The organism is Lentzea sp. NPDC051213, assembly GCF_044455585.1.
Lineage (GTDB): Bacteria > Actinomycetota > Actinomycetes > Mycobacteriales > Pseudonocardiaceae > Lentzea.
Map to the genome: position 1 here is coordinate 168,857 of NZ_JBITEX010000012.1, position 56,227 is coordinate 225,083.

56 protein-coding genes and 1 tRNA gene (2 of these 57 cut by a window edge) are annotated in these 56,227 nt (G+C 68.6%); 29 read left to right on the forward strand and 28 right to left on the reverse strand.

Annotated elements, in window-relative coordinates; translation table 11 throughout:
• Positions 1-239: the 3' portion of an SGNH/GDSL hydrolase family protein gene (locus tag ACIA8G_RS40765; RefSeq protein WP_396424239.1), read on the forward strand. 547 nt of this gene lie to the left of the window's left edge; 239 of the gene's 786 nt are visible here — the last part of the coding sequence; the start codon falls outside the window, past its left edge; its stop codon occupies positions 237-239.
• A 154-nt stretch (positions 240-393) separates the two neighbouring features.
• Here the strand turns inward: ACIA8G_RS40765 and ACIA8G_RS40770 are convergent, their stop codons facing one another.
• Positions 394-3,159 carry a BTAD domain-containing putative transcriptional regulator gene (locus ACIA8G_RS40770; protein ID WP_396424152.1) on the reverse strand — a complete coding sequence of 922 codons (2,766 nt, stop codon included), beginning with the start codon at positions 3,157-3,159 and terminating at the stop codon, positions 394-396.
• 123 nt (positions 3,160-3,282) lie between these two features.
• On the opposite strand from ACIA8G_RS40770, the gene ACIA8G_RS40775 reads away from it, so the two are divergent.
• Positions 3,283-4,296, forward strand: coding sequence for an ADP-ribosylglycohydrolase family protein (locus tag ACIA8G_RS40775; RefSeq protein ID WP_396424153.1), 1,014 nt, complete (start codon positions 3,283-3,285; stop codon positions 4,294-4,296).
• A 228-nt stretch (positions 4,297-4,524) separates the two neighbouring features.
• Here the strand turns inward: ACIA8G_RS40775 and ACIA8G_RS40780 are convergent, their stop codons facing one another.
• Genes ACIA8G_RS40780 through ACIA8G_RS40790 form a run of 3 tightly spaced genes read right to left on the reverse strand, consistent with a single transcriptional unit; the run spans position 4,525 to position 7,139 of the window.
• Positions 4,525-5,259, reverse strand: a complete 735-nt coding sequence (locus ACIA8G_RS40780) for an FAD:protein FMN transferase (protein WP_396424154.1) — start codon at positions 5,257-5,259, stop codon at positions 4,525-4,527.
• Positions 5,260-5,271: 12 nt separating this feature from the next.
• Positions 5,272-5,766, reverse strand: a complete 495-nt coding sequence (locus ACIA8G_RS40785; RefSeq protein WP_396424155.1) for an FMN-binding protein — start codon at positions 5,764-5,766, stop codon at positions 5,272-5,274.
• A 14-nt stretch (positions 5,767-5,780) separates the two neighbouring features.
• Entirely contained in the window at positions 5,781-7,139 is a 1,359-nt protein-coding gene (locus ACIA8G_RS40790; RefSeq protein ID WP_396424156.1) for a ferric reductase-like transmembrane domain-containing protein, read from the reverse strand.
• 143 nt (positions 7,140-7,282) lie between these two features.
• Here ACIA8G_RS40790 and ACIA8G_RS40795 point away from each other — a divergent pair, with 143 nt between their 5' ends.
• Both ACIA8G_RS40795 and ACIA8G_RS40800 read left to right on the forward strand, forming a co-directional pair.
• Complete coding sequence (locus ACIA8G_RS40795) at positions 7,283-7,981, forward strand: response regulator transcription factor (protein ID WP_396424157.1); 699 nt, start codon at positions 7,283-7,285, stop codon at positions 7,979-7,981.
• A gap of 8 nt (positions 7,982-7,989) precedes the next feature.
• A complete protein-coding gene (locus ACIA8G_RS40800; RefSeq protein ID WP_396424158.1) occupies positions 7,990-9,402 on the forward strand; it encodes a sensor histidine kinase in 1,413 nt (470 codons plus the stop codon).
• 75 nt (positions 9,403-9,477) lie between these two features.
• Here the strand turns inward: ACIA8G_RS40800 and mgrA are convergent, their stop codons facing one another.
• Positions 9,478-10,506 carry an L-glyceraldehyde 3-phosphate reductase gene (mgrA, locus tag ACIA8G_RS40805; protein WP_396424160.1) on the reverse strand — a complete coding sequence of 343 codons (1,029 nt, stop codon included), beginning with the start codon at positions 10,504-10,506 and terminating at the stop codon, positions 9,478-9,480.
• A gap of 10 nt (positions 10,507-10,516) precedes the next feature.
• On the opposite strand from mgrA, the gene ACIA8G_RS40810 reads away from it, so the two are divergent.
• Entirely contained in the window at positions 10,517-11,752 is a 1,236-nt protein-coding gene (locus tag ACIA8G_RS40810) for a hypothetical protein (protein ID WP_396424161.1), read from the forward strand.
• A 62-nt stretch (positions 11,753-11,814) separates the two neighbouring features.
• On the opposite strand, the gene ACIA8G_RS40815 is transcribed toward ACIA8G_RS40810, so the two are convergent.
• A tRNA-Thr gene (locus tag ACIA8G_RS40815) sits at positions 11,815-11,887 on the reverse strand.
• 314 nt (positions 11,888-12,201) lie between these two features.
• On the opposite strand from ACIA8G_RS40815, the gene ACIA8G_RS40820 reads away from it, so the two are divergent.
• The 3 genes from ACIA8G_RS40820 (at position 12,202) to otsB (ending at position 17,571) form a co-directional block, all read left to right on the forward strand.
• On the forward strand, positions 12,202-13,494 hold the full coding sequence (locus ACIA8G_RS40820; protein WP_396424162.1) for a threonine/serine exporter ThrE family protein: 1,293 nt from the start codon (positions 12,202-12,204) through the stop codon (positions 13,492-13,494).
• 69 nt (positions 13,495-13,563) lie between these two features.
• Positions 13,564-14,997, forward strand: a complete 1,434-nt coding sequence (locus ACIA8G_RS40825; RefSeq protein ID WP_396424240.1) for a trehalose-6-phosphate synthase — start codon at positions 13,564-13,566, stop codon at positions 14,995-14,997.
• Positions 14,998-15,042: 45 nt separating this feature from the next.
• Positions 15,043-17,571, forward strand: a complete 2,529-nt coding sequence (otsB, locus tag ACIA8G_RS40830) for a trehalose-phosphatase (RefSeq protein ID WP_396424163.1) — start codon at positions 15,043-15,045, stop codon at positions 17,569-17,571.
• A gap of 19 nt (positions 17,572-17,590) precedes the next feature.
• Here the strand turns inward: otsB and ACIA8G_RS40835 are convergent, their stop codons facing one another.
• From ACIA8G_RS40835 to radA, 3 genes are read right to left on the reverse strand one after another with little or no spacing between them, the layout of a single operon-like run.
• Positions 17,591-18,361: a hypothetical protein gene (locus tag ACIA8G_RS40835; RefSeq protein WP_396424164.1), complete on the reverse strand. Its 771-nt coding sequence runs from the start codon at positions 18,359-18,361 to the stop codon at positions 17,591-17,593.
• 40 nt (positions 18,362-18,401) lie between these two features.
• Positions 18,402-18,935 carry a hypothetical protein gene (locus ACIA8G_RS40840; protein WP_396424165.1) on the reverse strand — a complete coding sequence of 178 codons (534 nt, stop codon included), beginning with the start codon at positions 18,933-18,935 and terminating at the stop codon, positions 18,402-18,404.
• A gap of 46 nt (positions 18,936-18,981) precedes the next feature.
• Positions 18,982-20,367 carry a DNA repair protein RadA gene (gene radA, locus ACIA8G_RS40845; RefSeq protein ID WP_396424166.1) on the reverse strand — a complete coding sequence of 462 codons (1,386 nt, stop codon included), beginning with the start codon at positions 20,365-20,367 and terminating at the stop codon, positions 18,982-18,984.
• A gap of 112 nt (positions 20,368-20,479) precedes the next feature.
• Between radA and ACIA8G_RS40850 the strand changes: the two genes are divergently transcribed.
• Entirely contained in the window at positions 20,480-20,902 is a 423-nt protein-coding gene (locus tag ACIA8G_RS40850) for a hypothetical protein (RefSeq protein WP_396424167.1), read from the forward strand.
• Positions 20,903-20,962: 60 nt separating this feature from the next.
• On the opposite strand, the gene ACIA8G_RS40855 is transcribed toward ACIA8G_RS40850, so the two are convergent.
• Complete coding sequence (locus ACIA8G_RS40855; RefSeq protein ID WP_396424168.1) at positions 20,963-21,784, reverse strand: hypothetical protein; 822 nt, start codon at positions 21,782-21,784, stop codon at positions 20,963-20,965.
• A 230-nt stretch (positions 21,785-22,014) separates the two neighbouring features.
• On the opposite strand from ACIA8G_RS40855, the gene ACIA8G_RS40860 reads away from it, so the two are divergent.
• Genes ACIA8G_RS40860 through ACIA8G_RS40875 form a run of 4 tightly spaced genes read left to right on the forward strand, consistent with a single transcriptional unit; the run spans position 22,015 to position 24,082 of the window.
• Entirely contained in the window at positions 22,015-22,503 is a 489-nt protein-coding gene (locus ACIA8G_RS40860) for a CarD family transcriptional regulator (RefSeq protein WP_012782996.1), read from the forward strand.
• Between the two features lie 39 nt (positions 22,504-22,542).
• Positions 22,543-23,235 carry a 2-C-methyl-D-erythritol 4-phosphate cytidylyltransferase gene (gene ispD, locus ACIA8G_RS40865; RefSeq protein WP_396424169.1) on the forward strand — a complete coding sequence of 231 codons (693 nt, stop codon included), beginning with the start codon at positions 22,543-22,545 and terminating at the stop codon, positions 23,233-23,235.
• The gene (gene ispF, locus ACIA8G_RS40870; protein ID WP_396424170.1) at positions 23,232-23,726 is read left to right on the forward strand and encodes a 2-C-methyl-D-erythritol 2,4-cyclodiphosphate synthase; all 495 of its coding nucleotides are present in this window, start codon (positions 23,232-23,234) and stop codon (positions 23,724-23,726) included. The genes ispD and ispF overlap by 4 nt, the downstream gene beginning before the upstream one ends.
• Positions 23,690-24,082: a PPOX class F420-dependent oxidoreductase gene (locus tag ACIA8G_RS40875; RefSeq protein ID WP_396424171.1), complete on the forward strand. Its 393-nt coding sequence runs from the start codon at positions 23,690-23,692 to the stop codon at positions 24,080-24,082. Before ispF ends, ACIA8G_RS40875 begins: the two co-directional genes overlap by 37 nt.
• Before the next feature lie 10 nt (positions 24,083-24,092).
• Here the strand turns inward: ACIA8G_RS40875 and ACIA8G_RS40880 are convergent, their stop codons facing one another.
• Positions 24,093-24,374: a DUF6191 domain-containing protein gene (locus tag ACIA8G_RS40880; protein WP_396424172.1), complete on the reverse strand. Its 282-nt coding sequence runs from the start codon at positions 24,372-24,374 to the stop codon at positions 24,093-24,095.
• 54 nt (positions 24,375-24,428) lie between these two features.
• Here ACIA8G_RS40880 and ACIA8G_RS40885 point away from each other — a divergent pair, with 54 nt between their 5' ends.
• From ACIA8G_RS40885 to ACIA8G_RS40910, 6 genes are all read left to right on the forward strand, one after another.
• On the forward strand, positions 24,429-25,373 hold the full coding sequence (locus ACIA8G_RS40885) for a toll/interleukin-1 receptor domain-containing protein (RefSeq protein ID WP_396424173.1): 945 nt from the start codon (positions 24,429-24,431) through the stop codon (positions 25,371-25,373).
• A 25-nt stretch (positions 25,374-25,398) separates the two neighbouring features.
• Entirely contained in the window at positions 25,399-26,022 is a 624-nt protein-coding gene (locus ACIA8G_RS40890) for an HAD family hydrolase (RefSeq protein WP_396424174.1), read from the forward strand.
• Positions 26,019-27,413 (forward strand): cysteine--tRNA ligase, encoded by a 1,395-nt coding sequence (cysS, locus tag ACIA8G_RS40895; RefSeq protein ID WP_396424175.1) that lies wholly within the window; start codon positions 26,019-26,021, stop codon positions 27,411-27,413. Before ACIA8G_RS40890 ends, cysS begins: the two co-directional genes overlap by 4 nt.
• A 5-nt stretch (positions 27,414-27,418) precedes the next feature.
• Positions 27,419-28,390: a 23S rRNA (guanosine(2251)-2'-O)-methyltransferase RlmB gene (gene rlmB / locus ACIA8G_RS40900; RefSeq protein ID WP_396424176.1), complete on the forward strand. Its 972-nt coding sequence runs from the start codon at positions 27,419-27,421 to the stop codon at positions 28,388-28,390.
• 570 nt (positions 28,391-28,960) lie between these two features.
• Positions 28,961-30,184 (forward strand): MFS transporter, encoded by a 1,224-nt coding sequence (locus ACIA8G_RS40905; RefSeq protein WP_396424177.1) that lies wholly within the window; start codon positions 28,961-28,963, stop codon positions 30,182-30,184.
• 292 nt (positions 30,185-30,476) lie between these two features.
• Positions 30,477-31,835, forward strand: a complete 1,359-nt coding sequence (locus tag ACIA8G_RS40910; protein WP_396424178.1) for a GGDEF domain-containing protein — start codon at positions 30,477-30,479, stop codon at positions 31,833-31,835.
• A gap of 19 nt (positions 31,836-31,854) precedes the next feature.
• Here the strand turns inward: ACIA8G_RS40910 and ACIA8G_RS40915 are convergent, their stop codons facing one another.
• The 11 genes from ACIA8G_RS40915 to ACIA8G_RS40965 form a co-directional block, all read right to left on the reverse strand.
• On the reverse strand, positions 31,855-34,437 hold the full coding sequence (locus ACIA8G_RS40915) for a fumarate reductase/succinate dehydrogenase flavoprotein subunit (RefSeq protein WP_396424179.1): 2,583 nt from the start codon (positions 34,435-34,437) through the stop codon (positions 31,855-31,857).
• Positions 34,434-35,090 carry an ABC transporter ATP-binding protein gene (locus ACIA8G_RS40920; protein ID WP_396424180.1) on the reverse strand — a complete coding sequence of 219 codons (657 nt, stop codon included), beginning with the start codon at positions 35,088-35,090 and terminating at the stop codon, positions 34,434-34,436. The genes ACIA8G_RS40915 and ACIA8G_RS40920 overlap by 4 nt, the downstream gene beginning before the upstream one ends.
• Positions 35,087-35,851 carry an ABC transporter permease gene (locus ACIA8G_RS40925; RefSeq protein ID WP_396424181.1) on the reverse strand — a complete coding sequence of 255 codons (765 nt, stop codon included), beginning with the start codon at positions 35,849-35,851 and terminating at the stop codon, positions 35,087-35,089. Before ACIA8G_RS40925 ends, ACIA8G_RS40920 begins: the two co-directional genes overlap by 4 nt.
• Entirely contained in the window at positions 35,851-37,158 is a 1,308-nt protein-coding gene (locus ACIA8G_RS40930) for an ABC transporter substrate-binding protein (protein ID WP_396424182.1), read from the reverse strand. The genes ACIA8G_RS40925 and ACIA8G_RS40930 overlap by 1 nt, the downstream gene beginning before the upstream one ends.
• Positions 37,159-37,168: 10 nt before the next feature.
• The gene (locus ACIA8G_RS40935) at positions 37,169-37,396 is read right to left on the reverse strand and encodes a ferredoxin family protein (RefSeq protein ID WP_189258738.1); all 228 of its coding nucleotides are present in this window, start codon (positions 37,394-37,396) and stop codon (positions 37,169-37,171) included.
• A gap of 53 nt (positions 37,397-37,449) precedes the next feature.
• Entirely contained in the window at positions 37,450-38,184 is a 735-nt protein-coding gene (locus ACIA8G_RS40940) for a GntR family transcriptional regulator (protein WP_396424183.1), read from the reverse strand.
• Positions 38,185-38,287: 103 nt separating this feature from the next.
• Positions 38,288-39,103 carry a metal ABC transporter permease gene (locus ACIA8G_RS40945; protein ID WP_396424184.1) on the reverse strand — a complete coding sequence of 272 codons (816 nt, stop codon included), beginning with the start codon at positions 39,101-39,103 and terminating at the stop codon, positions 38,288-38,290.
• The gene (locus ACIA8G_RS40950) at positions 39,100-39,891 is read right to left on the reverse strand and encodes a metal ABC transporter ATP-binding protein (protein ID WP_396424186.1); all 792 of its coding nucleotides are present in this window, start codon (positions 39,889-39,891) and stop codon (positions 39,100-39,102) included. Before ACIA8G_RS40950 ends, ACIA8G_RS40945 begins: the two co-directional genes overlap by 4 nt.
• Positions 39,888-40,799, reverse strand: coding sequence for a metal ABC transporter solute-binding protein, Zn/Mn family (locus tag ACIA8G_RS40955; RefSeq protein ID WP_396424187.1), 912 nt, complete (start codon positions 40,797-40,799; stop codon positions 39,888-39,890). Before ACIA8G_RS40955 ends, ACIA8G_RS40950 begins: the two co-directional genes overlap by 4 nt.
• Before the next feature lie 98 nt (positions 40,800-40,897).
• Complete coding sequence (locus ACIA8G_RS40960; RefSeq protein WP_396424188.1) at positions 40,898-41,992, reverse strand: ABC transporter ATP-binding protein; 1,095 nt, start codon at positions 41,990-41,992, stop codon at positions 40,898-40,900.
• Between the two features lie 81 nt (positions 41,993-42,073).
• Entirely contained in the window at positions 42,074-42,856 is a 783-nt protein-coding gene (locus ACIA8G_RS40965; protein WP_396424189.1) for an NAD(P)H-binding protein, read from the reverse strand.
• Between the two features lie 94 nt (positions 42,857-42,950).
• Here ACIA8G_RS40965 and ACIA8G_RS40970 point away from each other — a divergent pair, with 94 nt between their 5' ends.
• On the forward strand, positions 42,951-43,295 hold the full coding sequence (locus tag ACIA8G_RS40970; protein WP_396424190.1) for a winged helix-turn-helix transcriptional regulator: 345 nt from the start codon (positions 42,951-42,953) through the stop codon (positions 43,293-43,295).
• Between the two features lie 54 nt (positions 43,296-43,349).
• Positions 43,350-43,895 (forward strand): dihydrofolate reductase family protein, encoded by a 546-nt coding sequence (locus ACIA8G_RS40975; RefSeq protein ID WP_396424191.1) that lies wholly within the window; start codon positions 43,350-43,352, stop codon positions 43,893-43,895.
• Here the strand turns inward: ACIA8G_RS40975 and ACIA8G_RS40980 are convergent.
• From ACIA8G_RS40980 to ACIA8G_RS40990, 3 genes are all read right to left on the reverse strand, one after another.
• On the reverse strand, positions 43,885-44,781 hold the full coding sequence (locus ACIA8G_RS40980) for a sugar ABC transporter permease (protein WP_396424192.1): 897 nt from the start codon (positions 44,779-44,781) through the stop codon (positions 43,885-43,887). The two genes, ACIA8G_RS40975 and ACIA8G_RS40980, sit on opposite strands and share 11 nt — an antisense overlap.
• Positions 44,781-45,698, reverse strand: a complete 918-nt coding sequence (locus tag ACIA8G_RS40985; RefSeq protein WP_396424193.1) for a carbohydrate ABC transporter permease — start codon at positions 45,696-45,698, stop codon at positions 44,781-44,783. The genes ACIA8G_RS40980 and ACIA8G_RS40985 overlap by 1 nt, the downstream gene beginning before the upstream one ends.
• 61 nt (positions 45,699-45,759) lie before the next feature.
• Complete coding sequence (locus ACIA8G_RS40990) at positions 45,760-47,016, reverse strand: extracellular solute-binding protein (protein ID WP_396424194.1); 1,257 nt, start codon at positions 47,014-47,016, stop codon at positions 45,760-45,762.
• A gap of 223 nt (positions 47,017-47,239) precedes the next feature.
• Between ACIA8G_RS40990 and ACIA8G_RS40995 the strand changes: the two genes are divergently transcribed.
• Complete coding sequence (locus tag ACIA8G_RS40995) at positions 47,240-48,277, forward strand: LacI family DNA-binding transcriptional regulator (RefSeq protein WP_396424195.1); 1,038 nt, start codon at positions 47,240-47,242, stop codon at positions 48,275-48,277.
• A 134-nt stretch (positions 48,278-48,411) separates the two neighbouring features.
• Positions 48,412-49,515: a LacI family DNA-binding transcriptional regulator gene (locus ACIA8G_RS41000; RefSeq protein ID WP_396424197.1), complete on the forward strand. Its 1,104-nt coding sequence runs from the start codon at positions 48,412-48,414 to the stop codon at positions 49,513-49,515.
• A 6-nt stretch (positions 49,516-49,521) separates the two neighbouring features.
• On the opposite strand, the gene ACIA8G_RS41005 is transcribed toward ACIA8G_RS41000, so the two are convergent.
• Positions 49,522-50,199: a hypothetical protein gene (locus tag ACIA8G_RS41005; RefSeq protein ID WP_396424198.1), complete on the reverse strand. Its 678-nt coding sequence runs from the start codon at positions 50,197-50,199 to the stop codon at positions 49,522-49,524.
• Between the two features lie 150 nt (positions 50,200-50,349).
• On the opposite strand from ACIA8G_RS41005, the gene ACIA8G_RS41010 reads away from it, so the two are divergent.
• From ACIA8G_RS41010 to ACIA8G_RS41020, 3 genes are read left to right on the forward strand one after another with little or no spacing between them, the layout of a single operon-like run.
• Positions 50,350-50,862, forward strand: a complete 513-nt coding sequence (locus tag ACIA8G_RS41010) for a beta-class carbonic anhydrase (RefSeq protein WP_396424200.1) — start codon at positions 50,350-50,352, stop codon at positions 50,860-50,862.
• A 58-nt stretch (positions 50,863-50,920) separates the two neighbouring features.
• A complete protein-coding gene (locus ACIA8G_RS41015; protein WP_396424201.1) occupies positions 50,921-51,844 on the forward strand; it encodes an A/G-specific adenine glycosylase in 924 nt (307 codons plus the stop codon).
• A gap of 53 nt (positions 51,845-51,897) precedes the next feature.
• On the forward strand, positions 51,898-52,353 hold the full coding sequence (locus ACIA8G_RS41020; protein WP_396424202.1) for a 2'-5' RNA ligase family protein: 456 nt from the start codon (positions 51,898-51,900) through the stop codon (positions 52,351-52,353).
• On the opposite strand, the gene ACIA8G_RS41025 is transcribed toward ACIA8G_RS41020, so the two are convergent.
• Complete coding sequence (locus ACIA8G_RS41025; protein WP_396424203.1) at positions 52,302-53,048, reverse strand: alpha/beta fold hydrolase; 747 nt, start codon at positions 53,046-53,048, stop codon at positions 52,302-52,304. The two genes, ACIA8G_RS41020 and ACIA8G_RS41025, sit on opposite strands and share 52 nt — an antisense overlap.
• Positions 53,049-53,063: 15 nt before the next feature.
• Here ACIA8G_RS41025 and ACIA8G_RS41030 point away from each other — a divergent pair, with 15 nt between their 5' ends.
• The 3 genes from ACIA8G_RS41030 (at position 53,064) to ACIA8G_RS41040 (ending at position 55,804) form a co-directional block, all read left to right on the forward strand.
• Positions 53,064-54,518 (forward strand): M1 family metallopeptidase, encoded by a 1,455-nt coding sequence (locus ACIA8G_RS41030; protein WP_396424204.1) that lies wholly within the window; start codon positions 53,064-53,066, stop codon positions 54,516-54,518.
• 174 nt (positions 54,519-54,692) lie between these two features.
• Entirely contained in the window at positions 54,693-55,004 is a 312-nt protein-coding gene (locus tag ACIA8G_RS41035; RefSeq protein ID WP_396424205.1) for an antibiotic biosynthesis monooxygenase family protein, read from the forward strand.
• A complete protein-coding gene (locus ACIA8G_RS41040; protein WP_396424206.1) occupies positions 55,001-55,804 on the forward strand; it encodes an SIR2 family NAD-dependent protein deacylase in 804 nt (267 codons plus the stop codon). Before ACIA8G_RS41035 ends, ACIA8G_RS41040 begins: the two co-directional genes overlap by 4 nt.
• On the opposite strand, the gene ACIA8G_RS41045 is transcribed toward ACIA8G_RS41040, so the two are convergent.
• A protein-coding gene (locus tag ACIA8G_RS41045; RefSeq protein WP_396424207.1) for an endonuclease/exonuclease/phosphatase family protein crosses the window boundary here: on the reverse strand, positions 55,776-56,227 show its 3' portion. 523 nt of this gene lie beyond the right edge of the window; the window shows 452 of its 975 coding nt (coding positions 524-975); its start codon lies beyond the right edge, outside the window; its stop codon occupies positions 55,776-55,778. The two genes, ACIA8G_RS41040 and ACIA8G_RS41045, sit on opposite strands and share 29 nt — an antisense overlap.

Consider the following 56,227-nt stretch of genomic DNA (forward strand, 5'->3'; position numbering starts at 1 on the left):
CCCTCAAGACCGCCGAGGTGCTCGGGCTGACGGACGACCACTCGTGGAACGCACCGTGGCCCGCGCTCGAACAGGCGGACTGGGTGACCCAGCGCAAGGCCGACCTGAAGTGGGCCCGCGAGCACGTCGTGCCGTGGATCGGCCGGACGCTGCGGGGCGAGTCGATGGGCGACGGAATGGCGCCGAAGCGGCCGGAGCTGCTGCCGATCGCCCGGTGCACCGAAGAGAACTTCCAGTGAAGAAGAGCCCGACCGGCACTCTCCCCCGAATGCCGGTCGGGCCTTCAGAACGCAGGCGCCTTACCCCCTCGGTAATCCCCCACTCGGCGGCCTGCGGAGCCGTACGGCTCACATCCAACATCCCATGCTTTGGGACCAGACGACTAAACAGCCGCTAAACCTCGGACGACAACGAGTCCAGCGCGGCACGGACCTCGACCGCGCGGGCCGAGTTGACCTGCGAGTACAGGCGCAGCGCCTCGGTCAATTCTGCTGTCGCAGCAACCCATTCCGCCCGCCGGAGCAGCACCCCGCCGAGCACGTGGCGGCCGAACCCCTCGAGGTTGGTCACCTCGGCGGCGGCTGCCAGATCCACGACCTGGCGCGCGAGCGACTCCGCCTCGTCCAGGCCACCGGCTTCGAGGTGCAGCTCGGCGAGGTTGGCGAGACCGCGCATCAACGCGATCTGGTCGCCGGACCGCCGGTACACGTCCACCGCGTGAGCCTGGTGCTGCAGAGCCACCTCCACGCGGCCGCGGGCCTGCTCGACCTGCGCCACGTTGTTCAGCCCGTGTCCCTCGCCGACGACGTCACCGGACTGCTGCGCGAGCTGCACCGACTCCCAGAAGTACAGCAACGCCTCGTCGTGGTGCTTCAGCCGGAACAACACGTCTGCGAGTTGGGCGAGCGTCAGCACCAGGTACTGCCGCTCGCCCAGCTCAGCCGCGAGCCGGTGCGCGCGACGCGCGTCCGGCAGCAGGACAGGCCGTCCCAGCCGGGCGTTCGTCGTGTAGGTCGTGTCCAGCATGAGGATCTGGCCGAGACGGCTCCCCGTCACCTCGGCCGCGGCCAGGCCGAACCCGACCAGCGCGACCCACTCCCCGGTGAGCGCGCGCACGGTCGCGTAGGGGTGCAACAGCCTCACGAGCTGCCACACCTGGTCGTGCAGGCCCGACTCGGCGGACGCGTGCACGACCGCGACGATGTTGGGCCACTCCTGGTCGAACCAGGCGATCGGGTCGCCGAACGCGGGCAGCGCGGTAGAACCGTTGTCCCCCAAGGCGAAGTCCAGGCCGTCGCGCGCCGGTCGGATGGCGCGGCGGACGTGGTCGCACGCGACGAGGTAGTAGTTCACCAGGCGCCGCAACGAGTCCAAGTCCGCGCGGCCGACGCCGCGCACGTAGAGACGCACCAGCTCGTGCATCGTGAACCCGTCCGGCCACGGTTCGACCAGCAGGTTCACCTCGACGAGCTGGGCCAGCCGATCGCGGGCCAGCCCCACGCGGGTGCGGGTCAGCGCGGCCACGGCGTGCGACGACATCCAGCGGCCTGGCGCCATGCCCACCGACTGGAAGACCTCGCCGAGCTCGGACGGCAGGTCGCGGGTCGACAGGTCCAGCGCCCGCGACACCCCCACACCCGCCTCCGGCAGGTCGAGCCCGCGCAACCGCTGCCCGTCGTCGGCCAGCTCCCCCACCAGCTCCTCGACCGTCCACTCCGGACTGATCACGAGCTTCGCCGCGGCCACCCTCAGCGCGAGCGGCAACCCGCCGCACAGTTCGGCGAGCTTGCGGGCCGCCACCGGGTCCTCGACGGACAGCGGCTTGCCCAGCACGTCGTCCACGAGCTCGCGTGCCCCGTCGTCGTCGAGCGGGCCGAGCTTGCGCACGCGGGCGCTGTTCGTGACGACCAGCCGCTCGAGCTTGCTGCGCGACGTCACCAGCACCACCGAGCCCGAACCCGGCGGCAGCAGCGGCTGCACCTGCTCGAAGCCCGTCGCGTCGTCCAGCACCACCAGCACGCGGCGGCGGTTCAGCAACGACCGGTACAGCCCGATGCGATCTTCCACGGCGACCGGGACACCGTCCGCCGGCACGCCCAGCGCCACCAGGAACCTGGTCAGCACCTCGCCCGGTTCGGTGTCGCCGAGCGACGCGAACAGCACGCCGTGCGGGAACATCTCGGAGTTCTCGTGCCCCCACGTGATCGCGAGGGCGCTCTTGCCGACGCCGGGCGCGCCGGTCAGCACGGCCACGGTCGTCGCGAGCAGGTTCCTGGTCGCCACCACGTTGTCCAGCCACGCCATGTCGTCGTTGCGGCCGAACAACCGCGACGCGGACGCGGGTAGCAACGCCGGGGCCACGATGCCCGCCCGCGGTGCCACGGGCCTGCTCTCGACGGGGCCGATCATGCTCAGCGACGGGTCGTCGCGCAGCACCTGCTCCTGCAGCAACCGCAGCTCCGGGCCGGGGTCGATGCCGAGCTCGTCCACGGCGCGGCGCTGGAACCGTTGGTAGGCCTCAAGAGCGTCGGCCCGCTGGCCGGACCGGTACAGAGCGCGCATGCTGTGCGCGACCAGGCGTTCCCGGTACGGGAACTCGGTGCACAGCCCGCGCACCTCGCCCACGAGCTCCAGGTGACGGCCCAGCTCCAGCTCGGCGTCGATGCGTTCCTCGAGCGCGGACAGCCGCAGCTCCTCGAGGTCAGAGGTCATCGGGTCGCCCGGTACGTCGGCGAGCACGGGCCCGCGCCACAACCCCAATGCCTCGCGCAGCAAGCCCGCCCTGATGGCAGCGGGCTTGCCGCGAGAAGACGCCACGAGCTGCCGGGCGCGGTGCAGGTCGAGACGCCATGGATCCACGGTCAGCTGGTAGCCGGTCGGCGTGGTGCGGATCGTCGCGGAGGCCGACGGGTCGGCCTCCTCCAGCACCTTGCGCAACCGCGAGACGTAGCCGTGCACGATCGTCCGCGCGGTGGCCGGAGGCGCGTCCGTCCACAGCGCGTCGACGATCTGGTCGATCGAGACGGGTCGGTTCGCCTCGACGATCAGCATGGCCAGCAGTCCGCGCATGCCACGACGGCCCAGCTGGATCAGCCGTCCGTCCGCGAGCACCTGGAGTGGTCCGAGCACGCCGAACTCGAGTCCGGTTTTGCTCCGCATGCCCCTCCCTCACGCCCGCTGACCTTGTCACTTCAACAGGTGCGGGAGGCGGCGTCTCAGATACAAGTACGGTTCAAGTTCGCGGGACGCTACTGTTCATCTGTGCCGCGAGATCGGAATTCCGTGGTTGACCGCGGCGCCGGGTGTCTTCTCGGCGGCGCTCTCGGTGATGCGCTCGGCGCACCGGTGCAGTACCTCGGCTGGGCCGACATCCAGCGCGAACACGGCACCGAAGGCGTTCTGGCACCACCGAAGCCCGCGCTCTTCACCGATGACACCCAGCTGACCCTCTTCACCGCCGACGGCTACCTGCGCGCATGGGTGCGCGGCAAGCGCACCGGCCAGTGGGAGCCGTCGGAGATGGTGTGGCACAGCTACCGGCGCTGGTTGATCACCCAGCAGCAGGCCGGCCCGGAACCGGGTGCGGTGGGGCTGCTCGCGGACGACCGGCTGTACGAGAGCCGTTCGCCGGGTTTGACGTGCCTGCGCGCGCTGGCCGCGGAGACACCGTCCACTCCGGAGAACCCGCACAACGAGTCGTCCGGCTGCAACGGCGTCACGCGCACCGCACCGGCGGGCTTCGCACCGTCCGCGCAGATCGCGTACGACCTCGGCTGCCGGTTCGCCGCGCTGACGCACGGTGGCACGGGCGGCTGGGTGTCCGGCGGCGCGCTGGCGTTGCTGATCCACTTGCTCGCCGTGAAGGGCCGGCCGCTGCGTGAGGCGATCGACCAGGTCATCGGCAGGGTGCTGCGCGACGACACGTACACGGCGACGGTGCTGACCAGGGCCGTGGTGCTGGCGGAGGAACACGACGGCGAGTCGTCCGTGCGCGTCGACCGGCTCGGCAGCGGGTGGACCGGTCCGGAGGCGCTGGCGATCGCGGTCTACACCGTGCTGACGCATCCGAAGCCGGTGCAGTTCGTGGACGCGATGCGGGCCGCCGCCAACCACTCCGGCGGTAGCGACGCGACGGCGGCCTTGACCGGCAACGTGCTCGGCGCGCTGCACGGCACCGAGGCGTTGCCCCGCGACTGGCTGAGCGGGCTGGAACTGGTGGACGTGCTGGACGACGTGGGCCGCGATCTCGGCCGGTCCGCCGTCAACCTCGACTTCGACGAATCCCGCTACGCCTGACGACGTTCGCCATGAGGGTGACCTTCATGGACCTCAGGTCCATGAAGGTCACCCTCATGGCACAGAGAAGGCCTGCTGGGCGCGCTCCCGAATTCGCAGCACCAGCAGGCCTTCTCGCACGTGCAGTTGATCGACAGCAGGCCGGGTCTTGCCCCGAGCGCGAGCCCCGCTCAGCTCTTGATCAACGAGATACGTGCCCCGGAGTCAAAGCTCCGTTGGGCGGGCATGTTAACAGATGTGTACCGGAAGTCCAGGGCTGCGGAAGACCTGACGATCTTCGTCGACGATGAAGACCTCGCAGTCCTCCTGCTCCGCCGCCCAGTCGATCCCGTCACGGCCCAGCGCGAACGCTGCTGTGGCAGTGGTATCTGCGATCGCGAGATCATCCGCGAAGACCGTGACGGACAGCAGTCCGGTGACGCGCTCGCCGGTGCGGCCGTCGAGGATGTGCTGGCCGCGTTCGTACAACGCTGACGTGGCAACGGCTCCGTCCCGCACGCCGAGCACGACGCAGAGCTGGTCGGCGATGTCGGGATGCCGAACGCCCACGCGCCAAGGCTTTCCCGGCTCGGGCTCGCCGGCCGTGACGACGTCGCCACCGGCGTTGATGCAGAAAGTCGATGCCCCGCCGTCGCGCAGGATGTCGGCCGCGCGTTGCACGGCCCAGCCCTTCACCACCGCGCACGGGTCGAGCCCGCGTCCCGGCACCCGTGCCGTGAACGCGCCGCCCGTCGACTCCTCGTACCAGTCGCACAACGAGAGCACCTCGACCAGATCCGGGGTGAGCTCTTCCCTGGTGAGCTCGCCCCGGTCCAGCCTGGACACCTCGCTGTCCTGTTTGAACGGCGAGAACCGCGCGTCCGCCTCTCGCAACCAGGCGAACGCCCGCTCCGCCAGTGCGGCGTCTCCGTCACGCAGGTCCACCGAAATCGGCAGGCTCATGATGTGCTCGACGCGCCGCACGCTTTCCACGGTCTACTTCGCTCCGTCGATCGCCGCCTGCAGCGACTGCTTGTAGCCGTCAGAGGTCGCCGTCGCGCCGGACACCGTGTCGATGTCCGCGCTCTGCGCCTTCAACGCCTCCTGACGCAGGATCGGCAGCGCCATCCTGGTCGGGTTGCTGTTCGGGGCGCGCAGGGCCTTCACATCGGTGATCTTGGTGCCCTGGAACGTGACCTGCACCTGCACGGTGCCTTCCGACGTGTTCACCGCCGGCCCGGACACGGTGCGGGTCTGAGCCTGCTGCTGGGTGGTGGGCGCCGGTGCGGAGGACTTCGGAGCGGTCGGCGACTGCGACTGGGGCTGGGTCTGCGGCTGCGTCTGCGTCTGGGGCGCGGCCTGGGTCTGCTGCGGCGTTTCCGGCGCGGCGATCTCGCTGATCTCACCCTCGTGGGCGGCACCCGGCGAGTACAGCCAGACCGGGACCAGGCCGGCGACGCTGAGCGCCAGAACGGGAATTGCCCTCTTCACGTCGTCGAATCCCCTCAGTTGGCCAGCGCGAAGCGCTCGGCGTGGACCTGGTTGCTGGGCACTCCCAGTTCGGAAAGGCTGCGCACCACCGCGTCGGTCATGCCGTTCGGGCCGCAGATGAAGACGTCGCGGTCCTCCACGTCCGGCACGAGCGCTGCGATGTTGTCGGGGCCGAGCAACGGGCCGTTCGCGGTGATGGACTTCGAGGAGCCGGTGACCAGGCGCAACACCGCGCCCTTTGCCCGCGCGAGGCCTTCGATCTCGCGCAGCAGCACGGCTTCCTTCGGGTCGCTGACCCGGTACAGCACCACGACGTGGCCCTTGATCTCCTCCAGCAGCGCGCGGATCGGCGTGACGCCGACACCGCCCGCGACGAGGAGCGCGTTCTGCTTGGTCTGGTGCATGGTCGTGAAGGCGCCGTACGGACCCTCGGCGAACACGCGGGTGCCGACCTTGATGTTGCGGATGTCGGCACTGCCTTCGCCCAGCGCCTTCGCGGTGAGCCGCAGGTACTTGCCGTTCGGCGCCGCGGACAGCGAGAACGGGTTGGCCTGCCACCAGCGGTCCTTGGTCAGGAAGCGCCACAGGAAGAACTGGCCGGCCTTGGCACCCAGCTCGTCGAGGTCCTTGCCCTCGATGTAGACCGAGACGACGTTGTGCGCCTCCGGCACGACCGCGGCGACCCGGAACTGGTGGCGCCAGTTGCGCCAGAACGGGAGCGCCAGCCGTCCGACCACGACGGAACCGATCGCGAACGCCCACAGGCCCCACCAGTAGGCGGTGGCGAGCTCGGACTTGCGGAACGTCGTGCCGACCGCGACCTGGTGCGTGAACGCGAGGAAGATCGCGATGTAGGTGTAGAGGTGGATGAAGTGCCAGGTCTCGTAGGCCATCCGGCGCCGCGCGAAGCGGGCGGAGACCACACCGACGATCATGATGATCGCCCACGCCACGAGCGCGCGGAGGATGCCCTCCAGCTCGGTGGCCTGGCGGACGATCTCGGCGATCGGCCCGGAGTCACCGGCGTTGCCGAAGGCGATGAAGGTCAGGTGACCGATGAGCATCCAGAAGATCGTGAAGCCGACCCAGCGGTGCCACGAGGTGAGCTTGTCCATGCCCAGCCGGCGGTCGAGCCACGGCAGCCGCGCCACCAGGAGCAGCTGGAACGCCATCGCGAGCGCGCCGTAGAGGCCCGTCAGCCTGCCGAAGTTGACCAGCTTGTTCGAGCCGACCCCGGCCGCGTTGAACAGGTAGGTCACGAAAGCCGCGTTGGCCAGCAGGAACACGTAGAGGCCGGCTTTGGCCAGCACCTTGTGCGGCGTCGCGCGCCCGGCCGGAGCCGGTCGCACGGGATGCTGCAGGGTGGTCGTCACAGCGGGCTCCTCGGTCGGGCGGTCGCGGTCGGGTCGATCGATGCCACTGATCCTTGGCTCCCGAGCTGTGCACCCGCTTTGCACGGGCTGTCGACTTCCTGTCGATCGAGCGAGGGGGCCATCAGGTGACGCACCATGAGCACGTGGACAAGGGGAACTCGGTTCGATTGCTCGTCGTCGACGACGAGCCGCACATCGCTGACCTGGTCGCGACGGTCGCCCGGTACGAGGGCTGGCAGGCCGCGACCGCACTCAACGGCGAGGACGCGCTGAGAGAGGCAGCCGAGTTCCAGCCGGACATCGTCGTGCTCGATCTCATGCTGCCTGACCTGGACGGATTCACCGTTCTTGATCGAATGAGGGCGGCCGGCGCGATGGTGCCCGTGGTGTTTCTGACCGCTCGTGACGGCACCGCCGACCGTGTGGCAGGACTCACTCGGGGCGGCGACGACTACCTCGTGAAGCCGTTCTCGGTCGAAGAACTGATGGCCAGGCTGCGAGCCGTGCTGCGCCGCTCGACGGGTCCGTCGTGGAAGCGCTCCGTGCTGAAGGTCCTCGATCTGGTGATGGACGAGGACACGCGCGAGGTCCGCCGCGGCGGCAAGCTCGTGACGCTCACGCCCACCGAGTACGAGCTGCTCCGCTACCTGATGCGGCGCTCACCGGCCGTGCTCACGAAGGCCCAGATCCTCGACCACGTGTGGGAGTACGACTTCGGCGGCCGCTCCAACGTGGTCGAGCTGGTCATCTCCCACCTCCGCCGCAAGCTCGACGACGGCCGCGAGCCGTTGATCCACACCGTGCGCGGTGTGGGGTACGTGCTCCGCCGAGCAGCTGAATGAAGCCCAGGATGAAACTGCGTGTGAAGCCCGTCCGGAAGTGGCGGCTCGGAACCCGCCTCGCGCTGGGCCTCGGCGCGCTGGCGCTGACCGTGTTCGTGATCGTCGGCTGGGCCATGGTCACGTCGATGCAGGACTTCCTGGACCGCCGCCTCGACGACCAGATGGCGATCAGCCAGCAGGGCGCGGCCAAGGAGGTCATCTACGACGGCAAGGTCAACAAGATCCCGCCGGACTGGTTCGCCGTCGTCTACAAGATGCAGGACGGCCAGCTGCGTCCCCAGCCGGGCGACCAGCAGCCGAAGGACCGCAAGGAGTTCGACGCCATCGCCAACAAGGCGTTGAACGGCGACCTGTTCGAGACCGAGTACCTGCGCGGCGACGGCAAGTTCCGGCTGCGGGCCTGCCAGATCATCGATAACGAGATCGTGCTGGTCAGCGCGGCCCCGATGAACGACAGGGACGGCACGATCTCCCAGCTGATCACGGTCGGGGTGGTCGCGTTCCTCGCCGCCCTCGTCGCGCTGGTCATGGGTGGTCAGGCGCTGATCCGCAAGGGCATGCAGCCGCTGTCGGACATGGCCGACACCGCGCACGACATCTCCTCGCACGACCTGACCGACTCGGCCGACCTCACCGTGCGCGTGGGCAGCAACGGCGGCGGCGTCGAAGTCGAGGAGCTGCGCGAGGCGTTCAACAAGATGCTCGCGCACATCGACACCTCACTGGCCGCCCGCACCGCCGCCGAGCAGCGGCTGCGCCGGTTCATCGCGGACGCCTCGCACGAACTGCGCACGCCGCTGACGTCGTTGCGCGGCTACGCGGACCTCTTCCGGTACGCGGCGGCGAACGAGGCGGGCGAACGCGAGAAGCACCTGGAGAAGCTGCGGTCGGAAGCGTCGCGGATGAGCGTGCTGCTCGACGACCTGTTGTTGCTGGCGCGCCTTGACTCCGCGGAGTCCGAACCGCCGTTGCGCCAGGAGGAGCTCGACCTGGCGGTGATCGCGGAGGCGGCGGCGGACGCGTTCCGCGCGGCCCGGCCGTCGCACACGCTGGACGTCGACGCGGACACGGTGACCATGAACGCCGACGCGACCCGGCTACGCCAGGTGCTCGACAACCTGCTGACCAACGCGGCCGTGCACACCCCGGCGGGCACCTCGGTGTCGTTGCAGGTGACGGCCGAGGACGACTGGGCGGTGGTGAAGGTGAGCGACAGCGGCCCCGGCATCGCCGAGGCGGACCAGGCGCGGATCTTCGACAGGTTCTACCGGGTCGACGACTCGCGGACCCGCCAGCGCGGCGGCAGCGGCCTCGGTCTCGCCGTGGTGCAGTCGCTGGTGCAGGCGCACGGCGGCACGATCGAACTGACCAGCCGCCCAGGCTCGACGGTCTTCACGATCCGCCTCCCCCGCCGCCCCTAGCTTTGCTGACCGCACGCGGGGCCCTTCCGTGCGCTCCAAGCGCACGAAAGCTCCCCGCGTGCACCCAAAGGCCGGCTACTCCGCGGTGGAGCTGGTCGCCCAGAGGTCGATGCCCGACTCGACGGCGTGCTTGTCGATCTCGGCGAGCTCGTCGTCGGTGAGCGGCGGCGCCTGCAGTGCCGCGAGGTTCTGCTCCAGCTGGCCGACCGACGACGCGCCGATCAACGCGGACGTGACGCGCGGGTCGCGAATCGTCCAGGTCAGCGCGAGCTGGGCCAGCGACTGCCCGCGGGACTGCGCGATCTCGTTGAGCGACCGGATGCGGCCCAGGTTCTGCTCGGTCAGCAGGTCGGTCGACAGCGACTTGCCCTGCGAGGCGCGCGAACCCTCGGGAATGCCGTTGAGGTAGCGGTCGGTCAGCATGCCCTGCGCGAGCGGCGAGAACGCGATGCAGCCGGCGCCGACCTCCTCCAGCACGTCCAGCAGTTCCGGCTCGATCCAGCGGTTCAGCATCGAGTAGCTCGGCTGGTGGATCAGGAGCGGAACCCCGGCGGACCGGAGCAGTTGGGCCGCCTCCCTGGTCTTGGCCGGCGAGTACGACGAGATGCCGGCGTAGAGCGCCTTGCCCTGCTGAACGGCGCTGACGAGCGCGCCCATCGTCTCCTCGAGAGGAGTCTCCGGGTCGAACCGGTGCGAGTAGAAGATGTCGACGTAGTCGAGCCCCATCCGGGTCAGCGACTGGTCGAGCGAGCTGAGCAGGTACTTGCGGCTGCCCCACTCCCCGTACGGCCCGGCCCACATGTCGTAGCCGGCCTTCGTGGAGATGACGAGCTCGTCGCGGTACGGCCTGAGATCATCTTTGAGGATCTGCCCGAACGTGATCTCCGCCGAGCCGTACGGCGGGCCGTAGTTGTTGGCGAGGTCGAAGTGCGTGACGCCGAGATCGAACGCCCGCCGCGCGATACCGCGGCCGAGCTCGTACGGGCGGTCGCCGCCGAAGTTGTGCCACAGACCGAGCGAGATGGCGGGCAGCTTGAGGCCGCTGCGTCCCGTCCGCCGGTAAGTCATCTGGTCGTAGCGCGCGCTATCCGCGAGGTAGGACATGGTGCCCACAATGTCACGTCCTAGTGAGACAGAGCAGGGCGAAAAACACACCTTCATGCGCGCCGAAGAGGTCCGCGAAATGGTGCTCGGCGCGGCCGACACCCTGGCAGGCCTCACCATCTACGGCGCGTACGTCGAAGGCCGCCTCGACCTCGACTTCGTGACGATGACCGGGCCGCTGGGCCTGATCGGCTGCCACTTCGTCGACGACCTGACCCTGCGCCACGCCCAGATCCCGGCGGTGGACCTGAGCAGCACCGCGGTGTGGGACATCAGGGCCGAAGGCCTGCGCACCCGGCGCTTCGAGATGCACAGCGGACGCTGCGCGGACATGTTCGCCCTGGACCACGCACAAGTGGACGGGACCCTCACGCTGACCGGAACCAGCCTGGGTTCCTTCAGCGCGTACAGCCTGCGGGTCGGTGGCTCCTTCATGGCTCGGGAGCTGTACGTCCGTCCCGAGTACCGCGGCGGTTGCGGGTGCTGGCTCGAGAACACCGACATCGGCGGCGACCTGGTCCTGGACGACGCCATCGTCAACGGCCTCGACGGCCCCGCGATCTTCGCGAGCAGCGCGAAGATCGCTGCGGGGCTGGAGATCTCCGGGCTCGTGCGCAACCGCGGCGGCCAGTCCGCGGTGCTGGCAGGGACGACGGTCGCCACGACGTTGTCCGTGCTGGACGCCGAACTCGACGCACGCACGGAACTGCCCGCACTGGATCTCACCAACGCCCACGCCACCGCTGACGCGTGGCTCACGCTGCTGCGCGAACGCACGCCGTTCGACGCTCAGCAGTACCGGCAACTGGCCGCCCTGCACGAGAAAGCCGGCCAGGAACGCACCGCGCGAGAGATCCGCATCGCGCAGCAGGAAGATCTCGGCCGCCGCGGCGAACCCGGCAACCGGCGGTGGCACCGGTTCCTCGGCACGACCCTCGGCTACGGCTACCGGCCGTCGCGGGCGGTGGCCGGTCTGCTGGTGACGTTCCTGCTCTCGATCTGTCTCGTGTGGACGGCTGGCGCTCACAGCGGGCTCTCGGGATCCTGTTCACCGGTTAACAGGATCAGTCTTGCGGCGGATCTCTCGATCCCGCTCGTGAAGCTCGGGGGCACACCACGTTGCGAACTGGCGAACGGAGCAGCCGGGCAGTGGGCGACAGGCGTGGGCTGGGCCGTGCAGATCATGGGTTGGACGTTCGCCACGCTGAGTGTCGGAGGCATTACCGGACTCGTTCGCAAAAGCTGACGAAGTGTCACGTCGAAATGAGACGAGGGCCCGCCCACCTGGGCGAACCCTCTGTCCTAAAGAGCCGGCGAGGGGAATCGAACCCCTAACCTTTCGCTTACAAGGCGAGTGCTCTGCCAATTGAGCTACGCCGGCCTGGCTCGTGTTCGCGAACATCGTAAGCGCCCGTTGCGGGTGTTACCTGCGGCGAACGGTCTGCTCTCAGTGTGATCGGATTGCTCCGACCGGAGGCAGACCAACCAACTGAGTGGATCAACCCGCCGGACCCGGCGCCTTGACCAGGTCAGGAGGGTAACCAACAGATAGTGATCATGTCCTCCGTTTTGGGTCCCCCGTTCGGAGGTGGCAGAGGACACAGCAACGGTCGAACGACTCCCCACGATCACACGACGGAGGTGCGCGAGATTTCCACTAACAGCCTGCATGGCCCCGCTTTGCCCGATGACACCATGGTTCACCTGGTACTCGATCTCGCACTGAAGATCGGCGAGGTCCAGATGTCCAGCGGCGCCGGCGCGGCCGATGTGACAGCCACGATTCTCTCGGTCACCGAGAGCTATGGACTGCCCCACACCGAAGTCGACGTGATCTACACCTCTATCAGTGTGTCGTGTCATAGAGGAACTGACGCGCCACCGATCACTGCGGTACGGGTGGTCCGGCAGCGCAGTCTCGATTACACCCGGCTGGCCGCCGTAGAACATCTCGTGCGGAATCTCGGGCCGCTCGAGGACGCGCATTCCGAGCTCGAACACATCACCACCGCGAAGCACCCGTATCCGCGCTGGGTCGCCACCGCCGCGTGGGCCGGCATGGCCGCGGCGGTCGCGTTCCTCGTCGGTGGCGGACTGGCTCTCGCGATCAGCGCGGCCGTCGTCACCGCCGTGATCGACCGGGTCGGCCGGGTCTTGAACCGGCGTGCGTTGCCGTTCTTCTTCCAGCAGCTCGTCGGCGGTGCGCTCGCCACTGGTGCCGCGCTCGCCATCTACGCCACCGGGTGGCTGATCTCCGTGCGGCCGAGCCTGCTGGTCGCCGTCGGGATCGTCGTGCTGCTGTCCGGGCTCGCACTGGTCAGCACCGTGCAGGACGCGATCTCCGGTTACAACGTCACCGCGGCGGGCCGCACCGTCGAGACCGTGCTGCTCAGCGCCGGTCTCATCGCGGGCGTCGCGCTGGCGATCCGCACGGCCGTCCACTTCGGACTGGAGATCCGGCTCACGGACCCGTTGCCGCCGTTGATCTCCGCGGTGCCGATGCAGTTCGCCGCCGGTGCCGCGACCAGTGCGTTCTTCGCGCTCGCCTGCTACGCCCAGCCCCGCGCGCTCATCGCCGCCGCCATCTCCGGCGCGATCGGCACGGCCGCCTACGGGCTGGTCACCACGTTCGGGCTCGACGCGCTGCTCGGGTCTGCGGTGGCGGCCGCGATCACCGGGTTCGGCGGCGCGACCCTGACCCGGCGGCTGCGCATCCCGACGCTCGTCGTGGTGCAGGCGGGCGTCGTCCCGCTGCTGCCGGGCTGGACCACCTACCGGGGTCTGTTCCAGCTCACCGCGGAGGGCGATCCGGCCGGTTTGAGCACGCTGGTGTTCGCGAGTGGCATTGCTCTCGCCCTGGCCGGAGGGGTCGTTTTCGGCGAGTACCTGGCCCAGCCGGTGCGCACCGGACTGGGCAGGTTGGAGCGGAAGTTCGCAGGTCCGCGCATGTCCGGGCCGCTCAAACCCACCAAGCGTCGGTTGGAGTGAACGTGGCTGTGACGGGGGTTACACGACACGCCGACAGCACGCGTAGAGGCTAGCGTCGGAAATGTGAGCATGGACATTGGCGAGAACGGGGCGGAATTCGTAGTCGTGGCCAACCGGCTGCCGGTTGACCTGGAGCGCTTGCCTGACGGCACAGAACGCTGGAAGCACAGTCCGGGCGGGCTGGTCAGCGCGCTCGAGCCGTTCCTGCGTTCACACAGTGGTGCCTGGGTCGGCTGGCCGGGAGTCGCCGACGCCGACGTGTCCCCGTTCGAAGACGACGGTCTGCTGCTGCATCCCGTGCCGCTGTCGGCCAAAGAGGTCGAGGACTACTACGAGGGCTTCTCCAACGGCACCCTCTGGCCGCTCTACCACGACGTCGTCGCCCAGCCCGCGTTCCACCGGCACTGGTGGAACGCCTACGTGCGGGTCAACCAGCGCTTCGCCGACGCCACGGCGAAGATCGCGGCGCAGGGCGCGACCGTGTGGGTGCAGGACTACCAGCTGCAGCTCGTCCCGGCGATGCTGCGCGACCAGCGCCCCGACCTGAAGATCGGCTTCTTCCTGCACATCCCGTTCCCGCCGGTCGAGCTGTTCATGCAGCTCCCGTGGCGCACGGAGATCATCCGCGGCCTGCTCGGCGCCGATCTGGTGGGCTTCCACCGGCCGGGCGGGGCGCAGAACTTCCTCTGGCTGGCCCGCAGGCTCGTCGGCCTGGAGCCCAGCCGCGGCACCGTTGGTGTCAGGACCCGGCCAGGTGTCGTGCAGGTCGGCGACCGCACGGTGCGCGTCGGCGCGTTCCCCATCTCGATCGACAGCGCGGGCCTCGACGCGGTGGCCCGGCGCAAGGAGACGCAGGCCCGCGCGAAGCAGATTCGAGCGGACCTGGGCAACCCGAAGCGCATCCTGCTCGGCGTGGACCGTCTCGACTACACGAAGGGCATCGACGTCCGGATCCGCGCTCTGTACGAGCTGATCGCGGACGGACGCGTGGACCCGGAGGACGTCTCGATGGTCCAGCTCGCCACGCCCAGCCGGGAGCGGGTCGACCACTACAAGGTGATGCGCCAGGACATCGAGCAGTCCGTCGGGCGGATCAACGGCGAGTTCGGCCGGGTCGGCAAACCCGTCGTGCACTACCTGCACCAGTCGGTCAACCGCGAGGAGCTCGTCGCGTTCATGAGCGCGGCGGACGTCATGGTCGTCACGCCGGTTCGTGACGGTATGAACCTCGTGTGCAAGGAATATGTGGCGTGCCGATATGATCTTGGTGGAGCTCTGGTGCTCAGCGAGTTCGCCGGCGCTGCCGCAGAACTGACCAGTGCGTTCCTGGTGAACCCCCATGATCTGGACGGTGTCAAGAACGCACTGCAGGCCGCCCTCGACATCGATCCCGCAGAAGGCCGCCGTAGGATGCGCGCGCTGCGCCGCCAAGTCCTCACCCACGACGTTGACCGTTGGGCAAGGTCGTTCCTGGAGGCGTTGGGCACGCAGACCTCGGTCTGAATCCTTTCAGATCCCACTGACCCATCGAGTGCTCCAGGAGGGGCGTTGACCGCCGAGGCCCTCCCCGCCGAACTGCGCCGAGCGATCGTGCAGCTGGCCCGTACCCCGCGACTGCTGGTCGCCAGCGACTACGACGGAACACTCGCGCCGATCGTGAACGACCCGGAGCAGGCTCGCCCGCTTCCGGAGTCGGTGAACGCACTGCGTTCGCTCGCGAGCCTGCACGAGACCACATCAGCAGTGATCTCCGGTCGTGCGCTGCGCGACCTGGCCACGCTGTCCCGCCTACCCGGCGAGGTCCACCTCGTCGGCTCGCACGGCTCGGAGTTCGACGTCGGCTTCGTCCACGCGTTGGACGCCAACGCGAAAGCGTTGCTGCGCCGGATCGAAGCCGAGCTGGACGAGATCGTCAACAGCCACGAGGGCGTGCACCTCGAGGTCAAGCCCGCCTCGGTCGCGGTGCACGTGCGCCGCGCCGAAGCCTCCATCGGCGAGACGGTGCTGTCCGCCGTCCGCTCCGGCCCCTGCACCTGGGACGGCGTGGAGGTCACCGAGGGCAAGGCCGTCATCGAGCTCGCCGTCATCGAGACCAACAAGGGCCACGCCCTCGACATCCTGCGGCACCAGGTCGGCGCCACCGCGGCCGTCTTCCTGGGCGACGACGTGACGGACGAGAAGGCGTTCGCGCGCCTGTCCGGCCCGGACGTCGGCATCCGCGTCGGTGCCGGCGAGTCGCTCGCCGAGTACTACGTGAGCAACCCGTCCGACGTCGCGACCGTGCTCGCGTTCCTCCTGGAGGAGCGGCGCGCGTGGCTGCACGGCGACCAGGCCGTGCCGATCGAGCGGCTGACCATGCTCGCGAACGAGCGTTCGGTCGCGCTGGTCACGCCGGACGCCAAGGTGAACTGGCTCTGCCACCCGGAACCGGACTCGGCCGCGATCTTCGCGGACCTGCTGGGCGGCCCCGCCGCGGGCCACTTCTCGATCAAGCCGGAGCACGGGTCGCTGCCGCTGGGCCAGCGCTACCTGCCGGGCACGATGATCGTGGAGACCCGCTGGTCGCGGCTCCTGGTGACGGACTACCTGGAGCACGACCTCGCCTCGCACCGCACGGACCTGGTGCGGCGCATCAGCGGGTCGACCAACGCGGTGATCACGTTCGCGCCGCGGCCGGAGTTCGGCCAGGTGCCGGTGCGGCTGCTGCGCGAGCGCGATGGTCTGCGCGTGGTCGGCACCTCGGACCCGATGGTGCTGCGTTCGCCTGGCGTCGACTGGGAGATCACCTCAGACGGCGTGCAGGAGACCGCACGGGCCGTCGTCCGGCCGCGAGAGGGTGCGGCGGTGTTGCTGGAGCTGCGTTGCGGCACCGACGACCTCTCCGAGCACGCACTGGCCGAGTCGGTCCGCCGTGACCGCGCGGCCGGCTACTGGTCGGACTGGGCGGCAGGGCTTCGGTTGCCGCGCGTGCAGACGGACCTGGTGCTGCGTTCTGCTTTGACGCTGCGCGGCCTGGTGCACAAGGACTCCGGCTCGATCATGGCCGCGGCCACCACGTCGCTGCCCGAGGAACTGGGCGGTGTCCGCAACTGGGACTACCGCTACTGCTGGCTGCGTGACGGCGCGATGACCGCCGCCGCGCTCGTGTCGGTGGGGTCGTTCGCGGAGGCCGACGGCTTCCTCGCATGGCTGCACGGCGTGCTGGAGACCATCCCCGGCCCGGAGCGCCTGCACCCGCTGTACACGCTGCACGGCACACAACTCGGTGCCGAGGCCGTGATCGACACGCTGCCCGGCTACGCGGGCTCCCGGCCCGTGCGCGTCGGCAACCTCGCGAACCAGCAGGTGCAGCTCGACGTGTTCGGCCCGGTCGTGGATCTGGTGGTGCAGCTGGCTTCCGCGCGCGGGTCGTTGTCGGACGCCGACTGGACGATGGTCCAGGCGATGGCCGAGGCCGTCTCGCGGCGCTGGCACGAGCCGGACCACGGCATCTGGGAGGAGCGGCACGCGCCGCGCCACCACGTGTACTCGAAGGTCATGTGCTGGATGACCATCGACCGCGCGATCAAGGTCGGCGAACAGTTCGGCCGGACGCTCGACCCGTCCTGGGTGCCGTTGCGCGACACCATCGCCACGGACGTGCTGAAGAACGGCTGGAACGACGAGGTCCAGTCCTTCACCACGGCCTACGACGGCGACGACCTGGACGCGGCCTCGCTCTTCGTGGGCCTGTCCGGCCTGATCGACCCGGCCGACGAGCGCTTCCAGTCCACCGTCACGGCCATCGAGGCGGAGCTGCGGTCCGGTTCCACCGTGTACCGCTACCACCGCGACGACGGCCTGCCGGGCGACGAGGGCGGCTTCCACCTCTGCGCGGCGTGGATGATCGAGTCGTACCTCCTGACGGGTCGCCGCACCGAGGCCGAGGAGCTGTTCGGCCAGATCGTCGCGGCCGCGGGCCCCACCGGCCTGCTGCCGGAGGAGTACGACCCGGTGGCGGAGCGCTCGCTGGGCAACCACCCGCAGGCGTACTCGCACCTGGGTCTGATCCGCTGCGCCCAGCTGCTCTCGCAGTGAGTTGATGCCGCCGCGGTCCTCAGGGGCGCGGCGGCACCTTCTCGATGATTTTCGCCGTACCCATCGGCTCGCCGTACTGCTGGAAGACGATCTGGTCGCCTGGGGTCAGGTGGTTCCACGCGTCCGGCAGGAACGGCCGCAACCGCGCCGTGGCCTGAGCGCCGGGTGCCAGCGCCTGCTTCTGCTCGACCCACATCGCGGCCACCCTCCGCTCGCCATCGCTGTGCTGCCACACCGGCCGCGTCCCTTGCGCGGGCACGGCTTCCGCGGCCGGGTCGAGCGTCAGCTCAGCCCTGATGAGGCCGTGCACTGCCTCGCCACGCCGCCAGAGGTACCAGGAGGGTTCGACTTCGATCTGCAGCGCCACTTCGGCCAGCAGATCCCAGTACCGGTGGGTCTGCCAGGTGACGCCCTCGAACTCGCCGAGCACGTCCAGCGCGAGCCACCACTCCTCGCGGTCGATCTGCTCCAGCACCTCGGCGACCGACAGCCCGGCACCGCTGCGCGCATGCGACGGCACCTCTGCCGCGGCGAGCCTCAGCAGGTCCCCGACCTCGTCCAGCTCACCATCCGAGAGCCGCTCGAGGCCGCGCATGAGGTCGTACTGGACAGTCGCCTCGTACCCCTTTTGCATCGCCGCGTTCGCCGCGTCCAGCGACACCTCGAACGCGAGGCTCCACGCGTTGAGGATGTCGTCCGTCGACATGTCGCTCACCGCCAGCCGACGCGTGATCTCGCGTTCCTCGACGCCGTCAGCCCGCCACGCCCGCAACTGATGAAAGTTGATCATCAGCCCCCTTCGAAGCTGCGTTCGTCCCCTGCTGTTGCCGTCACGGACGGGCCGGCACCTTCTCGATGATCTTCGCCTTACCCGCGGAGCCGCCCAGCAGGGTGATCACGTCACCCCTGCCCAGATGTGCCCACGCCGGCGGCACGAACGGCCTCAGCCGTGCCGTCGCGCGTTCCCCCGGCCCCAGCACGGGCTTGGTCTCGATCCACAGGGCCGCCAGCCGGCGGTCGTTCCCCGTGAGGTCCCACGTCGGCCGCTGTCCCCTGGCGGGCAACGGTTCCGCATCGTGCGCCAGCACCAGTTCAACCCGCAGCAGGCCCTGGATCGACTCCACGCACCGCCACTGGAACCAGGCGTGGTCGAGGTCCATCTGGATCGCCGCTTCGGCCAGCAGCGCCCAGAAGCGCGGTGTCTGCCAGGTGTTGCCGCCGAACTCCCCCAGCAGGTCGAGGACCAGCTCCCACTCCTCGTGGTCGAGGTGGTCGAGGACGTCCTCGCTCTGCACCTCGGCCGGCACCAACCCGGCGGCGCACCGCAACAGCTCACCTATCTCGCTGTCGTGTCTCCCCCACACGCACCTATTCGATCACGGTCGCGATTCGCGCTGTGGAGCGCTGTGCTCACTCGTCCTCGTCCTTCACGGCACGCAGCCGCCGGTTCAGCCCCAGCACGTCCAACGCCGACACCAGGTCGTTGGCCACGAGCGCGCGCACTCCCTCCGGCAACGGGCCGTGGTCCGGCGGCACGAGGGCCTTCTTGAACCCCAGCCGCGCGGCCTCGGTGAGCCGCTTGCCGACGCCGTTGACCCGCCGGATCTCGCCGGCGAGCCCCACCTCGCCCAGCACCACCAGGTCGGCGGGCAGGGCGATCTCGCGTTCGGCGGAGGCCACCGCCAGGACCACGGCGAGGTCTGCGGCCGGCTCCGTGAGGCGCATGCCGCCGACGGTCGCGGTGAAGACGTCCTTCTGGAACAGGTTGACCTTGCCGCGCTTCTCCAGCACCGCCAGCGCCATCGAGATGCGCGCGCTGTCGAGCCCGCTCACGGCACGCCGCGGCGCGGGCAGGTTCGTCTTGGCGACCAGCGCCTGGACCTCGCCGAGCATCGGCCGCTTGCCCTCGACGATCACCGTGACGCAGGTGCCCTCGACGGCCTTCTCCCGGCGCGTCAGGAACAAGCCGGACGGGTCCGGCACGCCCACGATGCCGTCGTCGCGCAGCTCGAAGCAGCCCACCTCGTCGGCCGCGCCGTAGCGGTTCTTGATGCCGCGCAGCAGCCGCAGACTCGAGTGGCGATCGCCTTCGAACTGCAGCACCACGTCGACGAGGTGTTCCAGAACCCTGGGCCCCGCAACGGATCCGTCCTTCGTGACGTGGCCGACCAGTACGACCGGCAGGCCGCGTTCCTTGGCCATCGCGATGAGTCCGGACGCGACGGTCCGCACCTGGGTGACGCCGCCCGGCACGCCGTCGACGCTCACCGTCGACATGGTCTGGATGGAGTCGACGATCAGCATCGACGGCTTCACCTGGTCGACCTGCCCGAGCAACGCGCTGAGCTCGCTCTCGGCGGCCAGGTACATCTCGGCGTGCAGGTTGCCGGTGCGTTCCGCGCGCAGCCGCACCTGCCCAGCGGACTCCTCACCCGTGACGTAGAGGCAGCGTCCGTGGACCTCGGCCCACCGGTGCGCGGCCTCCAGCAGCAACGTCGACTTGCCCACACCGGGCTCACCGGCCAGCAGCACCACGGCACCCGGCACCAGCCCGCCGCCCAGCACCCGGTCGAACTCGCTCACCCCGGTCGACAGGGCGCGCGCCGACTCGATGTCGACCTCGCCGATCGGCCGCGCCGCCGACGTGGGCGCGCCCGCCAGCACGCGGGCCGCCGGTGCGGTGCCACGTTCCTCGATGCTGCCCCAGGCCTGGCACTCGGGGCAGCGGCCGAGCCACTTGCCCACCTCGTGCCCGCACTCGGCACACCGGAAGATCGGCCGCGCTGTCTTCGCCACGGATCGAACGTTAGAGCAGACCCCCGACAAAAAATTCTCGCGGCCTTGTCGATCCGGCGTGGCGCCCGTTCGACGCAGGAGTGGAAGGACACCACAGCCCTGGAGGACACCAGTGACCACCGCGACCCAGCCCCGCAAGATCGCCCTCGGCCGCTACGCCACCGTCGTCACCCGCCTGCTGACCGGCCTGCTGTTCGCCACGACCGGTCTGAACGGCTTCCTGATGTTCATGCCCGCACCGGACCCGAGCACGATGGCCAAGGCCGGGGTGGACTTCAGCGCCGCGCTCTACCAGACCGGCTACATGCTGGAGCTGACCTCGGCGACGCAGCTGGTCGCGGGCCTGTTGCTGATCGCCGGCCGCTTCGTGCCGCTGGCGCTGGCCCTGCTGGCACCGGTCGTCGTGAACATCTTCCTGTTCCACGTGTTCCTGGAGCCCAGCGGCATGGTGACGGCGCTGCTCGTGGTCGCCGCCGAGATCGGCCTGGCGTGGGCGTACCGCGACCGGTTCCGCCCGATGCTCAAGGCCGCCTGAGCAACGCGAAACGCCGCCCCCGCAAGCCCGGGAGCGGCGTTCGTGCGTGCTGGGAGCGACTCAGTGACCGGCGGTCCCGTGGCCCTCGCTGACCCGCTTGTGGTCGGACGGCGCGATCGGCACCTCGAGGGTGAGCGACCCGGCCTTCTCGAACAGGAACGTGATCTTGACCGTCTGCGCGGCCACCACGTCACGGCTCAGCTTCTTCAGCGTGCAGCGGACCTTCAGCACCTCGAGGTCGGCGGGCACCGGAGCCGACGACGAGGTCGGCTTCACCGAGGACGACCCGGACGGCTGGCCCGACGACGGCGAGACCGAACCGGACGGCGCACCGGACGACGGCGACACCGACCCGGAGGACGGCGAAACCGAGGACGGGTTCGACGACGGGTTCGACGAGGGGGCACCGGACGTCGGCTTGACCGACGACGAAGGCGCGCCCGACGACGAGGGTGCGTGCGAAGCAGACGGGGCGTGCGAGGAAGACGACGGCGAGGAGGTCTTCGTCGGCGCGTGCGAGGCGTCGTACTCGGCCTGCAGCGCGTAGCGCGACGGGATGTCCTTGCCGCCCACGACCTCGGCCTCGCCCTCAGCGGCGTCGGACTTGATCGACAGCAGCTTGTCCGGGTTCGGGCCGGTGTTCGCGAGGACGAACGTGAGCGGCACGTCCTCGCCCTCGTGGTACCGGTTGCCGTCCGACGGGAAGGCCAGCATGACGTTGCGCACCGCGATCGGGCCCGCGTTGCCGCTCGCACCGTCGACGGCGGCGACCTGGGTGTCGGTCTGGGTGACCTGACCGGCGCTGCAGCCGACCGCCACCAGGCCGAGGCCCGCGGCCAGCGCTGCCGTCACGATCAACCGGCGAGACACTCCTGAGTTCACGGCTCCAGCGTCCTTCCTAGGGAACAACCACCAGGCAAGGAGCCTAACCGGGAGCCTGATCGAGGGCGGCACGTGGTGCCAATCGATCTTCTTGGAGCCGTACGTTGCACGCAAACAGGTGGTTTGTCAACCCCCCGCATGGCCCTGACCAGCACTAACGGATCATCGACCGGCGTCAGCAGGGTTGCCGGACGTGTTAGTATGGAGGAAGCGAAAGGGGCAGAGGACACATGGTTTTCAAGGTCGGAGAGACCGTCGTCTACCCGCACCACGGTGCCGCTCTCATCGAAGCAATCGAGACCCGCGTTATCAAGGGCGAGGAGAAGAAGTACCTCGTTCTCAAGGTGGCGCAGGGCGACCTCACCGTTCGGGTTCCCGCTGACAACGCCGAGATCGTAGGCGTGCGTGACGTTGTCGGCCAGGAGGGTCTCGACAAGGTTTTCGAGGTCTTGCGTGCTCCCCACACCGAGGAGCCGACCAACTGGTCTCGGCGGTACAAGGCCAACCTTGAGAAGCTCGCCTCCGGCGACGTGAACAAGGTTGCGGAAGTGGTGCGCGACCTCTGGCGGCGCGAGAAGGATCGCGGTTTGTCCGCCGGAGAGAAGCGGATGCTGGCGAAGGCGCGGCAGATACTGGTCAGTGAGCTGGCGCTGGCCGAGGGCACCGACGAGGACAAGGCCGAGGTTCTCCTCGACGAAGTTCTCGCCACAGCCTCGTAGTTTTCACAACAAATCAGAGCATCGGACAAAGCCGCGAACATGAGTGTTGTCGCGCTCGTGCCCGCGGCAGGGCGTGGTGAGCGTCTGGGCTACGGGATGCCCAAGGCGCTCGTGCCCGTCAACGGAGTACCGCTCCTGACGCGTGCCGTTCAGGGTCTGTTCGCCTCAGGCCAGGTCCAGCACGTCGTCATCGCAGCTCCACCGTCCGATGTGGACCTGGTGCACACCGCAACCGCCTCGCTGGCCCCGGCCGGCGGGGCGGTGCACGTGCTTTCAGGGGGTGCCGAGCGCACGGACTCGGTGCGCCTCGCCCTCGAACACGCGCTTCGCGTGATTCCGGACACGTCGATCGTGCTGGTGCACGACGCTGCCCGCGCCTTCACTCCTCCCGAGGTCATCGCCGGTGTCGTAGCCGCGGTGCGCAGCGGTCACGACGCCGTCATCCCGGTGCTTCCGGTGGCCGACACGATCAAGCAGGTGGACGAGGTCGGAGTAGTCGTCTCCACACCTGACCGGGCCGGATTGCGGGTCGTGCAGACCCCGCAGGGTTTTCGAGCCGAGACTCTCAAAGCCGCCTATTGCTCCGGTATTGCCGCGACTGACGACGCGGGTCTCGTAGAGAAAAACGGCGGCAAGGTCCACACAGTTCCCGGACATCCGCACGCCATGAAGATCACCACCCCGTTCGACCTCGCGGTCGCGGAGGCACTGTTCGCTGGAGGCCAAGCGTGAGGATCGGCCAGGGCATCGACGTCCACCCGATCGAGGCAGGTCGCGAGTGCTGGATCGCCGGTCTCCTGTGGGAGGGCGTGGACGGTTGCGCCGGCCACTCGGACGGCGACGTCGCCTCGCACGCGCTGTGTGACGCACTGCTCTCCGCAGCGGGCCTCGGCGACCTGGGCGCGGTCTTCGGCACGTCCGATCCGCGCTGGTCAGGCGCTCACGGAGTGGTGCTGCTCACGGAGGTTCGCCGCCTGATCGAGGAGGCCGGCTTCCGTGTGGGAAACGCCACAGTGCAGGTGATCGGCAACGAGCCCCGCATCGGCAAGCGGCGCGAAGAGGCCCAGAAGACGCTCTCCGAGGCCGTCGGCGGCCCGGTGTCGGTGGCGGGCACCACCACGGACGGGCTCGGTCTCACGGGGCGAAACGAGGGAATCGCAGCCATCGCCACGGCGTTGCTGATCGCATGGCCACCCTTTCAGAACCCCAGCGCAACCTCCTAGACAGCGCGAACTACGCCACCGTCGCGACGCTGAGCAAGGACGGCAGCCCGCAGACGTCGGTCGTGTGGATCAAGCGTGATGGCGATGACGTGTTGTTCTCCACCGTCGTCGGCCGCGCGAAGGAAAAGCACCTGACGCGCGACTCGCGGGTGAGCATCACGGTCATCGACAAGGACAACCCGTACCAGTACACGGAGTTCCGCGGCGCCGCGTCGCTGACGACCGAGGGCGGGGCCGACCTCATCAACGAGCTGTCGCACAAGTACATCGGCAAGGACTACCCGGGCGACGTCGGCACGGACAACGTGCGAGTCATCGTCCGCGTGAAGGTCGCCAAGACCACCGGCAACCTCTAGTCCGGCAGCTTCAGGACGGCAACTTCAGGACGGCCGTGCCGCCATCCAGGTCCACCCGGCTTCGCGGCGGCGCGCCGTCCCCCTCCTCGTCGCGCCGCTGCCGTTCCTCCTTGCGGTGTTCCAGCTCATCGCGCTTGGCGCCCTCGAAGTTGGCGCCCAGCTCCTCGAACCCGACCGCGGCGATCGGCGCCCCGCTGCCACGTCCGCGGACGAACCGTTCGACGAACGCCAGCGCGATCAGCAGCACGACCAGCGCCGGTAACGACATCGCGAACAAGAACCCCACGCCCATGCTCTGCACAACTGCGGGCAAGGCGCTGTGGTTCCCGCCACTAACATCCTCCTGGTGCCCAAGTACGACGTATGTCTCTCGTTCGCCGGTGAAGACCGCCCCTACGTCGACGAGGTGGCCCGCCACCTCACCGAGCTGGGCGTCTCCCGCTTCTACGACACCGACGAACAGGCCGATCTCTGGGGCAAGAACCTGGTCGAGCACCTCGACCAGATCTACCGCCAGGACTCGCGGTTCTGCGTGATGTTCGTTTCGGAGCACTACGCCAGGAAGATGTGGACCAAGCACGAACGGCAGTCCGCGTTCGACCGCGCGATGGTCTCCGACACCGAGTACGTGTTGCCCGCGCGGTTCGACGACACCCAGCTCCCGGCTCTCCGCGTCGGCACCGGCTTCATCGACCTGCGCAACCGCACCCCGCGCGAGCTGGCCGAGATGATCGCCAGGAAGGTGGGCGTCGCGGTCGGGCCGCCGGAGCCGGGCTGGGAGTACCAGCTGTTCTCCGACACCGTGGCGATGAACCTGAGCAAGCTCACCGAGAAGAAGCTCAGCCACCAGATGGCCTACGCCCCGAAGTCGCGCACGTTCACCACGGACACCGAGGCCCTCGACTACTTCAAGGCACGCACCCGCTCGTTCGACGACATCGTCAACGGCATCGCGGACCTGCTCTCGGCCGGCAAGCAGCAGTGGGCGTTCGGCCCGGCGGGACGCCGCGGCGACGCCGAGAAGATCCGGCACCTGGCCACGCAGTTCGTCAAGGCGTACGAGAGCCTGCTCGACTGGGCCGCCGAGCTGCGCGGCACCGCGACGCCGGACCGCCACCGCGCGCTCTACGAGGCCACCGCCCAGCTCGCCGACCAGCCGTTGAAGCAGATCGACGACTTCGTGGAGCAGTTCGCGGTCGCGGCCACCCGAGGCGCCGGCGACCTGCGGCTGACCATCTCCTACGACCCCGCCCAGGTGGAGGCCGAGCTCACAAAGGTCCAGACCATCTGACGTTCTGCCACGTAGAGTCGGCGGCGTGACGACCCGCGCCGCTCTCTTCGACTTCTCCGGCACGCTCTTCCGGCTCGAGCACCCCGAGCTGGCGTCCAACGCGGACCTGATGCGTGCGCTCACCGCCCCGGTCGGTATCGCCGACGGCATGGATCCCGAACTGATCGACGCGTGGCACCGCCGCGACCTCGACCCGGACATCCACCGCTGGGTGCACGTGAAGGTCCTGAACGACGCGCTCGTGCCGAACGCCGAGGCGCTCTACGACCAGCTGATCGAGCCCGAGTCGTGGCAGCCCTACCCGGACACCAGGGCGGCACTGGAACACCTGAAGGACGTGCCCGTCGCAGTCGTCAGCAACATCGGCTGGGACATCCGGGGCGTGTTCGAGCTCCACGGACTGACGCACCTCGTGGACGAGTTCGTCCTCTCTTACGAGGAAGGCGTCATCAAGCCGGACCCGAAGATCTTCACCACGGCGTGCGAACGGCTGGGCGTCGATCCGGCGAACGCGGTGATGATCGGTGACAGCGAAGAGGCCGACGGCGGAGCCGAGGCCATCGGCTGCTCGTTCCAGCTCGTCAATCCGGTTCCGACCAGTGACCGGCCCGATGCTCTTTTGGAAGTCGCCCGTACCATTCCCGTGTGAGCCTCCACATCTACGACACGGCGAGCCGGTCCATGCGGGAGTTCCACCCGCAGGTCAACGGAACGGCGTCGATCTACGTGTGTGGGGCGACCGTGCAGGGCATCCCGCACATCGGGCACGTCCGCAGCGGCCTGAACTTCGACGTGCTGCGTCGGTGGCTCGCGCGCGACGGCGCCGAGGTGACGCTGGTCCGCAACGTCACGGACATCGACGACAAGATCCTCTCCAAGGCCGCGGAGCACGACAAGCCGTGGTGGGAGTGGGCGTACAAGCACGAGCGCGCCTTCGAGGACGCCTATGACGTGCTTGGCTGCCTGCCGCCGTCGTACGCGCCGCGCGCCACCGGGCACGTGACGCAGATGGTCGAGCTGATGCAGCGGCTGATCGACAAGGGCCACGCGTACGACGTGGACGGCGACGTCTACTTCGACGTGCGCTCGTTCCCCGAGTACGGCGCGCTGTCCGGCCGCAGGCTCGAAGACCAGCAGCAGGGCGAGACCGCGACGCGCGGCAAGCGCGACCCGCGCGACTTCACGCTGTGGAAGGCCGCCAAGGCCGGCGAGCCGTCCTGGCCGACGCCGTGGGGCAACGGCAGGCCCGGCTGGCACCTGGAGTGCTCGGCGATGGCCACGACGTACCTCGGTGGCACGTTCGACATCCACGGCGGCGGGCTCGACCTGATCTTCCCGCACCACGAGAACGAGCAGGCCCAGTCACGCGCGGCCGGTGACGGCTTCGCGAACTACTGGATGCACAACTACTGGGTGACGATGGCCGGCGAGAAGATGGCCAAGTCGCTCGGCAACACCGTCTCCATCCCGGCGATGCTCGAAGTGGTCCGCGCGCAGGAGCTGCGGTACTACCTGGTGGCGCCGCACTACCGCTCGCACATCGAGTACTCCGAGGAAGCGTTGCAGGAGGCGGTGACGTCCTACGGACGCATCGAGTCGTTCCTGCGGCGCGTCGCCGAACGGGTCGGCCCGATCGACCTGCGCGGCGACATGTGCCCGGACTTCGTCGTTGCGATGGACAACGACCTGAACACGCCCCAAGCCGTGGCGGCACTGCACAACAAGGTGCGCCAGGGCAACACGGCACTCGCCGACGGCGACCACGAGGCAGCCCGTGCGGCCGCCGAGTGCGTTCGCCGGATGGCCGACATCCTCGGCGTCGACCCGTTGTCGCCGAAGTGGAACGACCAGTCGTCTGCCGACCTCGGCATGCGGCAGGCGTTGACCACCCTGGTGGATCGGCTGCTCGTCGAGCGCCTTGAAGCCCGCAAGAGCAGGGACTTCGCGCGTGCAGACGCGTTGCGCGACTCACTGCTCGAGGCGGGCATCGCCGTCGAGGACACCCCCGACGGTCCGCAGTGGACTTTGAAGGACGACTGACTTCCGTGGCTGGCAACTCCAAGCGCAAGGGCGCGATGCGCAATCCGGGCTCCAAGAAGGGCGCGGTCGTCGGCTCCGGCGGGCAGAAGTCCAAGGGCCTGCAGGGCAAGGGCCCGACCCCCAAGGCGAACGAACGCCCGAACCACCCCGCGTACAAGCGCGCCAAGGTGGCGGCGAAGACCGAGGCGGTCAAGACCCAGCGCAGGCAGAAGAGCGACAAGAACTTCGCCGAGACCGTGGCCGGGCGCAACCCGGTCGTGGAGTGTCTGCGCGCGGGCACTCCCGCGACGGCGTTGTACGTGGCACTGGGCATCGACGCGGACGACCGCGTCGCCGAGGCCGTGCGCCTGGCCGCCGACCGGGGCATCTCCGTGCTGGAGGTGGCTCGTGGCGAGCTCGACCGGATCACCGGTGGCGCGATGCACCAGGGCCTCGGCCTGCAGGTGCCGCCGTACGAGTACGCCACGCCGGACGAGCTGCTGAAGCTGGCGCAGCGCGCCGGTGACACGCCGCTCTTGGTGGCATTGGACGGCGTGACGGACCCGCGCAACCTCGGTGCCGTCGTGCGCTCTGCCGCCGCGTTCGGTGCGCACGGCGTCGTGCTGCCGCAACGGCGCAGTGCGTCGATGACGGCCGTGGCGTGGCGGACCAGCGCGGGCACGGCGGCCAAGCTGCCGATCGCGATGGCCACGAACCTGACCCGCACGCTGCGCGACTGGGCAGAGGCCGGTCTGATGATCGTGGGCCTCGACGCGGACGGTGACGTGGACATCGACGGTCTGGAGCTCGCGACCGGTCCGCTGATCGTCGTGGTGGGCTCGGAAGGCCGTGGTCTCGGACGTCTGGTCAAGGAGACCTGCGACCAGACCGTGTCGATCCCGATGGCCCCCGGCGTCGAGTCGCTGAACGCCTCCGTGGCGGCCGGCGTGGTGCTGGCCGAGGTCGCGCGACGTCGCCGGATCGCTGCCAAGGGCTGACCGACCGGTCTGACGTTATCGGCCGGTTCGCGACGCCAACCGCGCCAATTCACCGACGTTAATGATCGTTTTCCTGCCTGCGGATCCGACCAGGAACCGCAGGCAGGAAACGTTGGTGACCGCTCTTGCCAAGCAGTTGCGAGTGCCCGCGATGACAAACGGCGTGGCTTATTCCGCGGCACTCCCGAGCGCGGGTACCGTCGTTCCACGCCCCATTGTCCGGTTCGGACAGGCAGGAGTCGGAGCAGGTTGCACCGGTTGGCTCAGCGGGTGACACCCGATTGGCACCCATTGACACGCAACGTGACCATTTGGGGTCCAATCAGGCGAACACGAGGTCAACTGTGAAGAAGATCAGCCTCACGTTTCGCTATTGTAACTACTTTAGGTAACTGGTCTGCTCCGTTTAGGTACACACTGTGGTAGGACAGACGTTGAACGGTCAGGCAGCTTCTACCGTGATTGTCGATAGAAATTGATTACCACCGGCGGGGGCGACGTGACTCGGCGTAGAGCGAATCAGGACGTGCTGATTCGCCGCGCGCGAGGCGCCGGTCGCCGAGGTACGGCATGACGTCCCGCGGCGCCCTCCGCGAGCTCATCCGTTTGCGCGAGTTCCGCGCCATGTGGATCGGCTCGACCGTATCGACCGCCGGCGATCAGCTCGCGGCCGTCGCATTGTCACTGCTCGTATTCGAACGAACACATTCCGCTGCCTGGACCGCGCTCACGTGGTCGATGACGCTCTTCCCACCGCTGATTTCGGGCCCGTTGCTCGGCTGGGTCGCCGACCGGTTCCCGCGACGCACGGTAATGGTGACCACGGCTTGGTTGCAGGCTGTGCTCATGGCCGTGATGGCCATTCCGGGCATGCCTCTCTGGGCCATGATCGTCCTGCTCGTAGTGGTGCTGATGATCTCCACGCCGTATCTCGCGGCACAAGAGGCGAGCCTGCCTCACGTACTGCCGGCGAATCGCTACAGCGACGGCGTGGCGCTTTTCGGCACGTCCGTCGACATCGCACAGATGGCCGGACTGGCGGCGGCGGGCTTCCTCGTCGCGCACACAGATCCCGGCGTGGCATTGGGGATCAACGCGGCGACGTTCGTGCTGCTCGCGATCTTGGTGCAGGTGTCCGTCAAGCACCGTCCGGCCGCGGATCCCCTCGGCCGCAAGAAGAAGGAAGACGAGCCGCGCGGCGCGCTGACGCTGATGGTGACCGAGCCTCGATTGAGGACGTTGCTGGGCGTCCGGTTGCTCGCAGGCCTCGCGATGGTCCCGGAAGGACTGGCGGTACCACTCGCGGCCAGCCTGAACGCGGTGTGGGCGGTGGGCCTGATCCTCGCGATCGAGCCCGCGGCGAACGTGCTGGGTGTGGCCCTGCTGTTCAGGTTCATCCGAGATCCGGCGAAGCGAGAACGACTGATCGGACCGTTGGCGATCTTGTCTCTCGCGCCGTTGATCATGTTCGCGTTCAACCCGAACCTGACGTGGACGATCACATTGTTGGTCATTGCCGGTATGGGAGGGGCTTATCACACACCTGCACGTGCGGCGTGGATGAGGCTGCTACCCGACGAGTACCGGGGACGTGCTTATGGCATTGGGCGTGCAGCGCTGCGCTCGAGCCAGGGCGGAGGAATGGCGCTGGCGGGCGTCGTCTCCCATTCGATCGGATCCGTGACGGCGACGATCGCGGGTGCGGGAGGTATCGGGCTGCTGCTCGCGGCGCAGGCGACGATCGCCTGGCGTCGGGCGCGGGGACGCGCTGAGACGAAGGCAGTGGCAATCTGAAACAGAATGGTCACCAATAGCGATATCCCGAGCAGAGGCGGCAATGATGGTCCTGAGGAGAGGCGGCGTTCAGTAGTCACGGTTGCGCATGAGGCACCTCCTCGTTGCGACGAGCAGCGCGGTGGTCTACGACCGGGTCAGCAGCGGCTTTGCTCATGAAGTGCCATGAGCGTAGGGGGTCGTGGTGAAGAACAGTTTGACTGATCGCAGGCGATCGCGGGTACTCGGCTTGACTCCGATTCGCAACTGGGACATTTGGACCGAGCATCCTGGTAAGATCGCGTACTTTTTCGTGCTCGAAGCGGTGGTGGTCGCTGCCTCCATCTGGCTGCTCACGATGCTGGCGCCACTCACCTCGTCCGACTGGCAGCGTTTCGGTGCGCTCATCGCCGCCATCACCGTGCACCTGACGGTCGTCCGCCGCGCCGAAGAAGCCCGCCGCAACGACGCCTCCGGTCCCCACATCGACCTGACCTCTGTCTGGACCTTCGCCGCCGCCGTGGCGCTGCCCGGCGGCCTGGCCGTCATCGCCACGATCTGGATGCGCATCCTGATCTACCCGATCGCCCGCCGTCAGCCGTACCGCTTCGTCTTCGGCACCGCCTCGATGCTCGCCTCCACCCTCCTTTCGTGGGCCGTCGTCCACCTGACGGGTGTCTCGCTGGTGGCCGCCGGAAACATCCCGACCGACCTGCTGCTGGTACTGGTGCTCGCGGTCACCGCGGTCCTGTACTGGCTCGTGCAGGTCATGACCGTCGCCGTGGCCTTCAAGATCGGCATGCCGCACTCGAAGATCTTCGACTTCGTCGGTTCGAAGGTCGACAACATGCTGGAGATGAGCACCCTCGGCGCCGGCGCCATGCTCGGCATGCTCATGACGTCGCACTGGGTGGGACCGCTGCTGCTGGTGGTCCCGGTGATCCTGGTGAACGCCCTGCTCTACCGCACCGCGGAACGCCGCTCCCACCTCGAACGCCTGCTGCGCGAACAGGAACAGCTCCAGCAGCGCCTGGCCGCCGACGCGCACACCGACTACCGGACAGGCCTCCTCAACACGAACGGCCTGGCTGAATACGCAGGCCGCCTGGCCGAACGCTGCCGCCTCGACGGCGAGCCGATGACCGTCCTGGTGATCGACCTGGACCACTTCAAGCGCATCAACGACACCTGGGGCCACCCCGCGGGCAACGCCGTCCTGGCCGAGGTGGGCCGCATCCTGCGCGAGAAGCTCCGCCCCGGCGACGTCGCGGGCCGCGACGGTGGCGAGGAATTCGTCGTGGCGCTGAAGGACACCCCGGTGGCCCAGGGCGTGACCATCGCCGAACGCATCCGCGAGGCCATCGGCTCACTGGCCGTCCCCACCACCGACAAGCACCGCAACGTGGTCACCCTGTACGGCCGCGAGATCCAGCCCCCGGAGCCCGACGGCGAGGCGCTGCAGGCGATCTCCGCCTCGATCGGCGTCGCGGTCATTCCCGACAACGGCCCGGACATGGCCACGGCCCAGCACTCGGCCGACGCCGCCCTCTACAAGGCCAAGGAGAACGGCCGCAACCAGGTCCGCGTGGCCGGCCTGGACATCCCGCCGCGCCTGATGCCGGCTCCTCGCCAGGACGAGGTCACCAAGCCGATCTCGTCCCGCAGCGCCTGAACTTGCAGGCCAGCGAAGTTCAGGACAGGGCTCGCCGGGCGTAGGCACGGACATCCGCGTCGGTGTCGTCCAGCGCCCGCTTCAGGGCGAGGGTCACCCCGGGATCGTCGGCCCACCGAGCCAACGCTCGAACCGCCGCCTTCCGCACGTCGAGGTTGGGGTCACCCAGCAATTCGACGACGCGTCCGGGTTCGCTCAACGCCCGAGCCACCCCGACCCGGACCTCCCAGGCCGAATCCCCCACCAGCTCGACAGCCCGCTCGTGCAACACGCCCGGGAACCCGACCCGCTCAGCGGCCTCCAGCGCAGCCGCCCGAACGAGCAGATCAGAATCACCCGAAAGCGTGGTCAGTGTCGCTACGTCCACGATCCCCCGGGCCACCTGCACCCGCACCTCGCGCGAAGCATCCGATGCCGCCGCCGCCAGCAGCTCGTCCTCACGCAGCGCAACCAACCCCCGCACCGCGGCCAGCCGCACCTCGACCGAGTCGGCAGCCAGCCCGGCCGCGTAGACCTCCGCCGTCCCGAGCTTCAAGGCCCACAGCACCTCCAAGGCCACCGCCCGCGCCGGCGAGAGTTCCAACGCCTCCCGCAACGGGGCAGAAGCCGGCACCACCTCGACCAGCTCGCGCAGCCCGGCCGCCGCCACCTCCCTGGTCTCGACGTCGGCCATGGCCCTGACCAGCGCGAACTCGAACCCGCCTGGCACGGCCTCGGTCAGCACCGACACCGCCGCCCGGCGCACCAGCGGATCCGGGTCCACGAGGTACGGCTCGAGCATCTCCAGACCGGGCTGCGAGTCGACCAGCGCCAGCACCTCCAGCACCCGCGGCGACTCGACCACCGCGTCGTCGGCAACGGCATCGGCGACATCGGCGGCCACGGCGACCGACCGCACGCCGAGGTACTCGACGGAACCCGCCCGGTGCGTGACCCCGTCGACCGGCACCAGGTACTCGGCGACCGGTCGCTTGATGAACTCCATCTCGCCGTCGGCGTTCTTGCGCAGGTTCAGGTGGTGGAACCACCGCGAGTCATCGCGTTCGGGCAGGTCGACCCGCGAGTGGTAGAGCCCCCACCGGGACTCGTCGCGCATCAACGACGAGGCAGCCGCCATCTCCGCGCAGTCGCGGATGAACGAGACCTCCACGCACCGCATCAGCTCGTGCGGCGACCGCGCCCCCATCACCGCGATCTCGGCCGACATCCGGGTGAAGGCCTCCAGCGCCAGCGACAACTTCGTCTCGGACTTGGGCGGCGCCACGTAGTCGTTCACGAACCGGCGCAGCTTGTACTCGACCTGCGGCTGCGGCGGCCCGTCCGGATACCGCGAGTGCCGGTAGATCAACTCGTGCGCTTCCGCGACCTGTTCCGCGGGAAGGCCCGAAGGCTTCTCCAGGTGAGCCGAGGCGTGCGCACCGGCCAGGTCCCCGAACACGAACGCGCCGATCATGTAGTTGTGCGGCACGCAGGCGAGGTCGCCGGCCGCGTACAACCCTGGCACGGTCGTGAGACCGTTCTCGTCCACCCACACGCCGGAAGCGGAATGCCCGCCGCACAGCCCGATCTCCGAGATGTGCATCTCGATGTCGTGCGTCCGGTAGTCCCGGCCGCGTCCACTGTGGAACGTCCCGCGCGAGGGCCGTTCGGTGGAGTGCAGAATCCCCTCCAGCGCCGAGATCGACTCTTCGGGCAGGTGCGTGGTCTTCAGGTAGATCGGCCCGCGCTCCGAAGCGATCTCGGCGGCGACCTCGGCCATCATCTGCCCGGACCAGTAGTCGCAGTCGACGAACCGTTCGCCCAGCGAGTTCACCTGGTACGCGCCGAAGGGATTCCCGACGTACGCGCAGGCGGGCCCGTTGTAGTCCTTGATCAACGGGTTGATCTGGAAGCACTCGATCCCGGACAGCTCGGCCCCGGCGTGGTACGCCATCGAGTACCCGTCACCGGCGTTGGTCGGGTTCTCGTAGGTGCCGTACAGGTAGCCGGAAGCAGGCAGTCCGAGGCGACCGGAAGCGCCGGTGGCCAGCACGACAGCACCGGCCGACACCGTCACGAACTCACCGGTCCGCGTGTTGAACCCGGCCGCACCGACGGCACGCCCGCCGGACACCAGCACCCGCACCGGCATCACGCGGTTCTCGATGCGCAGGCGTTCGCGCAGACGACGTTCACGCATCACCCGGTACAGGACCTTCTTGACGTCCTTGCCTTCCGGCATCGGCAGCACGTACGAACCGGACCGGTGCACCTGCCGCACGTGGTACTCGCCGAACGAGTCCTTCTCGAACTTCACGCCGTAGCGCTCAAGTCGTTGCACCATCTCGAAACCACGCGTGGCGGTCTGCATGATCGTGCGCTGGTTGACGATGCCGTCGTTGGCACGGGTGATCTCGGCGACGTAGTCCTCCGGGCGTGCTTTGCCGGGGATCACGGCGTTGTTCACGCCGTCCATGCCCATCGCCAGCGCACCGGAGTGCCGGACGTGGGCCTTCTCCAGCAACAGGACGTCCCGGCCGGCCTCGGCCGCGGTGATCGCGGCCATCGATCCCGCCGTGCCGCCACCGATCACCAGCACATCGCACGAAAGCTCGATGGTCATGCCCTCACCGCCGCCAGGATCGCGTCGCGCTCACGTTCGACCTCGCCCGCGCCGAGCACGACCACGCGGTCGCCCAGCAACACGGCCTCGTCCACGTCGTGCGTGACGAACAACGTCGTGGTGCCGGACAGCACCTCGGTCACCAGGTCCTGCATCGTCGAGCGCGTCTGGGCGTCCAGCGCGCCGAACGGCTCGTCCATCAGCACCACGGACGGCTGCTGGGCCAGCGTCCGCGCCAGCTGCACGCGTTGGCGCATGCCGCCGGAGAGCTCGCGCGGCAGGTAGCCCTCGAAGCCCCGCAACCCCACGCGCTCCAGCCACTCCAGCGCTCGCGAGCGCCGGGCGGATCGCGGAACCCCTTGCAGCACCAGGGGAAGCTCGACGTTGCGCAGGGCGGTGCGCCACGGCAGCAGCCCGTCGTCCTGGAACACCAGGGCCCGATCGCGAGAGGGGCCGCGCACCGCCGAACCGCCCACCGAGATCGAGCCCTCGAAGGGGATCAGACCGGCGACGGCGCGCAGCAGCGTCGACTTGCCGCAGCCGGAAGGCCCGGCCACCACCACGAACTCGCCGGCGGACACCGAGAGCGAGAAGTCCGACAGCACGGCCGATCGCCCGTAGCCGACGGTCAGCGAACGCACGGTCAAGGTCATCGCGAAGCCTCCCTGGGCAACCAGCGGGTGACCCGGCGGCCGAGCAGTTCCACCGCGGCGGACGTGAGGTAACCGAGCAGGCCGATCGTGACCATGCCGACGATCACGCTGGGGTAGTCGACGACCGTGTAGGCCTGCCAGGTGCGGTAGCCGACACCGAACTGGCCGGAGATCATCTCCGCGGAGATCACGCAGATCCACGCCACGCCCATGCCGACGGACAGGCCGCCGAAGACGCCGGGCAGGGTGCCCGGCAGCACCACCCGGAACAGCACCTGCCAGCGCGAGCCGCCCATCGTGCGGACCGCGTCCTCCCAGATCGTCGGCAGCGCGCGCACGGCGTGCCGGGTCGACACCAGGATCGGGAAGAACGCCGCGATGAACGTGATGAAGACGATGCCCTGCTCGTCGGTCGGGAACAGCAGGATCGCGATCGGCACCAGCGCGATCGCCGGGATCGGCCGGACCACCTCGAGCGGTGGCCGCAGCAGGTCTCCCAGCACGGTGGACCGCGCGATCACCACGCCCAGCGCGATGCCCAGCACCGCGGCCAGCAGGAATCCGGTCATGATCCGGGCCAGGCTGTTGCCCAGATCGCGGTAGTACTCCACGCCCCCGATCTGCGCCACGAACCGTTCCGCCACCTCGACGACGGTCGGCAGCTGGTCGAACCGCAGCCACACCCGCGTGTCGGAGGCCGTCAGCAGCTGCCACAGCAGCAGGCCGGCGGCCAGCGACCCGATCCTCAACGCCCAGCGCATCACTTACCCGCCAGGGCGAGGGCCTGCTGGAACGTCAGCACCTGACCGCGCTTCGAAGCCGCGGCCTCGGTCGTGAACGGCAGCAGATCAGCACCCGACTGCACCCAGAACGCGTGGTCCGCGAACCAGCGCGTGCCCGTCTCGGCGTCCGGCACGTACCCGGCCCGCAGCTTCTTGCCGCTGGCGTTGACCAGCTTCAGCAACGCCGTCGGTGACGCCACGGCTTCCGGGGCAGCCCCGTCGAACCACGCCTCGCTCGCGACCCGAGCGTCACCGCCGAGCGACGCCGGGTTCGCCAGGTCCTCGCTCGACTCGGTGACGTCCTTCAACGGCTTGTCGTCGATGAACCTGTCCACGTCCAGCTCGTCGATGTTGCCGATCGACTTGAGGAACGGCACGTCCTCCTTCAACGCCTTGCGCAGCACCGACTTCAGCGACAGGTCGAACGTCGCGATGCCGTTCGGCCCGTTGTAGAGGTAGACGACCTCGACCGGCAGGGTGGTCGCCCGAGCCACGATCTCCGCCGCTTCCAGAGGCTTGGCGTGCAGGAACTTCGTCGCGTCGAGCTGTGCCCGCAGGAACTCCCGCAACACCTCGGGCTGTTGCTGTGCGAAGGGATTGCGCACAACGGTCCCGTGCAACGTCGGCAGGTTCAACGCCGCGCCGTCGTAGAGGAGCTTGGCCTGCTTGGCGAACACCAGCTGCCCGGGCCACGCCACGAACTGGGCCAGCGCCTGGACGTTCCCGGACTGCAGCGCCGACGCGCCCACCGACGGCTGCTGGTTCTCCACCGTCACCTTGGTCTCGCCCAGCGCCCGCACCAGCGTCCCGTGCCCGGCCGAACCCACGCTCGCGGACACCTTCTGCCCACTCAGGTCCGCCAGCGTGCGAGCGGGAGAACTGGGCGGCACCACGACCATGTTCAGCGCACCGCGGGCGTTGTACCCGGTCACCGCGACCATCCGGGTGCCCTCGTCGCCCTGCTTCTGCGTCCGCGAGCCGTTGATCAGCAACGGGTAGTCGCCCATCGACCCGATGTCGATCTTCCCGGCGATCATCTGCGCGGTGATCGGCGCGCCGGTGTCGTAGTCCTGCCACGTCACCTTGTACGTCTTGCCGGTCTTCTTGCCGAGCTCCGCCAGCCGCTGCTCGAAGAATCCCTTGTCCCGCAACAACGTGCCCGCGGTGACCGTGTTGATGGTCTTCGACTGGTAGCCGATGACGACAGGGACCTCACCACCGGAAGCCGCCTCACCCGTCCCGCAGGCGGCGAGCAGGAGAACAGAAGACAGAAGAACACGCTTCATCGCTTTCCTTTCACCGCAGGAGGTAAGGCATGTTGATGGTCACGGCACCCGTGGGGCAGCGAGCGGCGCACGGCCCGCAGTACCAGCACTCGTCGACGTGCATGTACGCCTTGTTGGTGTCCGGATTGATCGCCAGCGAGTCGAGCGGGCACATGTCAACGCAGAGCCGACACCCGTCGATGCACTTGGATTCGTTGATCGTGACCGGTACGTCGGCACGGTTGTTGACCAGAGCCATGACTCAACTCCAGGTGAAGGTGGTGGGAACTGTGTTGGATCCTTTTGGGAAGTTCAGCGACAGATTTCGGCGCGCATGGTCAGGCGGTCGCCGCGCATGCGGATGAACTCGAGGTCGACCGGGCGACCGTCGGCGTAGTGGCTGAGCCGTTCCACGACCATCAATGCCGCCCCGCGCGGCACCTCCAGCACGGTCGCGGAGTGCAGATCGGCGTTGACCGCTTCGAACGTGACAGCGGCGGTGCCGAGCTTCTGCCCGGACGTCTGCTCGATCAGCGAGAAGATGTCGCGGTTGACGAGGTCCTCGTCGAGCAACCGCTCCCCGACGTCCAGCGCGAGATACGTGAGGTCGAGCGACAACGGCAGTCCGTTGAGCCGCCGCAACCGTTCGACGTAAACGACGGAGGAGTCGGGCGGGAGCTGAAGCCGTTGCGCGACAGAAGAAGGCGCCCGGATCACGGTCGCCGCCCGCACGTCGTTCGTGATCTGCCCGTGCTCGTGCAGGGTTTCCGCGAGGCCCATCAGCTGGTTCAGCCCGTGCTCGACCTTGTGCGCCACGACCACCGTGCCGACACCGGGCACGCGGTCGATGAGCCCTTCCTCGCGCAGCAGTTCCAGCGCCTCGCGAATGCTGTTGCGGGACACCGAGAACTCGGCGGCGAGGAACCGCTCGTCGGGCAGCACGCCGTCGGGGAACGCGCGGCGCACCACCTGCTGGCGGATGACGTCGGCGGCCTGCCGCGCCCGGTCGGCGCGCAACCGCCGCTCGGAACGCGGGCTGCTGCTCATGGCCCACAGCATGGACGGCGAGCGAGGATCAGTTTGTTACCAGCGTGTTACGCCACCTGGTCAGCGTGCCAAGCAGGGAAAAGACACCCGTTACGCCAGTCCATCATGTGGAACGTCGTTGCACAGCACCAATACCTCGGCATACGAGGTATATCACGAAGCTCACCGCCGTGACGAGAGCGGACACCGGAAGCCCTGGTTGGAGCGACAGCAGAATGCCGCCGACCGCCGCCACTTCGGCGAAAACGACCGACAGCACGGTCGCGCGCAGTGGCGAGGCGGTGATGCGCATGGCGGCCGCTGCCGGCGTGATCATCAACGCCAGCACCAGAAGCGCGCCGACGACCTGAACGCTCAGCGCGGTCGCGACACCGACCAGCACGGCGAACACGATCGACAGCCCGCGCACCGGCACGCCGCGCGAGATCGCCACGTCCGGATCGACCGAGGCGAAGAACAACGGCCGGTAGATGAACGCGAGCACGGCCAGCACGGCGATCGACGAGATCACCAGCAGCTTGAGGTCCGTGGAGTCGACCCCGACGATCTGCCCGACCAGCAGGCCGAACTTGTTCGACGACCGTCCCTTGTAGAGCGCGAGCATGAGGATGCCCATGCCGAGCCCGAACGCGAGGACCGCGCCGATCACCGAGTCCCGGTCGCTCTCGCGCCGCGACAGCACCCCGAGCAGCACGGCGGCGATGATCGACCCTGCGAGCGCGCCGTACCCGACGCTGACGCCGAGCAGCAGTGCCGCCGCGCCACCGGTGAACGCGAGCTCGCTCGTGCCGTGCACCGCGAACGCCATCTTGCGCGTCACGATGAACGGCCCCAGCACGCCGGCGACGAGCCCCAGCACCGCGGCCGCGATCAGCGCGGTCTGCACGAAGTCCAGTTCGAGCAGGTCGAACAACGTCACGACGTGGCCTCCGCGGCGAGGTGGTGCGTCTGCTCCTCGCAGGCACCCGCGCCGACGACGAGGATCTGGTCGCGCACGCGGACCACCTCGACCGGCGTCCGGTACAGCTCGGACAAGGTGCGGGAGGTCATGACCTCTTCCGGCGTCCCCACCCGGAACCGCCCGCCCACCAGGTACAGCACCCGGTCCACCAGCGGCAGCACCGGGTTCAGCTCGTGCGTGACGAACAGGACGGCCGTGTTCGCCTCGCGGCGGCGCTTGTCGATCAGCTCGCTGACGTTGCGCTGGTTCGCGAGGTCGAGCGACAGCAGCGGTTCGTCGCAGAGCATCACGCCGGGGTCGCCGACGAGCGCCTGGGCGACGCGCAGCCGTTGCTGCTCGCCGCCGGACAGCAGCCCGATCGGCTCGTCCGCGTACCGGGTGGCGCCGACCGAGGCGATCGCCGCGTCGACGCGGGTCTTGCGTTCACGACGGTTGCGCAGGCCCAGGCCCCAGCGGTAGCCGTCGAGGCCCAGGCCGACGAGGTCGCGGCCGCGCAACGTCATGGACTGGTCGAGCGCTCGCTGCTGCGGGATGTACCCGATGGCGTGACTGCCACCGGCCACCGAGACCGTGCCCGACGACAGCGGCTGCAACCCCAGCAGCACCCGCATCAGGCTGGTCTTGCCGGAGCCGTTCGGGCCGAGCACCGCGAGGAACTCACCGGGCTCGACGTCGAGGTCGAGCCCGTCCCACAGCACTCTGTCCCCGTAGGACAGCCGGGCACCGCGCAGCGAGATCGCGGTCATGCCTTGAGCGCCTGCGAAAGCGCGTCCACCTGCTTGCTCATCCAGTCAAGGTAGCCCGTCGCACCCGCCGGCAACGTCTCGGTGACCTCGACGACCGGCACGCCGGCGGTCTTGGCCTTCTCGACCAGCTGCTTGGTGACCTGGTTCTCGGTCTGGGTGTTGTTGACCAGCGCGTTGACCTGCTTGCCCTCGACCAGCTTGTTCATCTCGGCGAGAGCGGCGGCCGGCACGTCCGACTCCTCCTCGATCGCCTTGCTGAACGCCTCGGGCGTCACGTCCTGCGCCCCGGTCGCGTCGAGCAGGTAGTGCGCGATCGGCTCGGTGGCGGCGACCTTGCGGCCCTTGCCGACACCGGCGACCTTCTTCTCCAGGTCCTCCAGCGCGGCGGTGAACTTCTGGGTGTTGCTCTCGAAGGTCGTCTTCTTGCCCGGCGCGATGCCGCCCAGCTCGTTCGCGGCCGCCTCGGCGACCGCGCGCACGGTGTGCAGGTCGTACCAGACGTGCTCGTTCACGCTGTGGTCGTGGCCTTCGGCGTCCGGCGCCCCGCTCGCGGGCTCCGCGTGGTTGTCGCGCAGCGGGAACGCCTCGATCTTCTTCTGACCGTCCGTGGTGATCAGCTTGGGGAAGAAGTCGTCGTAGCCACCGCCGTTGAACACGACCAGCTTGGCGTCCTTGATCAGCGCGGCGTCCGCGGGCTTGCTCTCGTACGAGTGCGGGTCGGCGGACGGGTCGTCCAGCAGCGCCTTGACCTCGACCTCGTCGCCACCGACGGCCTTGATCACGCTGCCCCACACGTTCGTGGAGGCGACGACCTGGATCTTGCCGGTGTCCGCGGACGGCGTGCTGGCGCCGCACGCGGCCAGGCTCACCACGGCGAGCGCGCCCACCAGAGCGTTGCGGAGAGTCATCACACCATCCCTCGATCAGGTAATGGAAACCGTTGTCGAGTTCAGTTTACGACACGAAAAAGCCCCCGGCGGTCACGCCGGGGGCTTTCACATGTGACTCACGCCTCCAGGCGTTCGCCCGACTCGGGGTGGAACAGGTGAATCTCGGTGGTGTCGCGGACGGCGACCTTGACGTGCTGGCCCAGTGTCGGCGGCGTGCGGCCGTCGACGCGGACGACGAAGCGCTGCGACGAGTCGCCGATCTTCACGGCACCGTGCACGAGCGCGTCGGCGCCGAGCTCCTCGACCAGCTCGACGGTCATGTCCATGCCCTCGTCACCGGACGGCACGAGCCCGAGCGCCTCGGGCCGGATGCCGAAGGTGACCTCGTCCAGGCCACCGGCGGCGTCGAGCGCGGACCGGGTCAGCGGCACGATGATGCCGTCGAGCTTGGCGCCCTCGGACGTGATCGGCACGGTCTTGAGGTTCATGGCCGGCGAGCCGATGAAGCCCGCGACGAACGCGTTGGCCGGGCGGTCGTACAGCGCGCGAGGCGTGTCGCACTGCTGCAGCAGGCCGTCCTTGAGCACGGCGACGCGGTGACCCATGGTCATGGCCTCGACCTGGTCGTGCGTGACGTAGATCGTGGTCGTGCCGAGACGCTGCTGCAGCGCCGCGATGTTCGCACGGGTCTCGACGCGGAGCTTCGCGTCCAGGTTGGACAGCGGCTCGTCCATGAGGAACACGGAGGGCTCACGCACGATGGCGCGACCCATCGCGACACGCTGCCGCTGACCACCGGACAGCGCCTTCGGCTTGCGCTCCAGGTACTTCTGCAGGTCGAGCATCTTGGCGGCCTCTTCGACCTTCGCCTTGATGTCGGCCTTGCTGACGCCACGCAGCTTGAGCGCGAAGCCCATGTTCTCCGCGACCGTCATGTGCGGGTACAGCGCGTACGACTGGAAGACCATGGCGATGTCCCGGCCCTTCGGCGGCACGTTCGTCACGTCCTTGCCGCCGATGTGGATGGCGCCCTCGTCGACGTCCTCCAGGCCCGCGAGCATGCGCAGCGCGGTCGACTTACCCGAACCCGACGGGCCGACCAGCACCAGGAACTCGCCGTCGGTCACCTCGAGCGACAGCTCGTCGACCGCGCGGACCGGCGGGTTGCCGGAGAAGATCCGCGACGCCTTGACGTAGGACACCTCTGCCATGTGACGCACCTTTCACCGCTTGTCTGGGCGCGACGTTAGGCATTGCAAGCGCTTACGGGAACAGACGTAAGCGCTTACGTTTCAGAACGCTTTCGCATTGCGGGCAGCCCAGTCGGCGAAACGGGCCGCCTTCCGCCCGGTCACCTGCTCAACATGGTCACTGACCTGCTGTTCCTCTGCAGTGGGCGAACCGAGAATGGTCAGCGTTCCGTCCACAACGGGCGGAGGCATGAACCGCGACATCTCCTCACGCGCCTGTTCTGCGGACTGCTCGACGAACCGAATCTCGCGCCCGATGGCCGACGAAAGCGCTTTCGTCCGCTCCACCGGAGTCAGCGCTTCCGGACCGGTCAGCACGTACGTCCGGCCTTCATGGCCGCCCTGCAGCGCCACAGCAGCCACCGCGGCGATGTCGGCCGGATCGACGAACGGCAGCGCCACGTCCGCGAACGGCGCAGCCGCGACACCGTGCTCGCGGACCGGCTGGACCCACGCGTAGGCGTTCGAGAAGAACCCGCTCGGCCGCAGGATCGTCCACTCCAGACTCGACTGCCGCACGGCTTCCTCGAACCCGGCCAGCCGCGAGTGCGGCACCATCGCCGGCCGCGTGCCCGCACCCTGCGACGACAGCAGCACCACCCGCCGAACGCCACCGGCCTTCGCCACGTCCAGCACGGACGCGATGTCCGTGTCCGGCCCGAGCAGATCTCCGGCGAACAGCAGGAAGAGCGACTCGGCACCCTCCACGGCGGGCTCCAACGTCTCGGGCCGGGCCAGATCGACCTCCGGCCGCGACACACCGATCGCCTTGTCCCCCAACAACTCCATCAACGGGCGTCCCACGTTCCCAGTCGCCCCGGTCACCACGATCACGATGCCAACTCCCTCACTGGATCACTGTCGCGAAGGAAGCTAACATCGCAAAGATAGTAGGTACCTAGAGGAAAGTGGCTACCCGATGGAGAGCGAGCTGGCCTGCCCGATCGCACCGGTCGTCGATCTGGTCTTCAGCAGGTGGACGACGCCGATCCTGTGGACGCTCAACGAGTACGGCCGCCAGCGGTTCGTGGAGCTGGAACGCCGGATCGGCACGATCACGCCGAAGGTGCTCACGCAGCGGCTGCGGCAGCTGGAGCGCGACGGCCTGGTCACCAGGACCTACCACCCGGAGGTCCCGCCACGGGTGGAGTACGAGATCAGCGAACTGGGGCGCAGCCTCGCGCCGATCTTCCACCAGCTCGCGGAGTGGTCGAAGCGCAACCTGACCGAGGTCGACAAAGCGAGGTCCCGCTACGACCGATGAGTTTGCCGCGGCACACCGGTCTGCCCCTCCGAGCACCTGACACTGGAGGAACCGATGGGCAACGTGCGACTGCACTTCTCGATGTCTCTGGACGGCTTCATCGCATCGCCGGACAACGGCTTCGACTGGTTGTCCCGCACGACCGACCAACCGGAACTGGTCAACTCCTACGCCGAGCGCACCGGCGCCATCCTCGGCGGCAGGAAGGGGTGGGAGGAGGTGCCGGATCCCACCGCCCCGTACGGAGGCCAGTTCGTGGGCAAGCTCTTCATCATGACCCACCACCCGGAGGACGCGCCCCAGGCAGCGGGCGTCACGTTCCTGACCTGCGACGTCGCCGAGGCGGTTCAGATCGGGCTCAAGGCGGCGGACGGCAAGGACCTCGAGGTGTTCTCGGCGAGCATCGGCCGCCAGTTGATCGAGCGCGGGCTCGTCGACGAGATCGCGCTGCACATCGCACCCGTGCTGCTCGGCGACGGCCTCAGGTTCTACGAGAACCCCGGCGGAGTGCCGATCCACCTGCACCGGCTCGACACCGACGACCCCCACTCGGAGGTGGACGTGCGGTATCGGCCGGTGCGGGAGACCGTCAGCCCTTGACCGCGCCCGAGGCGAGGCCGGTCACCAGGAACCGTTGCACCAGGTAGAAAACGATGATCGCGGGAATGGCGACCAGGATGGAGGCGGCGGCCAGGTGGCCCCACTCCGTCCTGTTCTGCTGCACGAACACCTGCAGCCCGACCGCCAGCGTCTTCGACTCGTCCGCCGCCGACAGGAAGGCGGACGCGAACGCCACCTCACCCCACGCCGTCAGGAACGCGTAGAACGCGGTCACGGCAAGACCTGGCTTCGCGAGCGGCAGGATCAGCCGCCAGAACACCCCGAACGGTGAGAGCCCGTCCATGCGGCCGGCCTCGTCGATGTCGTTGGGCACCGTGTCGAAGTAGCCCTTCAACATGTAGGTGCAGAACGGCACCGCGGTCGTGCAGTAGACCAGCACCAGGCCGATCGAAGTTCCGTTGAGCCCCAACGCGATCAGGATGTTGTACAGCGGAACGATCAGCACCGCGAACGGGAACATCTGCACGAGCAGGAACGACATCATCAGGCCGCGTTTGCCGGGGAACCGGAACCGCGAGGCCGCGTACCCGGCGGTGGCCGAGATGAAGACACCGAGCACGGTCGTCATCAACGCGATCACCACGGAGTTGCCGAACCAGGCGATGAAGTCGCCCTTCTCGCCCGCGAGGATCCGGGTGTAGTTGTCCAAAGAGGACTCGTTGAGCAGCTTGGGCGTCGGTTCGACGGCACGGGCGTCCGGCTTCAGCGAGGTCACGAAGACCCAGAAGATCGGGAACACCGCGATGATCGACGCCAGGATCAGCGCACCGTGCAGCAGCGCCGAAGCACCCTTGGAGCGGTCCGCCCTGCGCAGTCGCTGATCGGTCGCCTTGACCACCTGGAGAGATGAAGCATCGAGCGTCATCACCACACCTCGCCCTGCTTGCGCAGCGCCCGCCGGTACACCGAGGCGAACACCAACAACACCGAAAGGATCAGCACGCCGTAGGTCGACGCGATCGCGTAGTCGCGGGACGCACCGGAGAAGAAGCGCTCGAACGCGTAGGTCACCAGGATCCTGGCGTTCGGGTTCGGGCCCGCCACCAGGTAGATCACCGGGAACATGTTGAACGTCCAGATGATGCCCAGCAGGATCACCGTCGACGACACCGAACGCAGGCCCGGCAGCGTCACGTTGCGGAAACGCTGCCAGGGCGTGGCACCGTCCACTTCGGCCGCCTCGTAGAGATCACCCGGGATCGACTGCAGGCCACCGAGAAGCGCCACCATCATGAACGGGACGCCCAGCCACACGTTCACGATGATCACGGACACCAGCGCCCAGTCGTTCTGACCGAGCCACACCGGGTCGGGCAGGCCGGCGGCGCGCAGGACCTGGTTGATGATCCCGTACTGCGCGTTGAACATGTACTTCCACGCGAACGCGCTGATGAACGCGGGCACGGCCCACGGCAGGATCAGCAGCACCCGGTAGAACGACCGGCCGCGCACCTGCCGGTTGAGCAGCAGCGCCAGGCCGAGGCCGATGACGTAGTGGAAGAACACGCAGGCGAACGTCCAGATCAGCGTGCGGACCAGCGTGCCCCAGAACGCACCGTACGACTCGCCGCCGGACAGGACGTTCAGGTAGTTCTTGAAGCCCACCACGTCGTAGGACGCGGGCCGGTCCAGGACCGGGTTGGCGATGTTGCCCTCGTTGATGTTCGTGAAGGTGAAGAACACGCCCTGCAAGAGCGGGTAGAGCACCAACACCGCGATGACCACCACGACCGGCAGCACCATCGCATACGCGTACCAATACCGGTCCAGGAACCGACGCACCGAACTCCTCCGAACCTCAGGCGACGGCCGGGGCCCGAAAGCCCCGGCCGCACAACCGGAATCAGCCGATCGAGTACTCGGGCACGACGGTGTCCTTGTAGGCCTTGGCGACCTCGTCCAGCGCCGCCTTCGCCTCCTTCTTGCCGGCGAGCACGTCGGCGTAGGCGATCTTCAGCGGGTCGAACAGCTGGCCGCCCTCGGGGATCCAGGCCCGCTCGTGCGCGGTCTTGGTGACCGGCTCGAACGCGGCGACGACGGCGTTGGCCTTGACGTCGGCGTTCTGGTAGGCCGACTTGCGGGTCGGCAGCAGGCCCAGGTCCTTGGCGATCGCGGCCTGCGACTCGACCGACGCCATGCACTGGATGAACTTGATCGACGACGCCTTCGCCTTGGTGCCCTGGCGGATCACGTAGTCGTGGCCACCGACCGGCGCGCTGCCCTTGCCCGCGGTGGGACCGGGGACCGGCGCGATGCCGAGGTTCGCCTTGTCGGTGAACGCGGTGCCCTTGAGGTAGTCGGCGACCGACCACGGACCGTTGATCACCATCGCGGTGTCGCCGCTGGTGAACGCGGCCTGCATCGTGGTGTAGGAGTTCGTGGCGTCCAGCGACGTGAACGCGGCCTTGGCGTCGAGCAGGCCCTTGGCGGTCTGCAGCGCCTTCACGTTCTTCTCGGAGTTGACCACGATCTTCTTCGCCGAGGCGTCGACCAGGTCGCCGCCCTCGCCGTAGATGAACGGCAGCGCGTAGTACGCGTCGTTGTTCAGGAAGATCGACTTCTCACCGCCGAGCTTCGCGGCGGCGGCCTTGACCTCGTCCCACGTCTTCGGCGGCTCGACGCCCGCGTCGGCGAGCTTCTTCTTGTTGTAGAACAGCGCCAGCGTGTCGGTCACCTGCGGCACGGCGTAGGACTTGCCCTCGAACTTCGTGGAGCCGAGCGCGGCCTCGACGAAGTCGGAGCTGTCCTTGGTGAGGTCGGTGTCCGTCAGGTCGGCGACGTAGCCGAGCTTGGCGAGCGCGGGCACCCAGGCGACCTCGGCGCGGAACACGTCGGGACCCTGGCCACCCTGGGCGGCGGTCTTGTAGTTCGCGAGGGCCGTGTCGAAGGCCTGCGTCTCGACCTTGACCTTGTAGCCGCCCTTGGTGGCGCAGTCCTCCGCGATCTTCTTGAACACGGGGCCCTCGTTGGGGCCACTGGTGTCCCAGAAGGTCACTTCACCCGAGTCGGCTCCGCTGGTGCTCGAGCCACCGCCTCCGCAGGCGGTGAGCACGAGGGCGACACCCGTCGCCATGGCGGTCACGAGGGTTGTCCGTCGCATCGTTGCTGCCGTTCCCTCCAGCTGGGCCCTCGTCTCCCAGTGAGATGAGGGGTCTTGCAAGTTTTTGCGAGAATGTTGCGGGCGATTTCACTACCAGAACCATGGTCAGGTCAAGACGTCGACCGTAACCAAGCCGTAACGGCAACGTCTTGCAAACACGCGTTGCAAATTTTTTCGGCACGCGGCAAGCTTGCGCCGAACCGAGCGTGACCAGGGAGGCAACGTGTCCGGACTGTCCGAGATCGCCAGGGCAGCCGGGGTGTCCATCTCGACCGTGAGCCGAGTCCTCAACAGGCGTGCGGGTGTGAACGAGGAGACCCGGCAGCGCGTGCTGTCGGTGCTCACGGAGATGCCCTACACCCCGCGCGGACTCGGTGCGCTGCAACGCACCGGCGTGATCGGCCTGCTCGTGCCGGAGCTCTCGAACCCGGTCTTCCCCGCGTTCGCCGAGGCCCTGGAGACGCGGGCCGCGCGCCTGGGCTACTCGTCACTGCTGTGCAACACCCGCAGCGGCGCGCCGATGGGCGAGGAGGAGTACGTCCGGATGCTCCTGGCCCGCGGGGTCGAGGGCATGGTGTTCGTGTCACCGGAGATCACCAACGTCGAGGTGCCGCTCGGGCAGGCGCCGCGCCCGAGCTACTACGCGAAGCTCCTGGCGGACGGCGTCCACATGGTCTTCCTGAACGGTGCCACGCCGGCGCTCGACGTGCCCGACGTGACAGTGGACGAGCAGCTCGCCGGTTACATGGCCACCAGGCACCTGATCGAGCTCGGCCACGAGCGGATCGGGTTCGTCTCCGGCCCGGCGCGATCCCTCCCCTCCCGGCTGAAGCGCGCGGGATGGGCCGCCGCACTCGAAGAAGATCACCTGCCGGCGGGCTCGGAGTACGTCGCACACGCGCCGTTCAGCGCGGAGGGCGGTGGCGTGGCGGTCGCGGCGTTGCTCGACACCGTGGCGCCGACCGCGGTGATCTGCTCGTCCGACCACATGGCGCTCGGCGTGATGCGCGAAGCACACCAACGAGGGATCTCGATACCTGAAGATCTGTCGGTCGTCGGGTTCGACGACATTCCGCTGGCCGCCTATTCGTCGCCCGCTTTGACGACGCTCGCGCAGCCGATCGAGGAGATGGCGGCGGCCGCGATCGACGAGCTCGTGCTGCGCCTGGATCCGGATCGCCGCAGGCAGAGCACCGACAACTACACCCGTGTCTTCCGGCCGCGGCTCGTCGTGAGGGAATCGTCTGCGCCTCCGAAGTGAGACGCCCAATGGGGCATATTGGTCTGGACCAACTTCTGAACAAGGCAGATGGGTCAACCAGCGCGGATGCGTCATTTGAGGGACACAGGTCACCCTCGCTTCACGAATTGGTTCTGAACCGTTACGGTCCTTTCATGGCGCGGTCGATGCATGTGCGACGTCCGGCGACGCTGGCCTCATTGGCCGCTGAGCTGGGCGTTTCCCGGACAACGGTGTCCAACGCCTACAACCGTCCCGACCAGCTCTCGCCCGAGCTGCGCCGGCGGGTGTTGGACACGGCCCGAAGGCTGGGTTATCCCGGCCCGGATCCTGTGGCGCGTTCGTTGCGCACGCGCAAGGCAGGGGCGGTGGGTCTGTTGCTCACCGAGAACCTCTCCTACGCGTTCCGCGACCCGGCCGCGATCGGCTTCCTCGAGGGCCTCGCACTGGCGTGTGAGGACGCGGGCACGGGCCTGTTGCTGGTCCCCGCCAACCCCGAGCGCGAGGACGTCGCGTCCGTGCACCGCGCGGGTGTCGACGGCTTCGTCGTCTACTCGGTCCCGGACGACGACCCGCACCTCGCCGCCGTGCTGGAGCGCCCGGTCCCGACCGTCGTGTGCGACCAGCCCGACCTCGGCACCGTCGACCGCGTCGGCATCGACGACCGCGGCGCGATGTACGAGCTCGCCAAGCACCTGATCGGACTGGGCCACCGCCGCGTCGGTGTCGTGTGCATGCGTCTGGCGCGTGACCGCAACGACGGCTTCGTGACCCCGGACCGCCAGCACGCCGCGCACTTCCACGTGCAGCGCAACCGCCTGTCCGGCCTGGCCGAGGCGTTCAGCGAGGCCGGCGTCGACTGGTCCCAGATCCCCGTGGTCGAGCGCTTCGACCACAACATGGCCTCCGGTGCGTCCGGCGCCGCCCAGGTGCTCGACCGCGACCCGCAGATCACCGCGTTGATCTGCACCTCGGACGTGCTGGCGCTCGGCGCGATGACCGAGGCGGCCCGGCGTGGCCTGCGCGTGCCGCACGACATCACGGTGACCGGGTTCGACGGCATCCGCGCTGGCGAGGAGGCCGGGCTCACCACGGTCCGTCAGCCGGTGCTGGAGAAGGGCCGGGCGGCGGGCAAGCTGCTGCTGGACGCGAGCGAGCGGACCCGGCCGCGGTCGGTCAACCTCGCCACCGAGCTGATCATCGGCAAGACGTCGGCCGCGCCGCGCGGTGGCGCGGAGGAGCGTTGGTTCGGACCGTGACCGGTCCTACCACTCCAGCCTGAACACGACGGGTGAGCTGGCCTTCCCGGCCAGCTTCGCCACCAGCAGGTAGTCGCCGGGCCCGACCCGCGTGTGCGCTCCGCACCCCGGCTTCGAGGTCGACCCCGCCCACTTCGTGCCGTAGTTGAAGACCTCTTTCGGCGCCATCACCCGCACCTCGGCCCCTGCCGTGGACAGGCAGTGGTTGCTGGACCACAGCTGGGTCTGGCCGTCCGCGGTGAGCACGATGAGCTCCCGGTGCTGCCTGCCGATGTCCTTGATGCACGGCACCGGGCCGTTGTTGGCCACGTCCATCGACAGTTCCGGCTGGTCGCCGATCGTGTAGAAGGGCTTGTTCGCCTTGGCCGCCACCGTGATCGCGTCGTCGGCGCAGGGCTGCGGCGGACCGGGCGGCGGAGGCGGCGGTCCCGGCGGCTCGGTCGCCGTGGGTGAGGGCGGCGCCGTCGTCGAGGACGACGCGGACGCCGACTCGGGCGCGGTGGGCGGCGGGTTGGAGGACGACGCCGCGGCCGCGTTCGTCGGCTGGGGAGTCTCGTCGCCGCCGGAGGAGAACAGGCCGATGATCCAGATCAGGAGCACCAGTGTGACCAGCGCTGCCCCGATCGCGGCGATCCGACGGCGCCAGTACACCGAAGACGACAGCGGTCCTGTGGGCTCGATCACGGCCCGAACGTAGCTCGACCAGGTGGAATCCAGCGGTAGGCGAGCATCGCTCGATCTGGTGAACGTGATATTGAGCGGAAACCCCTTGTGAACGTGCGCTAACTCCGGTTCCAATCGACGTGGGGTCCGCCGGTAGGCCATGGAGGTGTCATGACCGCGATCGACGAACTGCTCAAGCGCAACTACGAACTCGGCAACGTCATTCCGGGAGACAGGTCTTCCGCGAAGCCGTCCCTGCAGGTCGCCATCCTGACCTGTATGGACTCGCGCATCCGCGTTTTCGAGATCTTCGGGTTGAAGCAGGGCGAGGCACACGTGCTGCGCAACGCCGGAGGTGTCGTCACCGACGACGCCATCCGGTCGCTCGCGCTCAGCCAGCGCAAGCTGGGCACGCGGGAGGTGCTGCTCGTGCACCACACGAACTGCGGCCTCGAGATGGTGACCGAGGACGACTTCAAGGACGAGCTGGAGGCCGACACCGGCCTGCGCCCGACCTGGGCCGTCGAGGCGTTCAAGGTGGTCGAGCAGAGCGTGCGCGGCTCGATGGCCCGCCTGCGCCACAGCGCGTTCATCCCGCACACGGACAAGATCCGCGGGTTCGTCTACGACGTGCACACCGGTGAGCTGCGCGAGGTCGATGCCGCCGACGCCGCGGCAGCCTGAAGTTCTTTGCGAAGGGCCCCCCTTCGGGGGGCCTTTTCGTTGCGCGACAATGGCAGCGATGAATCACGAGTTGCTTCTGGGCTGGTGGGACACTGCCGCCCGCGACCTGCCGTGGCGCCGTCCCGACTGCACCGCCTGGGGCGTGCTGGTCAGCGAGATCATGCTGCAGCAGACGCCGGTGGCCCGCGTCGAACCGATCTGGCACGAGTGGCTGGCGCGCTGGCCGGTGCCTTCCGCGATGGCCGCGTCGTCGCAGGGTGAGGTGCTGCGGATGTGGGGCAAGCTCGGCTACCCCCGCCGCGCCATGAGGCTGCACGAGGCCGCCACGGCCATCGCGCGCGACCACGGCGACGTGGTGCCGTCGGACATCGAGACGCTGGAGTCGTTGCCCGGCATCGGCAGCTACACGGCGCGTGCGGTGGCGACGTTCGCGTATGGGCAGAAGTGCGCGGTCGTCGACACGAACGTCCGCCGCGTCGTTGCACGCGCTGTGCACGGTGCCGGTGACGCTGGTCCGCCGTCGACCAAGCGCGATCTCCGGGACGTCGAGGCGATCCTGCCGGAGTCGCAGGACGACGCCGCGGTGTTCTCGGCGGCGCTGATGGAGCTCGGCGCGTTGATCTGCACGGCCAAGAACCAGAAGTGCGCGGACTGCCCGCTCTTCACCGAGTGCGCGTGGCAGCTGGCCGGCCGGCCCGCCTACGCCGGACCGGCGAAGAAGGTGCAGCAGTTCGCGGGCACCGACCGGCAGGTGCGCGGCAAGCTGCTCGACGTGCTGCGTGGGGCGCCCGGCCCGGTGCCGAAGCTGCAGCTCGACATCGTCTGGCACGACGTGACGCAGCGCGAGAAGTGCCTTGTGTCCTTGTTGAACGATGGACTTGTTGAACAATCCTACGACGGCCTCTTCCACCTGCCCGGCGAGGGGATCGTTGAACAATCCAACACGCCGATCGTTCAACAATCCCACAAGGGGACAACCTGATGCACGCCCTCGTCGCGTTCTTCGACGCCGCCGCAGAACGTAGAATCGTAGGATTGTTGAACAATCTGGGTGTTGAACAATCCTACGCACCTCACCTGACCTACGCCGCCGCGAGCACGATCGGTCCCAAGGTGCGCAAGGAGCTGCGGGAGGACCTGGACCGGCTGTGGATGCCGGATCTGTGGCTGCACACGCTCGGGACGTTCTCCACCACCGACAACGTGCTGATGCTCGCCGCGGTCGTCGACACCGAACTGCTGGCCGTCCACTCGGCGATCCACGACGTGCTCGCGAGCAAGGTCAAGAACCCGAGCGCCTACTACCTGCCCGGCAACTGGATCCCGCACTGCACGCTCGTCCAGGGCCTCGACGACGAGGCGACCAGGTCGGCGTTCGCCAAGATCTTCCCGGTGGAGCCGATCCGCGCGAAGGTCCGCGAGGTGTCGGTCGTGGACACTCAGACCGGCGAGATCGACGTGCTCAAGAAGGCCTCCACCGCACCCCGGTAGACCCACGGCGCGCTGGCGTGCACGACGTGGCCGGCCTCCGGCACGTGCAGGTACTGCCCTTTCGCGCGCCGCGCGGCCTCTTCCATCTGGTCCGGCCGCTGCCCACCCTGACCTGCCTCGATGACCAGTGACGGGCACTCGACGGCGTCGATGAAGTCCCAGTACGCCCGCGTGCCCCACTCGGCCGCGATCTCGTACAGATCCTCGATGTCCGCGATCAGGTGCCAGCCGTCCGCACGTTCCTCGAAGTACTCGGCGAAGACCGGCGCACCGAAGTACGAGATCACGTGCGCGACCGACCGGAACGGCACCGGCCAGGCGTCGAAGAGCCACTTCCACTCGTCGATCGTCCTGCCCCTGTTGTCCGGGGCGAAGTCCTCGACCACAATCGCGCGGACCAGGTCCGGACGGGTCGCCGCGAGACACCACGCGTGCAGCCCGCCCATGGAGTGCCCGATCACGACAGCGGGCCCGAGGCCGAGGTCCTCGATGGCCTTCGCGGCGTCGGCGACGAAGTCCTCGGTGCGAAACGGTCCCCGCTGCGGGTTACGGCCGTGCCCGCGTGCGTCGACACCGACGACACGGCCGAAGGGCTGCAGCCACTGCGCGACCGGCCACCAGGCAGTCGCCCTGCTCATCAGGCCGTGCAGGAGCAGTACCCCTTGCCCCGTTCCGCCGAACTCCACCACCGACACAGGGATGATTAACCCATGAAGGCCCGTCCGTACCTGATCGCCCTGGTGTTGATCGTGCTCGTCGCAGGTCTGCTCGTCGTGTTCCGCACGCCGGGCGGCGACCCCGCGCAGCAGGCGCGTCAGGAGACATCACCGCAGGCCGCGGTGGAGGCCGGTGCGGGCGCGGGCGACGCCTACTACCCCACGGACGGCAACAGCGGTTACGACGTCACGCTCTACGACCTCGCGATCACCTACGACCCGGCCTCGAAGCGGCTGGACGGCGTCGCGACGATCAACGCGAACGCCGTGGAAGACCTGTCCCGCTTCAACCTCGACCTGGAGGGCCTGGAGGTCAGCGCGGTGAAGGTCGGCGGCCAACCGGCGAAGTTCGCGCTGGAGGGCGACCACGAACTGGTGATCACGCCGTCCGCGCCGCTCGCGAAAGGCAAGCCGTTCACCGCGGTCGTCACCTACGGCGGCGAGCCGTCCACGGTCGACGACGCCTCGCTAGGCCGCAGCGGCTGGCAGGTCTCGTCCACCGGCGGCGCGTTCGCCGCAGGCCAGCCGCACTCCGCGACAACCTGGTTCCCGGCCAACGACACACCGCGCGACAAGGCAGCGCTGAAGCTCGCGGCCCGCGTCCCGGACGGCTGGACGGCCGTGTCGAACGGCCTCGAAGGCCCGGTGACGCGAGACGGCGGCTGGACGACGTTCAACTGGTCGGACGAAACCCCGATGGCGACCTACCTGGCCACCGTGGCGATCGACAAGTTCGAGGTGGTGCGCTCAACGCTCCCGAACGGCACGCCGGTGCTCGACGCGTACGCACCGGGCACGTCCACGTCGAAGAAGCCGGTCCAGGCCAGGATGCCCGAGGTCCTGGCGCTCCTGGAGACGAAGTTCGGCCCGTACCCGCAGCGCGCCGCAGGCAGCATCTGGGTGGCCGACCAGATCGGTTTCTCACTGGAGACCCAGACCCGCCCGATCTACGCGTCGTGGGCGGACCTGGAGACGCTCGTGCACGAGAACGCCCACCAGTGGTTCGGCGACTCGGTCACGTTGCGGAGCTGGGCGGACATCTGCCTGAACGAGTGCCTGGCGTCCTACGCCCAGTGGCTGTGGATCGAGCAGGGCGGCGAGGACCTCGACGAGCGCTACCGCGGCCGGGTCCAGGAACTGCGCACCCGCGCGTCGTTCTGGGCGCCGAAGCTCTACGACATGGGCAAGGGCAACGAGTTCCGGGGCGTCTACGACAAGGGCATCATGGCCATGCACGCCCTGCGCAAGCAGGTCGGCGACGACGTCTTCTTCAAGGCCCTGCGGTCGTGGACGGCCAAGCACCGCGACGGCAACGCGGCCTGGCCGGAGTTCGAGGAGCACTTCAAGGCGGCGTCCGGGCAGCCTCTCGACGGGTTCTTCCAGGCGTGGTTCCGCGGATCGGGCATTCCCGAAGATCAGTACCTGCTGCCTGCCGGTGTCCGCCGCTAGCGTCGTGGCCCGAAGGCTTGCCGATCTCTTTCGCGGTCAGGCGGGTGCCTCGTGGTGCCGCCCCCCGCGTCCTCATACTGGACGAATGGGGGCGCGGGGGCGGTGCCGCGAGGCGCCCCGCTGAGCGTGAAAGAGATCGCCAAGGATTCGGGGCACGGCGCTAATGTGGGTCTCATGGCAGTCGTGAAGATCAATGCGATCAAGGTCCCCGAGGGCAACGGCCCCGAGCTGGAGAAGCGGTTCGCCGCTCGCCTCGGCGCGGTCGACAACCAGCCCGGCTTCCTCGGCTTCGAGCTCCTGCGCCCCGTCGCGGGCGAGGACCGCTACTTCGTCGTGACGCACTGGGAGACGGACGCGGACTTCGTCGCGTGGCGGGACGGCCAGGCCGGTCAGGCCGCGCACTCCGGTGAGCGCGCACGTCCCGTGTCGTCCGGTGCCGACCTGCTGGAGTTCGAGGTCGTGCTGGGGAGCAAGCCCAAGCAGTGACAGCGCACGACCTCGCTCTTGACCAGGCCGCAGAGCTGATCACCGGCGCGGACGCCGTTCTCGTCTGCGCCGGTGCCGGCCTCGGCGTCGACTCCGGGCTGCCGGACTTCCGCGGCACCGAGGGCTTCTGGCGGGCGTACCCGCCGTACGAACGGCTCGGGCTGAAGTTCGAGGAGATCGCCGACCCGGTGCACTTCGCCGACGATCCCACGCTGGCGTGGGGTTTCTACGGCCACCGCCTCGCGCTCTACCGCGCGACCGTGCCGCACGAGGGTTTCGCGATCCTGCGCTCGTGGGGTGCCCGCGCCTTCACGTCCAATGTGGACGGCCAGTTCCAGAAGGCGGGCTTCGCGGACGTCGCCGAGGTCCACGGTTCGATCCACCACGTCCAGTGCGTGGAACCGTGCACCGACGACATCTGGGAGTGCTCGTTCGAGGTCTCCGTCGACCCCGAGTCGATGCGTGCGGTCGGCCCGCTGCCGTCGTGTCCCACCTGCGGCGGTCTGGCCCGGCCCAACATCCTGATGTTCGGCGACTGGGGCTGGGTGCCGCACCGCAGCCAGCAGCAGCTCGACTCGCTGACCGAGTGGCGACGTTCGCAGCGACAGCTGGTCGTGATCGAGATCGGCGCCGGCACCGCGGTACCGACCGTGCGGCGTCAGGCCGAACTGGCCAGCGCCGCCAACGGTGCGTTGATCAGGATCAACCCGCGCGAGCCGGCGGTCCGGCACGGCCGGGGCGTCTCACTGCCACTTGGCGCGCTGGAAGCCCTCACAGCCTTGGCACGACGAACTGCGTGACGACGGCCCGGTGATCGCTGCCGGGCACGTCGAACACGTCCACCGTGTCCACCGGGCACTTCGCGTCCACGAGCACGTGGTCGATCGTGACCGGCGGCGGCCAGACCCCGCTGTTGCTGGGCCAGGTGTGGATCAGCCCCTTGCCGACCTGGTCGGCAGCGTCCACGTACCCCTTGTTGAGCAGCCGCGTCATGCCGACGTGGTCGAGCGTCGCGTTGAAGTCGCCGGCGAGCACCCTGATCGCACCGGTCGAGTCCGGGCTGGGCAACCCGGCGAGCTCACGTTGCCAGGCCTGCGGCCCCGCGTAGACGACCGGCGGCAACGGGTGCACCGACACGACCTCGATGTCCTTGCCCGGCAGGTCGACCATCGCCCCGGCCTGCTGCAACGTGCCAGGCGGCGCGAGCTGGCGCGCCGTGAGCG

Bases quoted from the DNA above. Each gene is read 5' to 3' on its own strand.
- ACIA8G_RS40770 (WP_396424152.1), bottom strand. From the start codon at position 3,159: ATGCGGAGCAAAACCGGACTCGAGTTCGGCGTGCTCGGACCACTCCAG.
- ACIA8G_RS40800 (WP_396424158.1), top strand. From the start codon at position 7,990: ATGAAACTGCGTGTGAAGCCCGTCCGGAAGTGGCGGCTCGGAACCCGC.
- mgrA (WP_396424160.1), bottom strand. From the start codon at position 10,506: ATGTCCTACCTCGCGGATAGCGCGCGCTACGACCAGATGACTTACCGG.
- ACIA8G_RS40810 (WP_396424161.1), top strand. From the start codon at position 10,517: ATGTCACGTCCTAGTGAGACAGAGCAGGGCGAAAAACACACCTTCATG.
- ACIA8G_RS40820 (WP_396424162.1), top strand. From the start codon at position 12,202: ATGGTTCACCTGGTACTCGATCTCGCACTGAAGATCGGCGAGGTCCAG.
- ACIA8G_RS40825 (WP_396424240.1), top strand. From the start codon at position 13,564: ATGGACATTGGCGAGAACGGGGCGGAATTCGTAGTCGTGGCCAACCGG.
- ACIA8G_RS40835 (WP_396424164.1), bottom strand. From the start codon at position 18,361: ATGATCAACTTTCATCAGTTGCGGGCGTGGCGGGCTGACGGCGTCGAG.
- ACIA8G_RS40860 (WP_012782996.1), top strand. From the start codon at position 22,015: ATGGTTTTCAAGGTCGGAGAGACCGTCGTCTACCCGCACCACGGTGCC.
- ispD (WP_396424169.1), top strand. From the start codon at position 22,543: ATGAGTGTTGTCGCGCTCGTGCCCGCGGCAGGGCGTGGTGAGCGTCTG.
- ACIA8G_RS40875 (WP_396424171.1), top strand. From the start codon at position 23,690: ATGGCCACCCTTTCAGAACCCCAGCGCAACCTCCTAGACAGCGCGAAC.
- ACIA8G_RS40880 (WP_396424172.1), bottom strand. From the start codon at position 24,374: ATGGGCGTGGGGTTCTTGTTCGCGATGTCGTTACCGGCGCTGGTCGTG.
- ACIA8G_RS40905 (WP_396424177.1), top strand. From the start codon at position 28,961: ATGACGTCCCGCGGCGCCCTCCGCGAGCTCATCCGTTTGCGCGAGTTC.
- ACIA8G_RS40915 (WP_396424179.1), bottom strand. From the start codon at position 34,437: ATGACCATCGAGCTTTCGTGCGATGTGCTGGTGATCGGTGGCGGCACG.
- ACIA8G_RS40920 (WP_396424180.1), bottom strand. From the start codon at position 35,090: ATGACCTTGACCGTGCGTTCGCTGACCGTCGGCTACGGGCGATCGGCC.
- ACIA8G_RS40925 (WP_396424181.1), bottom strand. From the start codon at position 35,851: ATGCGCTGGGCGTTGAGGATCGGGTCGCTGGCCGCCGGCCTGCTGCTG.
- ACIA8G_RS40930 (WP_396424182.1), bottom strand. From the start codon at position 37,158: ATGAAGCGTGTTCTTCTGTCTTCTGTTCTCCTGCTCGCCGCCTGCGGG.
- ACIA8G_RS40935 (WP_189258738.1), bottom strand. From the start codon at position 37,396: ATGGCTCTGGTCAACAACCGTGCCGACGTACCGGTCACGATCAACGAA.
- ACIA8G_RS40940 (WP_396424183.1), bottom strand. From the start codon at position 38,184: ATGAGCAGCAGCCCGCGTTCCGAGCGGCGGTTGCGCGCCGACCGGGCG.
- ACIA8G_RS40950 (WP_396424186.1), bottom strand. From the start codon at position 39,891: ATGACCGCGATCTCGCTGCGCGGTGCCCGGCTGTCCTACGGGGACAGA.
- ACIA8G_RS40955 (WP_396424187.1), bottom strand. From the start codon at position 40,799: ATGACTCTCCGCAACGCTCTGGTGGGCGCGCTCGCCGTGGTGAGCCTG.
- ACIA8G_RS40960 (WP_396424188.1), bottom strand. From the start codon at position 41,992: ATGGCAGAGGTGTCCTACGTCAAGGCGTCGCGGATCTTCTCCGGCAAC.
- ACIA8G_RS40970 (WP_396424190.1), top strand. From the start codon at position 42,951: ATGGAGAGCGAGCTGGCCTGCCCGATCGCACCGGTCGTCGATCTGGTC.
- ACIA8G_RS40975 (WP_396424191.1), top strand. From the start codon at position 43,350: ATGGGCAACGTGCGACTGCACTTCTCGATGTCTCTGGACGGCTTCATC.
- ACIA8G_RS40980 (WP_396424192.1), bottom strand. From the start codon at position 44,781: ATGACGCTCGATGCTTCATCTCTCCAGGTGGTCAAGGCGACCGATCAG.
- ACIA8G_RS40990 (WP_396424194.1), bottom strand. From the start codon at position 47,016: ATGCGACGGACAACCCTCGTGACCGCCATGGCGACGGGTGTCGCCCTC.
- ACIA8G_RS41000 (WP_396424197.1), top strand. From the start codon at position 48,412: ATGGCGCGGTCGATGCATGTGCGACGTCCGGCGACGCTGGCCTCATTG.
- ACIA8G_RS41010 (WP_396424200.1), top strand. From the start codon at position 50,350: ATGACCGCGATCGACGAACTGCTCAAGCGCAACTACGAACTCGGCAAC.
- ACIA8G_RS41015 (WP_396424201.1), top strand. From the start codon at position 50,921: ATGAATCACGAGTTGCTTCTGGGCTGGTGGGACACTGCCGCCCGCGAC.
- ACIA8G_RS41030 (WP_396424204.1), top strand. From the start codon at position 53,064: ATGAAGGCCCGTCCGTACCTGATCGCCCTGGTGTTGATCGTGCTCGTC.
- ACIA8G_RS41035 (WP_396424205.1), top strand. From the start codon at position 54,693: ATGGCAGTCGTGAAGATCAATGCGATCAAGGTCCCCGAGGGCAACGGC.